Consider the following 54,706-nt stretch of genomic DNA (forward strand, 5'->3'; position numbering starts at 1 on the left):
TCGCCGCCAGCGCTGCTTCGCTCGTCGCCAGCGAAGCGAGATGGAGCGCGGGGACGAGGAAACCCAGCACCACCGGCAGCGCGCAGGCGAGGGCGGCGAGCCAGCGACCCGCGCGCGACAATTCGACCAGTGGGCCGCCGTGCCTGGCGGCCGCATCGCGGCTTTCGCTGCGCCCCGAGCGGGTCGAGGCTTCGAGCGCGACGAGGGCGAGGACGAAGAGCAGCATGATCGCGGCGAGCTTCAGCGCGGCCTGCTTGTCCCCCATCGCCAGCCAGCTGCGGAAGATGCCGGTCGAGAAGGTGGGAATGGCGAAATATTCGGCGACCCCGAAATCGGCCAGCGTCTCCATCATCACCAGCGCGAGCCCGCCCGCGATTGCTGGCCGGGCGGCGGGCAGGGCGACTTCGCGAAAGGCGCGCGCGGGCTTAGCGCCGAGGCTGCGCGCGGCGCGGAATTGCGCGAGGCTCTGTGCGGCGAAGGCGGCGCGGGCGAGCAGGTAGACGTAAGGATAGAGCACGATGGCAAGCACGAAGGCCCCGCCCGGCAGCGAGCGGACCTGCGGAACCAGCGCCCCTGCGCCCTCACCGAAAACGCCGCGCAGCGCGCCTTGCACGGGGCCGGCGTAATCGAGCAGGTCTGCATAGATATAGGCCGCGATATAGGCCGGCACGGCAAGCGGCAGGACCAGCGCCCAGCCGAGCGCGCGCCGCCCGGGAAACTCGGTCGCGGTGACGAGCCACGCGCAGCCCACCCCGACCAGCCCCGCCAGCATCCCGGTCAGCCCCATCAGCGCGGCGGTGTTTAAGACGTAGCGCGGCAGGACCGAGCCCGCCATGTGGACGATCGCTTCCACCCCGCCCGCAGGCGCGGCGCCAAGGATCGCGAGAATCGGCAGCGCGGCGAGTGCGGCGAGCGCGAGAGCGGCCCAATCCCAGCCGCGCGGCAGGGCGATACGCGGGCGCGATCGGGCGGCGCTCTCCGCCGCGCTTGCCTGCGGACCGCCTGTCCGCCTAATGCGGCTCACTTGCAGAGCCATTCACGGTCCATCGGGACGGCGTCCATCGGAACAGCGACTTGAGCCTCGAATTTCGACATATTGCCCATGCATATGGTGAGGTGCAGGCGCTGCGCGATATCAGCCTTGTCGCGCCTGCCGGGGAAATCACCTGCCTGCTTGGCTCTTCGGGCTGCGGCAAGTCAACCTTGCTGAGCCTCGCCGCCGGCCTGCTGCCGGTCCAGCAGGGCGCGATCCTGCTGGGTGGCGAGGTTCTTGCCGACGAAACCCGCGCGCCGCCGCCGGAAAAGCGCCCCGTCGGACTGGTCTTTCAGGAAGGCGCGCTGTTTCCGCACATGACGCTGGCGCGCAACATCGCCTTCGGACTGCCGAAAGCGCGCCACGGCGAGATCGCAGGCTGGCTCGACCAGGTCGGGCTGGCGGGGCTGGGGAGCCGCTATCCGCACGAGCTTTCGGGCGGGCAGCAGCAGCGCGCCGCGCTCGCACGGGCGATGGCGCCGGGCCCGGCCGTGCTGCTGATGGACGAACCCTTCGCCAGCGTCGACATCGTGCTGCGGAGAAGCCTGAGGCGCGATTGCCGGATGCTGCTCAAGGAGCGCGGGGCGACCACCATCCTCGTCACCCACGATCCGGGCGAGGCGCTCGACATCGGCGACCGCATCGCGGTGATGGAGGCCGGGCGGATCGTCCAGTTCGGCAGCCCCGAGGAATTGCACGAAGCCCCCGCCGCCGCCTCGGTCGGGGCGATGTTCTCGGGCGCACAGGTGGTCCCGGCGGAGCGGCGTGGGGAGGCGCTTGCGACGCCGTTCGGGGATTGGCCGGCGGCCTGCGTGATCGGCCCCGTGCCCGACGCGGCGCGGCTCGAACTGCTCGTTCATGCCCGCGCGCTCGACCTCGTGCCCGACGCTGCGGGGCTCCCGGTGCGCGACGTGCATGGTCTCGGCGACGGGAGGGTGCGCGTGCTGCTGGGGGAAAAGGGCGGGCGCGACCTCGCGATCGAGGCGGGCGAGGCCCCGTCCCCCGGCGAGCGCTTCCGCGTCGTGCCGCAAACGGGAAGCGTGCGCGCCTTCGCGGCGGGCTAGCGCTTCACTGCACCCTACAATTCGCTTGCGCGCTCGCCTCTAATATTGCAACGCATTCGCAAATAGTGGCGCGCTTTCGATTCCCGCGCCGCCAGCGAAAGGATTTCCCGATGCTCCGCACTCTTCTCGCCGGCGCTCTCGCGCTTTCCCTTGCCGCCTGTTCCGAAGGGCCTGACGGTCCCGCGCCGGGAGAGAACGGCGAAGTCAACATCTACTCCTCGCGCCACTACGACACCGATCTCAGGCTCTACGAGGACTTCACCGAAGCGACGGGCATCAAGGTCAACCGGATCGAGGCCGGGGCCGATGCGCTGATCGAGCGCATCGCGAGCGAAGGCGAATTCTCGCCCGCCGACCTGCTGGTGACGGTCGATGCCGGGCGGCTGTGGCGCGCCGAGGAAGCGGGCATTCTCGACTCGGTCAGCTCCGAAATCCTTTCCGAGCGATTGCCCGCCAACCTGCGCCACCCCGACGGGCTGTGGTTCGGCCTTTCGACCCGCGCGCGGGTCATCATCTACGACAAGTCGCAGGGCAAGCCGGAGGGGCTCGACACCTATCAAGACCTCGCCGATCCGGCGTTCCGCGGCGACATCTGCGTGCGGTCCTCCTCGAACATCTACAACATCTCGCTCCTTTCCAGCATTGTCGCGCACGAGGGCGCCGAGGCGGCACAGAACTGGGCGGAAGGCGTGGTCGCCAATTTCGCCCGCGCGCCGCAGGGCAACGACACCAGCCAGATCGAAGCGGTCGCGGCGGGCGAGTGCCGCATCTCGATCGTCAACACCTATTACCTCGCGCGCTATGCCAAGGGCGACGAGAGCGAGCAGGCGATCTTCGAGAAGGTGGGGGTGATCTTCCCCAACCAGGACACCACCGGCACGCACGTCAACATCAGCGGGGCGGGCGTGGTCAAGGGCGCTCCCAATCGCGAAAACGCGATCCGCTTCCTCGAATACCTCACGTCGGAAAGCGCCCAGCGCAATTTCGCAGATGGCAACAACGAATATCCGACGGTCACCGGGCTCGATGCCAATTCGGCGGTCGAACGGCTCGGGGAGTTTCGCGCCGACGATCTCAGTGTCGCCGAAATCGGGCGGAACCAGCGCGAGGCGGTGGAGATCTTCGACCGGGCGGGGTGGAACTGACGCGCGCGTTCAGCTTGTCCGCGATCAAGGCGCGCTATCCACGGCGCTTGCAAAACTACCTTGCGGCGCGCGGCCTAACAGGCCATGTCGCCGCCCATCCGAAGCGGCGTTCCCAAGCGCCGTGCGACCTGACCCACGATTTTGCGCGAGGCAGTCCCAAGTGAACCTCCCCATCACCGACCGCAGCCAGTTCACCGAAAGCTCGGCGCTCACGATCGAGACGATCACGCACGTCCACCACTGGAACGACAGCCTGTTCAGCCTCAAGATGACCCGCCCGGCGAGCTTCCGCTTTCGTTCGGGCGAGTTCATCATGATCGGCCTGCCGCAGGAAAACGGCAAGCCGCTGCTGCGCGCCTATTCGATGGCGAGCCCGTCCTATGCCGAGGAGCTCGAATTCCTCTCGATCAAGGTGCAGGACGGACCGCTGACCTCGCGCCTCCAGCATATCAAGGAAGGCGACCCGATCTATCTCGGCAAGAAGCCGACCGGCACGCTCGTCACCGATGCGCTGCTGCCGGGCAAGCGGCTGTTCATGCTCTCGACCGGCACGGGCCTTGCCCCGTTCATGAGCCTCGTGCGCGATCCGGAAGTCTATGCGATGTATGACGAGGTGATCGTCGTCCACTCGGTGCGCCAGGTCGCCGACCTCGCCTATCGCGAACTGCTCGAAAGCAAGCTCGAGGGCGACCCCCTGCTCGAGGACGAGGACCGCGAGCGGATGATTTACGTCCCCACCGTGACGCGCGAACCCTTCCGCACGCAGGGCCGCATCCAGGCGCTGATCGACGACGGGCGGCTGTTCGAACAGTCCAAGGGCCCGCAGCGCTTCGTGCCGGACGACGACCGGGTGATGCTGTGCGGCTCGATGGCGATGATCAAGGACCACGCCGCCGACCTCGAACGCCGCGGCTTCACCGAGGGCAGCAACGCCCAGCCCGGCCAGTTCGTGATCGAGCGGGCCTTCGTGGGGTAAGTCTCCCGCGCGGGTCCGCCCGCACTTGCACCTTTCGCGCTTTACAAACGCGCCCCGCTTCGGTTTGAGTTGCGCCCTGCAACGCACAGCCGGAGAGGGATACCGCAATGCTCGATACCGCCAATCGCACCGCTTATAACGAGGACCACGAAGCCTTCCGCGACACCGTTCGCAAGGTCTTCGCCCAGCACCTCACCCCGCACCTCGACAAGCACGAGGAAGAGGGCATCGTCGGGCGCGACGTGTGGAAGGCCGTGGGTGAAGCGGGCCTGCTGTGCCCCACGGTCAAGGAAGAGAACGGCGGGCTCGGGCTCGATTTCGGCTTCAACTGCGTGCTGACCGAGGAAATCAGCTACCTCGGCTCCTCGGCGGGCTTCACCCTGCAGAACGACATCACCGCCAATTACTTCGAGCGTCTCGGCACGCCCGAACAGCGCGAGAAGTACCTGCCCGGCATGGTCTCGGGCGACATCATCACCGCGATCGCGATGACCGAACCGGGCGCGGGCTCGGACCTCCAGGGCATCCGCACCACGGCTAAGAAGGACGGCAACCACCTCGTCATCAACGGGTCCAAGACCTACATCACCAACGGCCAGAACGCCGACTGCGTGATCGTCGTCGCCAAGACCGACCCCGAAAAGGGCGCCAAGGGCACGAGCCTCGTCCTCGTCGATGCCGACACGCCGGGTTTCGAGCGCGGGCGCAATCTCGACAAGATCGGCCAGCATTCCGCCGACACCTCCGAACTCTTCTTCAACGACTGCCGCGTGCCGATGACGAACCTGCTGGGCGGCGAGGGCATGGGCTTCATCCACCTGATGGAGGAGCTGCCGCAGGAACGCCTCGGCATCGCCGTGGGCGCGCAGGCGGCGGCGCAGCGCGCCTTCGACGAAGCGGTGAAGTTCACCAAGGAGCGCAAGGCTTTCGGCAAGACCGTGTTCGAATTCCAGAACACCAAGTTCACCCTCGCCGACCTCAAGGCCAAGATCCAGGTCGGCTGGGCGCATCTCGACTGGGCGATCAAGAAGCACCTCGCGGGCGAGCTCACCACCGACGAGGCGTCCGCGGCAAAGCTGTGGCACACCGACCTCCAGTGGGAAGCGGTCGACGCCGCGCTCCAGCTTCACGGCGGGGCGGGCTACATGAACGAATACGCCATCGCCCGCCTGTGGCGCGACGCGCGCGTGACCCGCATCTTCGGCGGCACGAACGAGATCATGAAGGAAGTGATCTCGCGGAGCATTTGACGTGCCGACCAGCGATAATCCGCTCGATTTCGAGGGCCGCAAGGTCCTCGTCATCGGCGGCTCGTCCGGTATCGGCAACGGCATCGCGCAGGGCTTTCGTGCAGCGGGGGCGGAGGTGATCGTCACCGGCACGCGGCCCGATTCGGGCGACTATCTCGAGGCCGAGGACTCCGACTTCACCGGGCTCGCTTACGAACGCCTCGACGTCACCGACCGCTCCGCCGCCGACGCGCTGGCGGAGAGGATCGGCCCGGTCGACGTGCTCGTCCAGTCGCAGGGCGTGGTGCGCTACAAGCGAGCCGAGTTCGCCCGCGAGGGCTGGGACGCGGTGGTGGACGTCAATCTCAATTCGGTGATGGACGTCGCCCGCGCCTTTCACCCGGGGCTTGCCGAAAGGGGCGGCACGATGATCGTCGTCTCCTCGGTCGCGGCGTTCAAATCGACCATCGGAACCCCCGCCTATGCCGCCTCCAAGGCGGGCGCGGCGAGCCTCGTCAAGACGCTGGGCGAGGCGTGGGCGAGGGACGGCGTGCGGGTCAACGGCATCGCGCCGGGGCTTGTCCCGACCAAGCTCACCGCCGTCACCACCGAGCACCCCGAACGGCGCGAGGCGAGCCTGCGCGCCATACCCCTCGCCCGCATGGGCACGCCCGAGGACATGGCCGGGGTCGCGCTCTTCCTAGCCTCGCCCCTGTCGGCCTACATGACCGGGCAGACGCTGGTGGTGGATGGCGGCCTCACCCTCTCGTGAAGGGGTCATAGTTCGCGCCGATCATACGCCGGGGCCCTTGTTCGCGCGCATTTTTCCAACTTTTCCTACACCCTCGCGCGCGCCCGTGTAGGAAACGCAGCGAAGGAGAAAGCCCCATGCAATACACCCGCCTCGGTCCCTCCGGCCTTACGGTTTCGCGCCTCTGCCTCGGCTGCATGAGCTATGGCGACACCACGAAAGGCTGGCACGGCGACTGGCTGCTGGGCGAAGAGGAATCGCGCCCCTTCTTCCGCGCCGCCTTGGAAGCGGGCATCAATTTCTTCGACACCGCCAACGGCTATTCGGGCGGCACATCGGAGGAAATCACCGGGAAACTCCTTCGCGAAATGGCCCGCCGCGACGAGATCGTGGTCGCGACCAAGGCTTTCATCCCGTGGCGGGGTGCTCCCAACACCGGCGGCCTTTCGCGCAAGGCGCTGATGCAGGCGGTCGACGACAGCCTCGCGCGGCTCGGCATGGATTACATCGACCTCTACCAGATCCACCGCTGGGATCCCGACACGCCGATCGAGGAGACGATGGAGGCGCTCCACGACATCGTGAAGGCGGGCAAGGCGCGCTATATCGGCGCGTCCTCGATGTATGCGTGGCAGTTCGCCAAGGCGCAGGAAACGGCGCGCGCGAATGGGTGGACCCCGTTCATTTCGATGCAGAACCAATTGAACCTGCTCTACCGCGAGGAGGAGCGCGAAATGCTCCCCCTGTGCGAGGACGAGGGCGTGGGCGTCATCCCGTGGAGCCCGCTCGCGCGCGGGCGGCTGGCGCGGCCGCGGGGGAGGAGACGGTGCGAAGCAAGACCGACGGGTTCGGCAAGACGATCTACCCCGAGGACGCAGCCGACAACGCGATCATCGACGCGCTCGCGGACCTTGCGGACAGGCGCGGCGAGGCGATGGCGAGCCTTGCCCTCGCATGGCAGTTCACCCGCGAGCCCGTCGCCGCCCCGATCATCGGCGCGACCAAGCCGCACCATATCTCCGACGCGGCGCGCGCGCTCGAAATCGAACTGGCGGAGGAGGAAATCGCGAGCCTCGAAGCGCCCTATCGCCCGAAATGGCCCAATGCGATGGGGATGCCGCTGCCCGGCGATCCGAAGGTCAGCGTGCTCTAGCGCCGCGCCAGCCCAGCGCGCCTTTGTGACACCCCTTTCGCGCCCATCACGCGCCCGTCACGAACGCGTCACAAGGCTCGCCCATGCCGCCGATGCAACAGGGCGGAACGGGCATGGACGTCGTCAATATCTTCCTCACCTGCGACCTCGCGGACAGCCTCGAGGATTTCGTCCACGACCAGCGCCGCTTCACCTTCGACCGCCTCGGTCCCGCCGGACCGGAGCGGCTGGTCGAAGGACCTATGTGGGCTTTCGTCGACTGGGTGATGGACGATCTTGCCGGCCTCGAGATGTGCCGCCGGTTGCGCGCCGACCCGCGCACCGCCGAAGCCCACGTGACCATGGTGCTCGAAGAGGACGACGCCGAGGATCGCCGCCGCGCGCTGAAGGCGGGGGCGGACGATTACATGGTCGGGCCATTGGACCGCACGGCGGTCCTCGACCGGGTGCTGGCGCTCCAGACCCGCAATGCAGAACGCCATTCCGCCCGCCGCTACGAGGTCGGCCCGCTGGCGATCGACATGGCCGCGCTGCAGGCGCGCTGGGACGGCGAGCCGATTGTCCTGCGCCCCAACGAGTTCCGCCTGCTGCGCTTCTTTGCTGAAAACCCCAATCGCGTGCTGAGCCGCGAGGATCTCATCAACGGCCTCGGCAAACGCGAACCCCCGATCGACGAGCGCACCGTGGACGTGTGGGTCGGAAGGCTGCGCCGCGCGATCAAGGCGGCGGGCGGCGGCAATCCGCTGAGGACCGTGCGCTCGATGGGGTATGTGTTCGACCTCGCCTGAGCGGGGCGCCTATCGCAGCGGGAGCGCCGAAAGCGAACGTTCCGCGTGCGAGGCACGCACCGCCCCTGCGGCCCAATTCAGAAAGCGATCTGGAAGCGCACCACACCGAGATCGCCGCTTGCGTCGGGCGTCAGCAGGCTGTCGCTCGTCTCGGTGCGGGCATAATTGGCAAGCACGCGCACGTTCCGGTCGAGATACCACGTCGCTCCGAGCGTCAGGACCGATGCGCGCCCGCGATCGAGGCCGGGATCGTCGAGGTCGGCCTCGCTGTAACGGGCCGCCAGTTCGATCGCGCCGCCCTTGCGTCCGATGCGCGCGCCTGTCGGCATCCCGCTCCGGCGCGAATAGCGATAGCGCTCGCCCGTCACCATCCAGCTTGCCTGTCCATACCAGCCCGAAAAGTCGAGCGGGTCGAGACCGGTGCGCTCGATCCGGGTCGCGATGTACTGCGCCTGCACCGAAACGGGGCCGCGTGCGGCGGCGAATTCCGCGTTGTAAGCTTGGAGGTCGCTTGCCCCGTCGATTCCCCCGGTGCGAAGCAGGCGCGGGGCGAGGCTGGACGCGGACACGACCGTGAAGCGCGGCGGCTCGGCAGGGTCGAAGGAACGGCTTTCATAGGCTGCGCCGAGATGGACCCAGGTCTTGCGCTTGCGCACCGGGGCGAAGGTCGCGCGCACCGCGAACCCGTCTCCGCGCACGCGCGACTGGCCGACCTCGTCCGCCAGCGCGTCGGTGAAATAGCCCGCTGCGAGCGTGAAATTGTCGTGTGAATAGCGCACGCTTCCACCGAGGCCGAAAGCGGGGGCGAAGGTGTTGGCGAGCGAGCGTTCGGCGAGAGTGAGCGAGTTGGAGCTTGCCATGTCCTCCATGCTGAAGGGCACGATCTGGTTGCCGCCCTTCAGCTCCACGCCTTCGACGGGGCGAAGCGCGATCCACACGTTGCGCCACCCGTCGGCCTGCGCGAATTCGCGGTCGACCCTCACCCGGACGACATCGCCCACGCGGGCCGAGAATTGGAGCCTTGCGCGGCGGAAGTCGACCTCGCTGCCTTCGTCGAGGCCGTGTTCGAAAACGCTCGCATCGAGATGGATACGCCCGCCGAGATTGAATTCGACATCGCCGGTGCTGACGGTGAGGCCGTCCTCGTCGGCCTCTATCCCGTCGCGCGCCGCTGCCCCGGCGGGCAAGGCGAAGGCGGAGAGGAGGGCAAGCGCCGGAAGGGCGAGACGGCGGGCGGGATAAGTAGTCACGGGCAGGGCTCCTTTGTGCAAACCTTCAGCCGTCCCGCGCGATCGGGAATGCGAATCCGGCCGGTTCACGCCGCAAACGGGGTCGCCGCCCGCTTTATTCCCGATCGGCTCGGAACTTTTTTCGTGGTCCTTACGGAATAAGCCGGGGTGGCGCTCCGTTAGCGCTGCATCCCCCTCTTGCGACGGAGTTGCCCATGACGATCCAGAGCCTCGCCCCGATCACCGGCCTCGAGCGTTCCTCCCGGCTGCAGATGCGGCTTGCGGCGGCCAAGCGGGCCTTCACGACGCGCAATGTCGACCTCGCTCTCGCGCACAGGCTGGTGCGCTCCGGCGTGCGGCCGAAGCCGGGCGACCTCATCCTCGCGCGGGTGACGGCGATCGGCCAGCACCGGCGGATCGAGAATGTCCACGGGCGGCGCGGCACGCTCTATGTCGGGGACGAGATCGTCGTCGCCTACGGCAATCGCTATGCGCCCGACCAGTTCGAAGCCTATGTCCCCGAAGACCTCGGCCCCTGCCACCTCGTCGCGGGCGGAGGGGTCGCGGCGCTGTCGACCTGCCGCCACGCGAGGGTGAAGGCGCCGACCGCGATCGAGGTGATCGGCGCGCTGGCCGGCGGGGACGGGGCGATGCTCAATCTCGCCGATTTCGCGCGCCCCGCGCCGCGAAACGCCGCCGCGCGCCCGCCGCTCGTCATCGCGGTGGTCGGCAGTTCCATGAACGCGGGCAAGACCACGACGGTCGCGGGGCTGGTGCATGGCCTCGGCAAGGCGGGGTTCCGCGTCGGAGCGGCGAAACTGACCGGGACCGGCTCCGGCGGCGACCTGTGGTCGATGCGCGATGCCGGCGCCGCCCTCGCGCTCGATTTCACCGATGCCGGCCACGCCTCGACCTTCGGGACCGGGCCGGAGGAACTCGCCCGCGTGACGAAGACGCTGCTCGCGCATCTGGCCGGGGACCAGGCCGACATCGCGATTGTCGAGATCGCCGACGGCCTGCTCCAGGAAGAAACCGCGAGACTGGTCGAGATGGGCCATGAGCACGGCTGGTTCGACGGGGTGCTGTTCGCCGCTGCCGACGCGATGGGAGCCGCGTTCGGGAGCACGTGGCTTGCGCAGCGCGGCATCGCCCCGCTCGCCATTTCCGGCCTCGTCTCGGCCTCGCCGCTTGCCGCGCGCGAGGCGGAAGGCGCGACCGGGGTCGGGGTCGTGACGCTTGCCGAGCTGCGCGACCCGGTCGCTTCCGCGCGCATCGCGCTCAGCAGGCCGGCCCGCCGGGCGGCGGCGTGAGCGCAGCTCCCGCCCTTCTGGCGGGTCGGCGGAGACGGCTGGCGGCCCTGCTGGCAGCCGTCGCGCTCGGCGAGGCGCTGCTGGCGGTGCTGTTCGCCGGGACGCTCGACAGGATGCTGGCGGCCCCTTCTGACCCTGTGCTGCCCGCGCTCGCGGCGGGTGGGCTGGCGTTGCTGGCCTCCCTTGCCCTGCTGGCGCAGCGCTGGATCGGCGAGGATTTCGCCCAGTCCTTCGTCATCGATTGCCGCGAAGCGCTGTTCCGGGCGGTGACGCGCCACGCGGGCGAGGGTCGGGATTCGCGCTGGCTGACGGGACTCATCAACGACATGGCGGCGCTGCGCAATTACGCGCTGCGTGGAACCGTCCGCCTGTGGACCAGCATGATTTCGGCCGGCGGGGCGGGGCTTTGGGTCCTGCTGACCATGCCCGCCCAGCGCATCGCGCTGCTGCCGCTCCTGCTTGGTGCGCTGGCCCTCGCGCTGCTCGCATCGCCGCTTGCGCAGGCCATCGGCGAACAGCGCTCGCAGCGGGGACGTCTCAATCGCTTCCTCGTCCGCCGCGTGCGCGCCGAAATGGCCGGCAAGCGCCCCGCCAAGGGTCGGGGCTTCCGCACGCTCGGCAACCTGTCGGGGGATCTGGGCACGCTTTCGGTCCACCGCGCCCGCTGGGCCGGGGCGCTCGATGCGGTCGCGACCCTCGCCGGTCTCGCCGCCGCGCTGACGCTCGGCATCAAGGCGGTGAGCACCGGTGCGGGGACGGCGCTGGCGGGCGATCTCATGCTGGTCGCCTTCATCGCGGCGCGCCTGCTCGAAACCGCGCGCGCGCTCCATGCCCGGATCGGCGGGGGCATCGCGCTCGAACGGCTCGAGCGCAAGCTGTCGCGTCCCGTGCGCGGGCGCGGGCGCGGGCGCGGGCGCGAGCGTGCCTCCCGGTCGAAACCCGTCGGCAAGCGGGCCGCGAGCGAACCGACGAAGATCAAAGAGAGCATCTCATGAGCACCGCGCGTGTCCTTCCCGCATTCCGCCCGGCGTGCGCGCCGGGCGTGCCCGAATGCTTCATCGCCAATGCCCGGCCCGGCCAGCAGGCGCTGGTCGCGGTCCACGGGATCAGCCGGAACGCAGCCGAGATCGCGATGCGCTTCGCAGCGCACCCGGCTTTCGCCCGCGTCACGGTGATCGCCCCGCTGTTCGATCGCAAGCGGTTCGGCCGGTATCAGCAGCTCGCTGTCCGCGACAGCGCCCAGACGCCGTCCGACAGCGGGCTCATCGCCCTGCTCGAAGCCCTTGCCGCAGAGGGCGTGGTCACGCCCGAACCGGTCCGCCTGTTCGGCTTTTCCGGCGGTGCGCAGATGGCCCATCGCTTCGCCATGTTTCACCCCGAACGCGTGGCGCGGCTGTGTATCTCCTCGGCCGGCTGGTACTGCCTGCCGCGCAGCGATCTCGCCTGGCCCTACGGCCTCGCGGAGGGGGCGGGCCGGCCCGCCGTAGGCCCGCGTTTCCTCGACATCGCGACGAGCGTCCTCGTGGGAAGCCGCGACACGCGGATCGATTCCTCGGTTCGGCAGGATCCGGTCGTGGTCGAACACCAGGGCCACAACCGCCTGCGCCGGGCGCGCAATTTCGTGCAGGCGCTGAACCGTTTCGCGCAGGCGCAGGGGCATCCGGGCCGCGCCCGGCTCGTCACCATGCCCGGCGTCTCGCACGAATTCGCGCAATGCGTGGAGGACGGCAATCTCATTGACATTGCAGCGCAGGCGCTCTTGTGACCAACATAAATCAACTTCTCGCCCCTTGGGCGGCATCATCGGAAAGCTGGCGCATCATGTCGTTGAAAGTTCTGCTGCGCGGCCTTCCCTGCGCCGCCGCATCCGCCCTCCTGTTCGGCGCGCAGGCCGCCAGGGCCGAACTGCCCCGGATCGAATATCGCTTCGAGGGATTCGACATCCGGCTTGCCGGGGGCATCGCCTCGCAGGGCGCGGTCTTCGACGATGACGATGCGGCGACCGACAGTCCCGATGCCAAGGTCGATGTCTTCGCCCGGCTGAATGCGCAATGGACCTCGCCCGGCGGCATCGTGATCGGCGCGAATATCGAACAGAACAACCGCCGCCGCGCGAGCGAGGTGCTCGAAGCGGGCGAGGTCTATGGCTTCGTCGCGAGCGATTACGGCCGCATCGAGGTTGGCCTGCAGGACGGGCCGGCCGATACGCTCGCCTTCGCCGCCCCGCTGGTCGCTCTCGGCCAGGTGCGCGGCGAGTTCTCGCGCTATGCCGGGCAGCAGGCGCTCCTGCGCGCGCTCGACACGCAGGACGCGTTCAAGGTGCTTTACCTCTCGCCGCCCATCGCGGGGCTGCGCGGAGGCGTTTCGTGGTCGCCGAAAGTCCGCCGCAACACCGAGGCGGTGGATTCGCGCGAGCAGATCCGGCTGGAGGACGCCTTCGAATTCGGCCTGCAATACCAGCAGCCGGTGGGCGACTGGATTCTCGGCGCGAGCGCGAGCTACGTGACCGGCAATGCCGACGAGCTGACCACCCGGGCCGACCTGTCGAGCTGGAGCGTGGGCTTCGACGCCAGGCGCGGATCGCTCAGGATCGGCGGCGCCTATGTCGACCGCGGGGATTCGAACCGCCTGACGCCCGGTTTCGACCAGTGGGAAGTCAATGGCGGCATCGGCTGGGTGACGCGCACCTGGGGGGTGGCCGGAAGCGCGGCCTATACGAAGGCGTCGGACCGGAGCAATCGGCTGATCGGCATGGGCGGCTTCTACCGCGTGACGCGGAACATCGAATTGCGCGCGGATGTCGTCCAGTTCCGCGAGGAGCGCCTGATGCAGCTGCGCGACGAAGGCGTCTCCGCCGTGGTCGAAGTGCAGCTGACGATCTGAAATTGCGGGGCTGAAATCGCGGGGCCGAAATCGCGGGGCGCGAGGGCGTCCTGCCTCGCCCTAGCGTGCTTCGAGCTGCGCCGCTTCGTCGGGACCGACCAGCGGATCGCTGTCGATCATCTCATCGACGGCGGCGATCACGCCCACCGCCGCATCGCCGCCCGCCAGGCGCATTTCACCGGCCGGCTGCGCCCGGCGGCCGAAAGCCTCGATCCGCCAGTCGTCCCCGAGAGCGCAGGCCAGCGCATCGCTCGTCCCGGCCGGCCCGTCGAGCCTGAATTGCCGGCACAATTGCCCGTCGACATTGCGGAAGGTGAGCACCACCGTTCCGCTTTCCTGCCCGCCCAGTTCGATCGCTTCGCCGCTCGGCGCTCTGTCGAGCATCGCTGCAAGATCGGGCGAGAGCGCAGCGCCGTCGGTCCCCGCGAGGACGAGGCCGCCGGCTTCGGCTCCCGCATCGCCGCCCGGTCCGGCCCCGGTCAGGAGCGGACCGCCGACAAGCACGCCGACCGCAAGGCTGGCGGCCATCGCGGCGAATTGCGGCCAGCGCCAGCTGCCGCCCATGTCATTGGCGGGCTCCGGCAGGTCGCCGAGGCTTGCCGCATTCATGGCGCTCGCCTGCCTCCCGGCCTCGCGCGGGGAAGCCGCTTCGACGAGGCGTTCGGGCACCGGCGCGGCGAGGACCGGGGCGAAGGCCGTGCGGACGGCCTCGGCGGTATCGTCTTCGCGGGCGAGCGCCTCGACCCTTTCGGCCAGTTCCGGATCGGCGTTGATCGCGTTCTCGATCGCCTCCATCACCGCCTCGTCCTCGAGCGTGCCGGCGAGAAACGCGGCCAGATCCGTATCGCTGAAACGCCCGGTCATGCCGCCTCTCCCGAAGGCCCCATCTGCCGTGCAAGGGCCGCCTTGGCGCGCGAAAGGCGGCTCATCACGGTCCCGATCGGCAGGTCCAGCATTTCCGCCGCCTCCCGGTAGCTGAACTCCTCCAGCATGACGAGCGCCACGACGTCGCGCTGTTCGCGCGGCAGGGCATCGACCGCGGCGCGCACCGCGCGGGCATCCGCGCTCGCCTCGGCCAGGGCCACGCCGTCCTCTCCGACAAGGTCGATCATCTCGCTGATGTCGTCGTGCGCCTTGCGGTTGGCCGCCCGCCTACGATCGTCGAGCCAGGTGTTGCGGGCGATCCGGAAGGCCCATCGGTCGAGCCGGGTGCCGGGCTGGAACTGGTCCAAGTTGAGCATCGCTTTCTCCAGACACGCCTGCACGACATCGTCCGCGTCGGCGAGATTGCCCGTCAGCACCCGCGCGAAGCGTCGCAATCGCGGGATCAGCGCGATCAGCTCCTGGGTGGCCCGGTCATCCGGCTTTCTAAGGCGTTTCATTCTGCCAACGGTTCAGCGATGGGAAATATTCCCTCCTTAGTCACAGGAGGAAACGAAAAAAACCGCTGGATTTCGCAGCCGGGGGAGAGAAGGAGCTCGGCGGCGCGTGATCGCCGAAAGACGAAGGGGAAATTGAATGCGCCGGACGATCGCGATCGCCTCTCTTGTTGCCGCTGCCATGACCGTGACGCCCGTGCCCGGCCTCCTCCAGTCCCCGCTCGCCGCGCAGGATGCGGGCGACGATGACGACGACGATGATGACGACGGCGGTTTCGAGGACGAAGACGATCTCGACGATCCCGACGACGATTACGGCGACGACGATTACGGCGAGGATGATCACGGCGACGACGATTACGGGGATGGCGGGGACGAGGATGGCGGGGAGGAAGGCGACGAAGCCGGTGGCGACGACTTCGAGGATGATGGTTTCGGTGACGACGACTTCGAAGACGATGAACCGGGCGACGACGACTTCGGCGAAGACGAGCCCGGAGATGGCGATCCGGCGGACGATGATGCGGCAGAAGACGACTTCGAGGACGATGAGACAGGCGACGACGACCTGGATGATGAAGTCGGAGACGACGACTTCGAGGACGACGGAGCCGAGGACGACGGGGCCGAGGATGACGCAGGGGAAGACGGGTCGGCAGACGACGATCTGGACGACGCGATGTCGCAGGACGACGACGACGACGCGGAAGAGAGCGATGGCGGCGATGACGACGATGGCGGCGACGATCGCGAAGACGACGAAGGCGAGAGCGACGAAGGGGACGACGACGAGCGCGAAGACGATTATCGCGATGAAGATGACGACGACGGGGACGACGACGGGGACGACTACGAGGCGGACGAATATGAAGGCGGCGATGACTACACGCCTCCCTCGGACCAGTGGGAATATGCCTCGATTGAAACCGCCGCCGAACGCAGCGAACTCGACGAGCGCGACCGGATCGACACCGACCGCGAGGGCTTTCGCTACCGGCGCGCCGAATTCGTCGCGCTCGACCTGACGCGCGAGGATCTCGACCTGCTGCGCGCCGGCGGCTTCGACATCCTGGAAAGCGAGGAACTCGACAGCCTCGACGGCACGCTGCACCTGCTGCGCGGCCCCCCGGTCGGTTCCGACGAGGATTCGCTCGATGCGGTAGAGGCTGTCGCCGATCCCGACGTGTTCGGCTTCAACCACCTGTTCGACGGTTCATCGGTCCGCACGCGGCGCAAGCGCGATGGGAGCATACCCCGCCGTCTCGCCTGCGGATGCGAGATCGGATTGATCGATACCGGCGTCGCGACGAAGCTCTCCCATTTCGGCCATGTCTCCGTGGTCCAGCGGGCTTTCAACGGGCGCAAAGCGAAAGTGCGGCCCGGTCTCCACGGCACGGCGGTCGCGCATCTCATGGCCGGGACCGAAAGGCATCCCGCGCGGCCCACGACAATCTACGTCGCCGACATCTTCAGCGGCCCGCGCTCGACATCGGGCTCGAGTTTCGCGCTGATCAAGGCGCTCGACTGGCTCGCGAGCCGGGGCGTTCCGGTGATCAATGTCAGCCTCGCGGGGCCGAGCAACCCTGCGGTCGCGAGCGCGATCGAGCGGCTCACGAAGCGCGGCCATGTCGTCGTCGCTGCAGCCGGGAACGACGGGCCGGCCGCGCCGCCCGTTTTTCCCGGTGCCTACAGGGGTGTCGTCGGCGTGACGGCGGTCGACGGCGCGAACCGGATCTATCGCTATGCCAATCGCGGCGCCTATATCGATTTCGCCGCCCGCGGCGTGGCCGTCACGGCGATCGATGCGCGCGGGAGCGTGCGCGATGCGACGGGCACCTCGTTTGCCGCGCCGCTGGTCGCCGCGCGTGTCGCAGGCGAGCTGCGCCGACCGGACAGCGCCCGTTCGCGGCAGGTGATCCGGGCACTCGAAGCGCGTGCGCGCGATCTCGGGCCGCCGGGGCGCGATCCGATCTACGGCGTGGGCCTCGTCGAGGGGAGCGATTGATGCCCGCCTTGCTTGCAGCCGCGCTGTCCCTTGCAGGGCCGGTTCCGCTTCCCCGCTACAATCCGGGCGATGCCTTCGTGTTTTCCGATGGTCGGGTCGAGCGCGTGGTCGCGGACGAAGGCGATCACGTCGTCTGGCGCGGCCTTCGCGGGCCTTCCTACAGGCGCAGCCGGAATTTTATCGTGCCGGTGCTGCGCTGGCGCAGCGGGCGCGGACTGGGCGCTCGCAAGGTCCGCGGCGATCCGGACCGCTTGTGGCCGATCGAAAAGCCGCGCTCGGTGCGGTTCCGGGTGATCACCGAGACCCGCAAGCATCCGCGCGCCGCGCGCAGGCGCTCGGTCGCGATGTGGGTCTGCAAGTCGAGCAAGCCTCGCAGCTTCGCCGTGCCCGCGGGGACTTTCGAGGCCATACCCTTCCTGTGCGATCGCTATTCGACGACGACCATGCGGCTGATCGAGCGGCGCGAATGGGATTATGCGCCCGCGCTCGGCCACTACATCCGCCGGGTGCGGCATCATTACCTGCGCGGCACCTTCTCCAGCATCGAACTGGTCGCCGCGCTGTCGGGCCCGGCGGCCACCGAGGCACGGATCAAGGCGCTGTCGCGCAAGGCTCGTGCCGATCGGCTCGCGGAGAGGTAATGCCGATGCGCTTGCCTGCCGAACCGAATGCCGACTCCGGGCGGAGCGGCCGCAGGTCGAAGATCAGGTGAATGCGGTCGGTGTCGCCGTCGTTGCAGGCCTCGTGCTCCTGGTCATTGTCGAACCACCACAACTCGCCTGCGCGCATCCGGACTTCCTCGTCGCCCGCGCGCATCCACGACCCGCTCGAACGCAGCACCAGGTGAAAGCGGTCGCGTGCGCGGTAATATTCGCCCCGGTCGATATGCGGATAGACGCGGTTGCCCGGCGGCAGGCAGACGAGCTTCGCCCGCGAAAGCTCGCCGCCGAGCGTCCGGGCCGTTTCCTCGAGGAAGGCGCGAGCGAGCGGGAAGCGCTGCGATCCGGTGGTCCAGCGGCTTTCGTGCACGTCCCGGCGCTGGCGCCCGGCAATCGCCGAGGCGCGCAGGCCCCGCAGCGGGATCGCCTTCGCTTCGCGCTGCACGGCGATTTTCTCCTGCCTGCCGCGGTTCTCGTCAAAGGCGGCATCGACGGCGGCGATCTCCGCGAGCAGTGGCGCAGGATCGATGCCGTCTCTCAGCAATCTGAAATATTTCACGTCCGTTCCTTCTCCGCGGCCATTCAGCGTCATCTGCCAACGGGGCAGGCGCACGGTTTATTCCCTGCACCGTGTGAATACCGTTGCGATGAGCCTCCGGGGGCTGCTGCTGCGGGAGCACGGCCCGATCTTTGGCGCGCCGCCTGTTCGCGCCGCGCACGAAAAAGCCGCGGCACGCTCTCGCGCGCCGCGGCTCCTTTCGTTGCGGTAGCGGTCAGAACTTCGCGGTCACGCCCAGGGCGAAGCGGGTTCCGACGTCGAAGGTGTTGATCTCGATCCGGTTGCCGTTGAGCTCCTGGAATTCGAAATTGTCGCGCCCGAAGATGTTGCGGACCTCGAAGCTCAGCTCCAGCGGAAGGCCGCCGATGCCGACTTCGCTGCGGGCGACGAAATCGACCGTCAGGCCGGGATCCTCGACCACGTCGGGAAGCGGTCCGCCGCGCAGGGTCACGCGCTCGCTCGCGTAGTTGAACAGGAAAGTCGCCTGCTGGGTCTTTTCCGTGTCCTCGAGCCCGATGGAAACGTTCGCGATGTGGTCCGACTGGCCCACCAGCGGTGCGCCGTCGTCGAACAGGTTGAACGCGTTCTGGGTCGGGTTGCCGGGGATCGGGGCGATGTCGCCCTGCGCCACCGAAATCGACGACTGCGTGTAGGTGTAGTTGGCGAGGATCAGCAGCTGCTTCGTCTCGAAGAAACTGCCGCCGAGGTCATAGAGGTCGATCCCGTAGACGAGATCGATCTCCGCGCCATACAGCTCCGCCGCCGGGGCGTTGGCGAAGCTGGTGAGGATCTGGCCCGAGGCGTTGATGAGGTAGTTCTCGATCGGGTTGTCGATTTCCTTGTAGAACCCTGCGAGGCTGACCCGGTTCGGCCCGCCGAGGTAATATTCGGCGCGGCCTTCGAGGTTGAGAAGCTCGCTGTCCTGCAGGAAGGGGTTGCCGCGGAAACGGCGGTTCGATTCCGGATCGAAATAGGTCTGCTCGACCAGCTCGCGGAACTGCGGGCGGGCGATGGTCTGCGAGGCCGACAGGCGCAGCTGCAGGTCGGGGATCGCTTCCCAGGTGATCGTCGCCGAGGGGAGGAAATAGTCGTTGGCGATGTTGGTCGCCGTCGCGCCCGCGATCGGCGTGTTGAAGATCGACTGGTCGAGCTCGACCACCTGCACCGCGTCCTCGTAACGCACGCCCGCCTCGATCGTCAGCGTGTCGGTTGCGAGCCAGCGGGCAAGGCCGTAGCCCGCGTGCACTTCGAGAGCGGCGTCGAACACGGGGAAGGGCGTCGCCTCGGTCAGCGTGACGTCGAAGCCTGCAAGGGTCGCGCCGTTGATGATGTCGCCCGGACGGCGCAGGCCGACCGCGACCGCGGCGATCTCGTCAAGAGAGGCGAGGTCGGGATTGGTCACGTCGGGCGAGATGAAGGGGCGGAACTCGCGGCTCGAGGACCGCCGGTCGGTGTCGTTGTAGGCATAGCCGACGGTCAGATCGAGCGTGTCCATCACCTCGTAGGAGAGGTCGATGCCGCCGAAATAATTCTCTTCCTTGAGATCGTCGAAGGCGACCGTGCTGATGCCGGCATCGGACAGCTGGTTGAAATAGGCGACGAACAGGTCGCCGAACGGGTTCCCCGGCAGGTTGGTGCGGGTGTAGCTGACGGTCGTGTTGAACGGCGCCTCGCGGTCGGTGCGGGCGTATCCGCCGCGCAGGTCGATGTCGAGCCGGTCGAAATCGAGCTCGGCGACGATCTGGCTGTCCATCAGCTGGCGTTCGAACCAGGCGGTCTGCTGGTTCTGGAAGTCGAAGCCGGTGACGCCCGGGAAGATGTCGAAGCCTTCGGCAAGGCGCGCGGTCTTGAGCGTGTCGCGGATATAGAGATTGGTCCAGCGCACGGTGTGCTCGCCGACGTCGAGCCCGATGCCGAGCAGGCCGTTCACCAGCACGTTCTCGTCGGTGATGAAGGTCTCGGTCTGGGCGAAGAGTTCCGACAGGTCGCTGCTGCCCTGCTGGGAGAGGACCTGGCGGTTGCGCAGGCTGTTCTTGATCGAAGCGGTCGCGATCACGCCGAGATAGGTGTCGCCGCCCAGTTCGAACGAGGCCCCGCCGGTGATCGAGCCGGAGAAATTGGGGCGCTGGTCATTGACCCGCTGGAGGGTGACGAGATTGAGCGGCATGAGCTGCCCGGCAATGCCTTCCTGTACCGACACGGGCACGGTCCCGATCCGCTCGCCGCTGTCGAAGAAGGCTTGCAGGTTGGACGGAATGTCCCGGTTGCCGTTGTCGAAGCCGAACGAGTCCCAGTTCGAGCCGAAATAGGTCAGGCCGTTGACGAAGGTCGTCTCGGTGTCCCCGCTCATCCCGATCGAGACGTTGAGGAAGTCGTCGACCGGCACGGCCTTGGTCGTGAGGTTGATCACGCCGCCGCCGAATTCGCCGGGATAGTTCGCCGAATAGGTCTTCTGCACGAGGCTCGAGGCGACCACGTTGGTCGGGAAGATGTCGAGCGGCACGACGCGGCTCAAGGGTTCGGGGCTGGGCAGGGGCAGGCCGTTCAAAAGCGCGAGCGAGTAGCGATCGCCCAGGCCACGCACGAAGACGCGGCCGTCGCCCACCACCGACAGGCCGGTGACGCGGCCGAGGGCGCCCGCGATGTCGCCTTCGCCGGTGCGCGCGATATCCTCTTCGGACAGGACGTTGAGAACCTGGGTCGAGGCGCGCTCGGGATTGCGGGTGCGCCGCCCGGTGACGATGATGCCGCCGCCCGGAACGGAGATCTCGGGCTGGTCGAAGTCTTCCTCTTCCTCGACGCCCTGAACGTCGTCCGTCAGTTCGTCCTCGCTCGCCTGGCCGGTTTCCTGCGCGTGAAGCAGCGAGGGAAAGGTGAGCGACGTGGTGAGAAGCAGCAGCCCTGCCAGGCGCGTGCCGGTCGACATAATGTGAGACCCCCTCATGAATAGGCCTTGATAATGGTGCGGGCCGGCTGCGGCCCTATGCAGGGGAACCCGCGGGAGGCCGCGCGCTCATCGCGCACGCCCCCCGCGGGTCCGTCAGGCATGATCAGTAGATCGGCAGCGAGGTGCAGGACCCGGTCGCGCTGCCGAAGTCGAGCGTCGCCGAGTTGCAGGTCCAGTCGCCGAAATCGGCCGAGAGGTCGCTTTCGACCGCGCCGATCGCCGCCGGCGTGCCGAAGAAGGTCGAGCGCACCGAGGCGTCGAACACCGGGTGGCCGTTCTCGTTCGCGCCGTTCACGACGAGGTCGGTCAGCGTAATGGCGAAGGTCAGGTCGTTGTTGGTGCCGGCATCGACCACCGCCTGGACCTCGGCATCCGAAACGCCCGACGAACCGCGCACCGGGCGGTTGGCCCCGTCGCAGACCACCGAATCGAAGCCGATGATGGCATTGAGGGTGATCGTCTCGTCGATGCGGATGCAGACGTCGTCGTCGGTGTCCACGTCGATCACGCCGTTGGTCAGGCTCAGCGCCGCACCGCCACGCGCACGCACCGCCTGGCCCGAGGCCGACGAACGCTGCACGAAGGTGAAGTTGTTCACCTGGAACTCGGTCTGGGGCAGGGCATCGCCCGGCGTGCCGTCGGCGAGGTCGTCGGGCGAATCGAGTTCGATGATCGAGTCGCCGGTGTTGGCGCGCTGCACCACGAGCACCGTGTCGAGATTGACCTTCGCGCCGGTGTCGACGTCGAGCGAGTCGTCCGAGGCGCCGACCACGGCGATCTCGCTGCCGTCGAAGCCGCCGCCGAAGAATTCGAGGCCGTCATCCGAGCTGTTGAACGACAGCACGTGGTTGATCGTCGTGCCGCGACCCATGCCGCCGGTGGTCAGCGACTGCAGCTCGTTGGCCTGCTGCAGTTCGAAGCCCGAGAAGCGGATCTGGTTGTAGGTGAACGAACCCGAGCTGTCGTCGATGTCGGTCCCGCCGAAGGGGGTGGCGACCACGGTGCCTTCGAGCTGCTGTTCGCACTGGGCGTTGGCATTGGGCGCGCCCGGCGTGTTGAAGACCTGGTCCGAGCAGTCCGAAACCGGCGCGCGGCCGAGCAGGACGACGCCGCCCCACTGGGCCTGCGAGTTGTCGTTGCTGAGGCCGAGCAGGTTGTCGCGGCTGGTCCAGATGATCGGGCGGGTCGGGGTGCCGTCCGCCTCGATCGCGTTGCCGCGGTTGACGACGAAGAACGATTCGGCCTGGGCGATGAAGATCGCGCCCGGCTCGACCGTCAGGGTGACGTCGGTGCCGGTGCTGTTGAAGCCCTGGTCCGTGCCGACGTTCACGCGGTTGTTGATCTGGTACACGAGGCCGTTGATGAACGGCAGGTTGTCGTCGACGTCGAAGGTCGTCGGCAGGGTGCAGACGCGGTATTCGCCGGTCGGGCCGGACAGCGTGCCGGCATCGGTAAGGCCGCCGGTCGAGGCGATCGTCGGGCAGCCCGCGGCCGGGGTCACCTGCGCCTGGGTCGGCGTCGGGGTCGGCGTCGGCGTGGGCGTCGGCGCCGGGTTGTTGATGATGATGTCGCCGCTGGTGCCGGGCGAGACGATTTCGTCCGCGCCGCAGCCGGCCAGAGCGACCAGGCTGCAACCCAGGACGAGAGTGCGTTGAATCTTTTTCACAGCGAGCGGTCCCCTCAAAAACCGAGAATCGAACAAAGCGCGTCGGTTGAATGCGCAAACGGGGCGCTAGGGGCGGCGCATGACACTATTCTTTCACTGTGACGGCGATGATGAAATTCGTGTCACATGACCGAAAAAAGACAAATACGACAAATCCGGCGCGCGTGGCGGGTGCGCTGTATGACGTTTTTGTAACATTTATGCCACTGAAAAATAGGGATAATCTCGCATAAGATTGCGATTTTGCGACAATGTTACAGTTCTATTGCGTTTTCGAGACTCCTGCCGCATCATGCTCGGCAAGAAACAAGGAGACGCAGACATGGCCCTCATCAAGACCATCGCCGGGGCAGGGCTTCTCGCCCTCGCTTTCGCCGCGCCCGCCCATGCACAGGATGCAAGCGGGACGCTCGCTGCCGAAACCCTCGCCGAAGGGCGCCAGGCCGATGCGATTCGCGCGCTCGAACGCGAACGCGCCGCCGCGCCGGGCGATGCCGCGGTGCTGATCAATCTCGGCATCGCCTATGCCCAGGCGGGCGACGAGGCGCGCGCGAAGGATCTTTTCGAAGCCGCTCTGACCAGCGACGACGTGATCCTGCTCAAGACCGCGGCGGGCGACGAAACCGATTCGCGCCGCCTCGCGCGCAAGGCGCTCAGGATGCTGCGCGACGGCGAATTCCGCCCGGCGGGCAGGGAGTCGCTCACTTTGCGCGATTGAACGGCCGCAAGCGGACGGGAATCGGAAGGACCGGGGCGGGCGAAGGCCAGCTCCGGTTTTTTCGTGCGCGCGCGGGCGGCGCTGTCGTGCCGACCGCCTTTTTCGCGGGAAATGCACGGGCTTCTGGGCTAGGGTGGGGCGAGAGAGTTCACGCGAATGTCACCCGCCTGTCACGAATGATCGACAAGGGGGCGGGATTGGAGGGTCCCTCGATGATTCTCGCACGTGCGAGCAGACTTGGCCTTTGGACCGCTTTCACCGCCGCCTTCGCTTTCGGCACGGTCGCGGCGAAGGCCGACGTGATGGAAGTCGATGCGGACGGCGCCCGCTGGGTCGCCGGGGGCGCGAGCGTTTCCGATTCGGTCCTCGTCGGCGGCGGCGAGGAACTGGCCGCCGTCTACGCCTCGTCCGATCCGGCCGACCCGCTGGTCATTCCTGACGGCGCGCTTCCCGAGAGCCTGCCCGAGGCCGCGGTCGCCGACCCCGCTGCCCACGCCGCCGCGATCCCGCCCGCCTATGCCGCCAAGGTCCACGAACTCGCCCGCCGCTTCGACCTTTCGCCCGCCCTGCTCGAAGCGGTGGTGTGGCAGGAAAGCCGCTGGCGCGCCGATGCCGTTTCGCCCGCGGGCGCGCGCGGGCTCGCGCAATTGATGCCGGGCACGGCCGCTTACCTGCGGGTCGACCCGGACGACCCCCACGCCAATCTCGAGGGCGGGGCGCGCTACCTGCGCGAACAGCTCGACCGTTTCGACGGCGACCTCGAAAAGGCGCTCGCCGCCTATAATGCCGGGCCCGGACGGGTCGAGCGGGCGGGCGGCATCCCGAACATCCGCGAGACGCAGCGCTATGTCGCCGCGATCATGGGCCGCCTCGCCAGCCATTCCCGCCCCGCCGCCGAATAGTCGGAACGGAAACTTCAAGGACGATGGAACACCGAATGAACGCGCTTACCACTCTCCCGGCCCGGATCGCCGCTTTCCTGATGCTCGCGCTGGCCTCGCAGCCTGCCTTCGCGCAAGACCAGGCCGCGCGCTCGGAAAGCCCGATCACCGACGCGCTGCTATGGATGCAGGGCCTGCTGCTCGGCCCCATCGCGACGAGCCTTGCGGTGATGGCGGTGGCGGGCGTCGGCTTCATGATGCTCACGGGCCGGATGAACTGGCGCTATGGCGGCACGGTCATCATCGGCGTGTTCATCATCTTCGGCGCGCCGCGCCTCGTGAACTCGATCGGGGCGTTCTGACGAGCGATGAGCCAGCTTTCCCGCCATCCCGTCCACCGGACCCTGACGCGGCCGCAGATGTTCGCGGGCGTGACGCTGAACTTCTTCATCATCAACATGATGGTGACGACGATCGCGTTCCTGGTGCTCGATTCCTGGTGGATCATCCCCATCCCCTTCGTCATGCACGCGATCGGCTATTTTGCGTCCCTGCGCGAACCGCGTATCTTCGATCTGTGGATCACCAAGGTCTCGAAATGCCCGCGCGTGCCCAATTACAAGCGCTGGGGCTGCAACAGCTACGCCCCGTGACGATGCCCCACGCGAAACCCGGCCATCCAAGGGAGGCCCGCACATGGTGAAATGGATCGGACCCGCCGCCTGGAGCGCGAAGGAAGCGCGCGTGGGCGACCGGCTGCCCTATGCCCGCCTGATCGACGAGAGCACCGTGCTGCTGCGCGACGGCTCCGTGATGAGCGCGATCCAGGTCCCCGGCCTGCTGTTCGAGACCGAGGATTCGGACGCCTTGAACGCCCACGCCGCGACGCGCGAGGTGATGCTGCGCTCGACGCTCGATGCGCGCTTCGTGCTCTATCACCACGTCATCCGCCGCCGGGTCGAGGTCGAACTCGACGCGGAATTCGACGATCCGCTCAGCCGCCACATCGACGCGCGCTGGAAGGAGCGGCTGGCGGGCGGCTCGCTCTTCATCAACGACCAGTTCGTCACCCTCATCCGCCGGCCAGCACGCGGCAAGACGGGCCTGCCCGAACGCGTGGGCCGGTTCTTCTCGCGCCGGGGGCAGGAGGAACTGGACGCCGATCCCAAGGACATCCGCACACTCAAAGCGGCGATCACCGGCCTCGTCGCCTCGCTGTCTTCCTACGGCGCGAGCGTGCTGGCGGATTACACCTCGCCCACCGGCGGCATCAATTCGGAGATGCTGGAGCTGCTCTCCGCGCTCTACAACGGCGAGATGCGGCCCGTGCGGAGGCCCAACGACGATGTCGATATCGGCCATATGCTGCCCTATCGCCGGGCGAGCTTCGGGCTCGACGCGATGGAACTGCGCGGCTCGGGCGCGCCCGATTTCTCCGCCATCCTCGGCCTCAAGGATTACCCGGAGGCGACCTCGCCCGGCCTGCTCGACGGGCTGCTGCGCCTGCCTTACGAAATGGTCGTCACCGAAAGCTACGCGCCCAACGAACGCACCACGGCGCGCGAGCGGATCGACCTCGCGCTGAGGCGCCTGCGGTCGGTCGACGAGGAAGCCGCCGCCGAACGCACCGACATGATGAACGCGCGCGATGCGCTCGGCGCGGGATCGGTCGGCTTCGGCGACCATCACCTCACCGTGCTGGTGCGCGAGCGCGACCTGCCGCGGCTCGACGATGCCGCCGCCGCCTGTGCTGCCGCATTGGCCGACACCGGCGCGATCGCGGTGCGCGAGGACGTCAATCTCGAACCGTCCTTCTGGGCGCAGTTTCCGGGCAACGAGGACTACATCGTGCGCCGCGCGCTCATTTCCAGCGCCAACATGGCGGGCTTCGGCAGCTTCCACGGCTTCGCGCTGGGAAGCGCGGCGAACAACCACTGGGGCGATGCGGTCACCCTTCTCGAGACGACCAGCGCGACCCCGTTCTTCTTCAATTTCCACCACGGCGATCTCGGCAATTTCTCGGTCATCGGGCCGAGCGGATCGGGCAAGACCGTGGTGATGAACTTCCTCGCCGCGCAGGCGCAGAAGTTCAAACCGCGCACCATCCTGTTCGACAAGGATCGCGGCGCGGAGCTGTTCATTCGCGGGATCGGCGGGCGCTACGACCGGATCAATCCGGGCGAGCCGACCGGGTTCAACCCGCTCGCGCTCCCGGACTCGGCGGCGAACCGCGCCTTCCTGCGCGACTGGCTGGGCGTTCTGCTGAAGGCCGAGGGGCCGGAGGAATACGCCACCATCAGCGCGGCGGTGGACGCGGCCTATGCCAACGATTCGCGCCTGCGCCGCCTGCGCCACTTCCGCGAACTTCTCGCCGGCGCGCGCCGGCCCGAGCCGGGCGACCTTGCCGACCGGCTTTCGGCGTGGATCGGATCGTCCGACGGGGAAGGCGGCGAGCACGCGTGGCTGTTCGACAACGAACGCGACGCGCTCGATCTCGATGCCCGCGTGCTCGGTTTCGACATGACCGCGCTGCTGGAAAACCCGCGTCTGCGCACGCCGGTCATGATGTATCTCTTCCACCGCATCGACGAGAGGCTCGACGGCAAGCCGACGATGATCCTCATCGACGAGGGCTGGAAGGCATTGGACGACGAGGTTTTCGCCGCGCGCATCCGCGACTGGCTCAAGACGCTGCGGAAGCGCAACGCGCTGGTCGGTTTCGCGACGCAGTCGGCGCGCGATGCGCTCGAAAGCCGCATTTCCACCGCATTGGTGGAGCAGACCGCGACCATGGTCTTCATGCCCAATTCCCGCGCGCGGGCCGAGGATTACTGCGACGGCTTCGGCCTGACCGATCACGAACTCGCGCTGATCCGCTCGCTTCCTGCGCACAGCCGCTGCTTCCTCGTGCGGCAGCCCGATGCGAGCGTCGTCGTGCGCCTCGACCTGTCGGGCGCGCCCGAAGTGCTCACCATCCTGTCGGGCCGCGAAAGCGCGGTGCGGCGGCTCGACCTGCTGCGCGAGGCGGTCGGAGACGAACCGAGCGCATGGTATCCCGCGCTCACGAACCGGGCGTGGCCCGATGGATCGGGCGAAGTCGACGCCGACGGGCAGCCGGTCTGGCAGGCGGCGGAATGACGACCTCCTGCGATCTCGTCGCCCAGGACATGGGCGCAGGCGTCGCCGCGGCGCTGACCGCGGTGGACTGCATCGCCAGCCAAGTCAGCGAGCAGGCGTTCGGCCGCCTGTTCGGCGATGAAGGGCAGATGCGTTTCGTCCTCGTCTCGCTGCTCGTGTTCTACATCGCCTTCTTCGGCATTTCGCTGATGCTGGGGCGGTCGAACCTGTCGGTGCGCGCGCTCGTGCCGAAGATCCTGACCGTGGGGCTCGTCCTCACCTTCGCGACCAGTTTCGTCGCCTTTTCGACCTTCTTCTACAATGTCTTCGTGCTCGGCCCGGACTGGGTCGCGGGCGTGCTGACGGGGACCAAGGGTTCGGCCACGGCGACGTTCGCGCAGAAGCTCGATGTCGTCTTCCTCGCGGTGCAGGAAGCCTCGACCGGGCAGAGCGACATCAACGCCTTTTCCCCGCCGGGCATGATGTGGCTCGGCGCGATGCTGTTGCTGCTCGGCACGGTGGGCCTGCTGGTGACGGCGCGGATCGGCCTCGCGCTGCTGCTGGCGGTCGGGCCGATTTTCGTGGTGCTGGCGCTGTTTTCGGGCACGCGCGGGCTGTTCACCGGCTGGCTCAAGGGGATGACGATGCTCGCGCTCGCGCCGCTGTTTGCGGTGCTGGGCGGCACGATCATGCTCGAGATCGCCGTGCCGATCCTCGCCGCGCTGGTGGCGACGCCGGGCCAGATCGACCAGCAGGCGGCGATGGCCTTCTTCCTCGTCGGCGCGGTCCACGTGGCGCTGATGTTCATGGCGCTGAAGGTGACGACGACGATGGTTTCGGGCTGGCAGGTGTTCGGCCTTGCTGGAAGCGATAACGCGGGCCGGGGGATCGATACGACGCGCTCCTCCGCCTACGCCGCGCCCGCTGCGGCGAGCGCGGGAGCGGCGCGTCCGGCCCCGGCGCCCGCCGCGAGTTCCGCCCCGCGCCGGGTCGACGTCGCGGGTATCCGCACGGTCGCTCCGGCGAACGACTACGGCGGCGGCGCGGGCGGCGAGAGCGTCCGCGAGACGCGCGTCTATGCGACCTCTTCATCCGGCGGTCAGGCGGGCGAGGGCACACCCGCCGCTTCGCGCACGCGGGGCATCGGCAACCGCTTCCGGCCTGCCTCGAACCGCCCCGCGAAGGCCGCCGCCGCAACCAAGACGGAGACTTCCCGATGAAGCGCGCATTTCCCCTTGCGCTCGCGCTTGCCAGCCTCGCCGTTCCCGCCGCCGCGCAGGACTCCGCCGAGGCGGATCCCCGCCTCGTCACGCTCGTCTATGACGACGCGCAGGTCTACACGATCCGCGGGCGGGTGAAGGTCCAGACCACGATCAAGTTCCGCGAGGACGAGCGGATCGAGAACGTCGCGATCGGCGACTCGAAGGCGTGGCAGGTTCAGCCGAACAAGGCGCAGTCGATCCTGTTCGTCAAACCGCTCGAGCCGAGCGCGGCGACCAATCTCACCGTGGTGACGAGCAAGCGGACCTATCTCTTCGATCTCGTCGCTTCCCCGCGCAACCAGCCGCTTTACGTGATGCAGTTCTCCTACCCCGAGGCCGAAAAGGCCGAGCGCGAGGCGCGCCTTGCCGCCGCCGCTGCCGACAAGGCGCGCGAGGAGGCGAACGCGCTCGAAATGGCCGCGGCGAGCGATCCTTACGCGGTGATCGACCCGGCGCGGCTCAATTTCGAATGGGCGGGCGAGGGCGACAGGGAATTGCTGCCCGCGCGCGCCTATGACGATGGCGAGGCCGTGTTCCTGACATGGCCCGCGGGCACGCCGATCCCGGCGATCCTCGTCACCAACGAGCGCGGCGAGGTCGGGGCGGTCAATTTCACCGTGCGCGGCGATACTGTGGTGCTCGATGACGTGCCGGGGCAGATCGTCCTGCGTTCGGGCGACGACAGCGCGACGCTCACCAATCTCGGCCCGGCTCGCCCGCGCAGCGCGGATGCCGGGCAGGCCGGACGGAGGGGCTCGTGAGAACGAACTGCAAACCGAATGAAGGGGAGATGATCTGATGCGTCTTGCCATGCGACTGCCGCCGAAGAAGGGCGATGGAGCGACCGGAGCGGGCGACCCGCGCGAGCAGGAAAGCGCCGAGGTCATCGACCTTGCGAGCCGCAGCGCCTTTCCCGGCGTCGCCGACCGCAAAGCCAAGACCGACGGGCTCGGCCTTGCCGCGGGCGGGCTGATCGTGCTGGCGCTTGGGGCGACGACCTTCTGGGCGATGAACGCGCCGGAAACGCCTGCGCCCGAGCCTATCGGCAACCCGCAGGTCGCCCCGCCGCAGGCCGCCGCGCCCGCTCCGGTCGAAGCGCCCGCGCCCGCGCCTGCGACCGCGCAGCCGCTCCCCGACCCCGCGCCCGCGCCGATCCTCGCGCGCGATCCGGGGGCGGAGCCGGCCAATGCGGTGAACCCCTATGCCAGCCCCACGATGGTCTATGATGCGTCCACCGCCGCCGATTCCGTGCGCGTGGCGGAACCTGCCGGGGCGGCTGCTGCCGGGACCGCGCCCGCGACCGGCGCGACCGGCGCGAGCGGATCGGCCGCCGAATTCGCCAGCCGCATCGGCGGCGTCGGCGGCGCTCCGGCGCAGGCCCGCGCGATGGTCAACCCGACCACGACGGTGACCGAGGGAACGATGATCCCCGCCGTGCTGGAGACCGCGATCAACACCGACGTGCCCGGCTATGTCCGCGCCGTGGTGAGCCAAGACGTCAAGAGCTTCGACGGCAAGAAGGTGCTGATCCCGCGCTCCTCGCGCCTGATCGGCCAGTACCAGTCGGGCGTCCAGCAGGGGCAGAAGCGCGCCTATGTCATCTGGACCCGCCTGATCCGCCCGGACGGTGCCTCGGTCAACATCGCCAGCCCCGCGGTCGCCTTCGACGGGACGACGGGCCTTCCCGGCGATGTCGACACGCATTTCCTCAAGCGGTTCGGCTCGGGCCTGCTGCTGTCGGTGGTCGGCGGGCTGAGCGCGGTCGCGACCGGCGGCGTGGGCGGCGTCATCATCGCGGGCGGCGCGCAGAACGCGGCGAGCAGCGCGGTGCAGGCCGATGGGCAGGTCTCGCCCACCATCCGCGTGCGCGCGGGCGAGCCGATCCGCGTCTTCGCCGCGCGCGATCTCGATTTCAGCACGGTCACCGACTGAGCGGGGAGACGATGAGCGCGGAGATCCATCCCCTCGGGCATTCCACGCCGGCAGGAACGGGCAGCGAGCCGGTCGACGGGGAAGTGCCACGCGACAGCCTCGCCGACCTGTCCGAACGCAGTGTCTATCTCGACGCCTATCTCGCCCCGTTCCGTCGCTGGCTGCAGAAGGACACGGTGACCGAGATCATGGTCAACCGGCCCGGCGAGCTCTGGATCGAGGACGCGGCGAACCCCGGAATGCAGCGGATCGAGACGCCCGAGATCGACGACCGGCTGGTCCAGCGGCTCGCCGAACAGGTCGCGCGCGTTTCGCACCAGGGGATCAACCGCGAGCATCCGCTATTGGGCGCGACCCTGCCTGACGGGGCGCGCATCCAGTTCTGCGGGCCTCCGGCAAGCCGCCGGCACTGGGTCATGGCGATCCGCCGCCACCGGCGATTGGACCTGCCGCTCGACGCCTATGACACCGGCCCGCTCACCGGCGCGGATGCGCCCGCCATGCCCGATGCGCAAGGCGAGCCGATCGCCTTCCTGCGCGAGGCGATCCGGCAGCGCCGCACCATCCTCGTCTCGGGCGGGACCAGCACGGGCAAGACGACTTTCCTCAACGCCATGCTCGGCGAAATCCCGCGCCACGAACGCGTCGTGCTGGTCGAGGACACGCCCGAACTCAAGTTTCCGGGCGAGAATTCGGTCGGCCTCGTCGCGGTCAAGGGCGAGCTGGGCGAGGCCAAGGTGACCGCCAATGAACTGCTCCAGGCCGCGCTGCGCCTGCGGCCCGACCGGATCGTGCTGGGCGAGCTTCGCGGCGCGGAGAGCGTCTCCTTCCTGCGCGCGATCAACACCGGCCATCCGGGCAGTTTCTCGACCATCCACGCGAACAGCCTCAAGGGCGCGCTGGAACAGCTTTCGCTGATGGTGATGCAGACCGGCATCGGCCTGTCGCGCACCGACACCATCGCCTATGCGGCGAGCGTGATCGACGTGCTGGTGCAACTGGGCCGCGATGCGAACGGCAAGCGCGGCATCGTTGAGATCGCGGAGAGCCGCACGCTGGTTTGATTGCGGTCGTGGTGTGGTTCTCGCGGCCTTTTCGCGCGGCGCGGAGTCCCTGTTTGCGGTCGCGCCTTAGTGCGACGCGGACCACCCACCCGGCCACCATAGGGTAATGGTATCATTGGTGGCCGGGTGGGGAGGCGGGGTGGGTGGTCTGAACTCCCCGACAAAGACTCCGGGGTGGGAGGTCTGAACCCCCAACAAGGACTCCGCAGCGACACCCGCTTATCTGACATTCTTGTGACACTGCGCCTTTCGTGATTTACACGTGGCCATCATGCGAACATGGGGTGCGCGGCGCCGTGCCGCGCCCCGAGCCACGCCGGACACGATGAGCAGCACCGAGATCGCCTCGACCAAGAACCCCGCCTCCCCGCCTTCGCCGCAGCCCGGCGGGGCGGGCGAGGAAGCGCCCTATTTCAACCGCGAATTGTCCTGGCTCTCCTTCAACGAGCGCGTGCTGGCCGAGGCCGCGAACGAGGCTTACCCGCTGCTCGAACGCCTGCGATTCCTGAGCATTTCGGGGAGCAATCTCGACGAATTCATGATGATCCGCGTCGCGGGCCTCGTCGGGCAGGCGCAGCGCGGGATCGACAAGGTCGCGATCGACGGGCGCACGCCGACCCAGCAGCTCGCCGCGATCCGCGAACAGCTCGCGATCCTGTCCGACCGCCAGCAGGACATCTGGCGCGAGCTGCGCGTATTGCTGGCCGATGCCGGCATCCACGTCGCCGACGAACACCGCGTCGACCCCAGCGCGCACGAATGGCTCGAGCAGTATTTCCTCGAGGAAATCCTGCCCATCATCACGCCGCAGGCGCTCGATCCGGCGCACCCTTTCCCCTTCGTCCACAATGAAGGGATCGGCCTCCTCTTCACCCTGACGCGCGATGCCGACGGGGAACAGATCATCGAGATGATCCTCATCCCCAGCGCCCTGCCGCGCTTCGTGCGGGTGCCGGGGCAGGTCGAAGGCGCGGGCGGGGTGCCGGGCGAGGCGATCTACATCTCCATCGCGAGCCTCGTGCAGCGCTATGCCTCGAAGCTCTTTCCCGGCTTCACCATCCAAGGCGACGGTCTGTTCCGCGTGCTGCGCGACAGCGACATCGAGATCGAGGAAGAAGCCGAGGACCTCGTGCGCACCTTCCGCAGCGCGATCCAGCGGCGCAGGCGCGGGCAGGTGATCCAGCTCGAACTCGAAGAGGATTTCGACCCCGAGGCCGAAGCCGTCCTGCTCGACCAGCTGGGCGTGCACGAAGCCGCCGTCATCAAGACCGACGGCATGATCGGGATCGACGGGCTGTCCGAGATCGTCGGCGAGGACCGCCCGGACCTGAAATTCGACGCCTATTCCCCGCGCTATCCCGAACGCATCCGCGAACACGACGGCGACGCCTTCTCCGCGATCCGCGAAAAGGACATCGTCATCCACCACCCCTATGAAAGCTTCGAGGTGGTGGTCGATTTCATCCGCCAGGCCGCCGCCGACCCCGATGTGGTGGCGATCAAGCAGACGCTCTATCGCGCGGGCAGCCAGTCGGCGGTCATCAACGCGCTGATCGAGGCGGCGGAGAACGGCAAGTCGGTCACCGCGGTCGTGGAGCTGAAAGCGCGCTTCGACGAGGAACAGAACCTCAAGTGGGCGACCAAGCTCGAACGCGCCGGCGTGCAGGTGATCTACGGCTTCACCGACTGGAAGACCCACGCCAAGACCGCGATGGTGGTCCGCCGCGAGGAGGAGGGCTTTCGCACCTACTGCCACTTCGGCACGGGCAATTACCACCCGGTCACGGCCAAGATCTACACCGACCTGTCCTTCTTCACCGCCGACCCGAAACTGGGGCGCGATGCGGCCAAGATGTTCAATTTCGTCACCGGCTATGTCGAACCGCACAGCCTGGAAAAGATCCACATCGCGCCGATCGACCTGCGCGAGGAAATCTACCGAAGGATCGATGCCGAGATCGCCAATGCCGCCAAGGGCAAGCCCGCCGCGATCTGGATGAAGTGCAACCAGATCACCGACCAGGGCATGATCGACCGGCTCTATGCCGCGAGCGAGGCGGGGGTGAACGTCGAACTCGTCATCCGCGGCATCTGCTGCCTGCGCCCGGGCCTGCCCGGCCTGTCCGAGAACATCCGGGTGAAGTCGATCATCGGCCGCTTCCTGGAACATTCGCGCATCTACGCCTTCGCCAACGGCCATGCCATGCCGAGTCCGAAGGCCGCGGTGTTCATCTCGTCGGCCGACCTCATGGAGCGCAATCTCGACCGGCGGGTGGAATCGCTCATCCCGGTCGAGAACCGCACGGTGCACGACCAGGTGCTGCAGCAGGTGCTGCTCGCCAATATGCTCGACACCGAACAGAGCTGGTGGCTCAACGCGGACGGGACATACAGTCGCGTCGAAGCGGATGCGGGCAGCAAGCCGTTCAATTGTCACCGCTATTTCATGACCAACCCCTCGCTGTCGGGCCGTGGCGGCTCGCTCGAGGCGGGCGGGGTGCCCAAACTTTCGCTGCGCAAGGGGCGCGCAGGCTAGGACGTATTTCGAGGTATGACTTCCCGTAACAAGCGCCACGACCGCGACGGCGTTTTCGCAGGCAATCGCCCCGAACGGGCGATCATCGACATCGGCTCGAACACGGTGCGGCTCGTCATCTATGGCGGGTCGATGCGCGCGCCCACGGTGTTGCTCAACGAGAAAGTGACCGCGCGGCTCGGCAGCGAACTCGCCGCGACCGGGCGGCTGGGCGCGGAATCGGTCGAGCTCGCGATGCGGGCATTGAAGCGCTTCGTCCTGCTGCTCGACGATCTCGAGGTCGCCGATGTCGAATGCGTCGCCACCGCCGCCGTGCGCGAAGCGGCAAACGGTGGGGAATTCGTGGAGGCCCTGAGAGCGCTCGGGCTCCGCCCTCGCGTGATTTCGGGGGAGGAAGAGGGGCGGCTGTCGGCGATGGGCGTCGCGGGCGCCTTTCCGGGCGCAAGCGGGATGGTCGCCGATCTCGGCGGGGGCAGCCTCGAACTGGTGCGGTTGTCCGGCGACGAGACGCACGACGCCGCCTCGCTCCCGCTCGGCACGCTGCGCCTGCCCGATTTTCGCAAGGACGATCAGGTCGGCGGCGGGTCGAAGGACGTGCGCGCCGATATGCGCAAGGCGCTCGAAAAGGCGCTGCGCAAGGCGGGCTGGGACGCGGGCAGTTTCGGTGAGAAGGATGCGCGCACGCTCTATCTCGTCGGGGGCACATGGCGCGCGATGGCGGTTTTCGCGATGCAGGAGCAGGGCCACCCCCTGTCCGACCCGCACGGCTTCGAGCTGTCGCCGGGCGAGGCCGAGACGCTGGCGAAACGGCTCGCCGCGCAATATCCCGAGGATCTCAAGCCGCGCGAGCGGATTTCCTCGATGCGCGCGGAAAAGCTGCCCGATGCCGCGGTGCTGCTGCTCGCCCTGATCGGCCAGCTGGGGCCCGAGAAGCTGGTGTTCTCCTCGTGGGGGCTGCGCGAAGGGCTGCTCTACGACCGGCTCGCGCCGCACGCGCGCGCGCAGGACCCGCTGCTCGCCGGGATTTCGGTGTTCGCCACGCTGCGCGGCGCGCCGCCGCCGCTCGCCGCGCGGGTCGCCGCGTGGACCGTCGATGCCGCGCCTGCGCGCAAGCACGGCAGCGAACGCCTGCGCCTCGCGGCGACCCAGCTCGCGCTCGCCTCGATGCAGATCGAGCCCAATATCCGCCTGCCGCAGGCGATCGACTGGGCGCTGCACAAGCGCTGGATCGCGGTGGACGGCAAGGGCCGCGCGATGATGGCGGCGGCGATCGCGGCCAATGGCAACCGCACCGACCTGCCGCAGGAAGTCCACGATCTCGCCAGCGAGGAGGCCATCGCCGAGGCGCAGGTGTGGGGCTTCGCCACCCGGCTCGCCCGGCGGCTGGGCGCGCGCTCGCGCCGCTCGCTGCAGGTCAGCCGCCTTCTGGTCGAGGAGGAGGCGCTCGTCCTGCGGCTTGCGGAAAGCCACGCGGACCTGTTCGGCGTGCCGACCGAAAAGGACATGAAGCTGCTCGCCGGTGCCAAGGGGCTCGACTGGAGGGTCGACATCGTGCCGGACGAGGCGCTGAGGGCCGATGACTGACCTCGTTTCGGTCGCGCATTGGCGCGACGCGGGGGCCCTCCCCTCCAACAAAGATTCTCGGGTGGGAGGGCTGGGCCCTCAACAAGAGATCGCACCTAAATCCCTGCCAAGGCGCTTTAGACAGCCCTCTTCTCGCTCCCGAAGGGCGAGAAATCGGTGTCGATGTCGAACAGGTCGACCCCCTCGGCCTTTTTCAGCTTGCCGACGACGAGATAGGTGACGGGCGTCAGCAGCGCCTCCCACACGACCTTGAGCAGCCAGTTCGTCACCATCACGGTCACCACCGCCTCAGTGGTCCAGATGCCCCAGAAGGCGACGGGGTAGAAGATGAGGCTGTCCACGCCCTGTCCCACGACGGTCGAGCCGATCGTGCGGGTCCACAGCGCCTTGCCCTTCGTCCAGACCTTCATTCGCGCCATGACGTAGGAATTGACGAACTCGCCCGCCCAGAAGGCGGTGATCGAGGCGAGCACGATCCGCCACGTGCTGCCGAAGACCGAGACATAGGTCTGCTGGCACACCGCGCCCGCGACCGCGTCGGGCTCGCCCTGCATTTCAAGGCTGCCCGACGCCGCGCAGGTCCACCCGTCGAAGGCGGGCAGGCCGACGACGACCCAGCTCATGAAGGCGAGGAAGATCATCGCGGCGAAGCCCGTCCAGATCACCCGCCGCGCGCGGGCGAAGCCGTAGATCTCGGTGAGCACGTCGCCGATGACGTAGCCCAGCGGGAAGAAGAGGATCCCTGCGCCGTAGATGAACACCCCGTCGGGCGCGGGCCACCAGCCGTCGGGCCAGAAGGGCACTTCGAGAAAGGTCAGCTTGGCCGCGCCGATGATGTTCGACAGCAGCAGGATCGCGACGAAGCCCGCCATGACGAAATCGTAATAGCGGAACGTCACCGGCGCGCGGGAGGTCGCGCGGATGCCGTCGTTCGGATCGGTGTCGAAAGCTGCGCCGGGATCGGAGGCGGCGCCGGGGAGCGGGTTTTCCATCGGGCGCGAAGACTAGCGGTGTTTGCGCCTCCCGCAAAGCGCGCTAATGGACGCCTGTCCGCACGGCGGGCGCGCGCCCGTAGCTCATCTGGATAGAGCGCGAGACTTCTAATCTTGAGGCAGCAGGTTCGAGTCCTGCCGGGCGCGCCAATAACGCAGGGGATTAGGGTTGGTTAAGATTGTTACCTCGCTTGATCGGGTGAGGTTTGGGTAACAGGGGGCGCTATTCGTTCAATGTCTTCAGGCAATCAAGGTGATCGAATTGCGGCTCTAGCTAAGCAGGGTCAAGAGGACAGCAGTAGCAGTCAACGCGCCGGTGGGAATGATCAAGCAGCCAGTGGCGAAACTGGCGAGGTCTCAGCGCTTGTCGAGCAGTCGCCCCGCCCTGATGAAGCCGTAGAAGATCAGCAACAGGCTGAGGGGCAAGAGCCCGATCCCTACGCCGCGCGGGACATTATTGCCCAAGAGATGATGGCGGAAGCTTCCGTAGTCATGGCGGTCGCTGCGCTCCTGACATTCCTTGTTACGTTGACGGGCACATTTTTGATTTGGACTCAGGTTAAGCTGACCCGCAAAGCCGTCGAGGAAACTGGAGATGCGACTAAGGCAATGGTGGAGTCGAACAGAATCGTTCGTCGAAGCAGCCAACTGCAACTCGCGCCTTACATTGCCTTCACCAGTGCGAGTATAGGCATGAATGACGACGGAGACCCCATATGCACAGTATCATATAGGAATTTCGGGCAGACCCCAGCGGCCCACCTAAAGATTTTCGCAGGTCTGCACATAGGTGCGCCACCTGTCTTCGATGGGATTATTCCGCAGAAAGAGTTGTCTACACCCGATTACATTGCGCCGGGACAGACCTTGCACGCCACCATCACGATTGAGTGTTTGGAAGGCGTAGCAAACGATCTGCGGGATAGAATTGAAAATGGCGACATTTTGGTCTTGCCAATAACTATCGGCTACATCGCAAACCAATTTGTTGAGGATGTCCCTACGAGAGAAATCACGGCTACTTTCGTAGCTGACGACGATGCCGTTCGGTTGGGAAGCATGAGAATTCCGATCCCGGGGGAAATCGACTGACACGCCTCAAAAGAAGACTCCAGCCTTCGTTGAGGCAGTAGACACACTCACCAATGCGAGTGTCGAACCGAAAGAAAGCGTTACTCCCCATTCGCCCCGCCCACCTTGTCGGGCCACGCGTGGATGGCGTCATATTCCACCTGTTGCGAGGGCACGCGCAGCCGCTCGATAGCGCTGACGATCGAGCAAAGTCGCCTCAGACCTATGGCAGCCGACGTGAGTTGCGCATCCTCACCCCCGCGCGACGTCGTCGAGCACTTCCGCCGTCACCGGATAGCCCGCGTCCTCGAGGATCGTCAGCATCGGCTTGCCGTCGCGCTCTTCCACGCGGGGCATGATCGTGCGTACGGGGATCGCCTCGGCCTGCGCCCTGGCTTCGGCGAAGGAGGCGAACAGGGCGAGGCGTTCGAGGTTGCGGCGGGTGGGGAAGATGAGCTTGATCTCGCCGCGCTCCGCCGCCTCCAGCGCGCCCGCCGCCGTGGTCCAGAACAGGCGCGTGTTCTCGGCATGGTCGATCGACACGTCGACCGCGCCCGTGCCGAGATCGGCGAGGTAGAAGCGCGTGTCGTAGACCCGCACGATGTTCTCGTTCTTGGGAAACCAGCGCGCGAAGGGCGTGATCTGGGCGAGGTCCAATCGCCAGCCGAACGCCTCCAGCACCGGGGCGAGCGCGCCTTCGCGCATCAGCATGGCGCGCGCCTCGCCGGCTTTCACAGCGTCGATGTCGCCTGCAAGGCCGAGCGCGAGGCCCGTTTCTTCGAGCGTTTCGCGCACCGCGGCGATCTGGTGCGCGGCCTCGTCCGCATCCATCGCCCCGCCGCTCTCTCGCGCGATGTCTTCGCCGAGCGCATAGTCTTCGGGATCGACCCGTCCGCCGGGAAACACCGCCATGCCCCCGGCGAAGGTCATGTTGCGCGATCGGACCGTCATCAGGACCTCGGGCGGGCCGCCTTCGGGCGCGTTGCGGAAGATGATGATGGTGGCGGCCGGGATGCCTTCGCGCTGCGGCGCGGCCTTAGCGGTGTCGGTCATGGGAGAAGTCTTGGACCGGGCAGCGCGCTTTGCCAAGGGGGTGGGGCAATACGGGCGGGGCAGGTGTCGGGATAGCTTACATTTTGGCCTGTGGTTAACGCCGAGAAACCACGCAAATCCCTGTAATTCTGCCGAAACGCATTTTTGGCACACCCCCTGCATATGAGTGGGCAGCCCGAGTGGTCTTCGAAGAGGCGGACCTTTCCTGGTCTCTGGGTCCGGCCTCCCCGTAAAAAAGAACCGCCCCGCAAGTGCTTAGCGGGGCGGTTTCTTTTTGTGAGCGGGGCAAACGCAAACCTCGGTCCCGAAGTCTCATCACCAAGAGTGCGGCAAAGAGCTGGCCGACGCCGCAGGCGTCGCAAGGCCGACCGGCCGCCCGCAGCGATGCGGCCGCAAGGCCGCTTGAGCGAGGACAGGCGCGCCCGGATGGGCGCGCTCCGCCACTAAGACGCCTTGGCGACCCCGTTTTCGGCGAGCATGGTCTGGAGCTCGCCCGCCTCGAACATTTCCTTCATGATGTCCGAGCCGCCCACGAATTCGCCCTTGATGTAGAGCTGCGGAATGGTCGGCCAGTCGGAATAGGCCTTGATCCCCTGGCGGATTTCCATGTCCTGCAGCACATCGACGCTTTCATAGGCTACGCCGCAATGGTCGAGGATGTTCACCGCGAGGTTTGAAAAGCCGCACTGCGGGAAGAGCGGCGTGCCCTTCATGAACAGCACGACGTCGTTGTCACCGACGATGGAGGAAATGCGCGAATTGATGTCAGCCATGGCGGAAAGCTGTCCCCTCGAATTGGCAGTTGCTGGTCGATACGTCCCGAACGCTAGCTGGGAACGACGGTGGTCACTTGCAAGGCGTGGAGTTCGCCGCCCATCTTCTCGCCGAAAGCGGCGTAGACCATCTTGTGCTGCTGGACCCGGCTCTTGCCGGCGAATTGCGGCGCCGTGACGCGCGCGGCCCAGTGGTTGTCATCGCCCGCAAGGTCGGTCAGTTCGACCTTGGCCCCGGGCAGTTCCTGTTCGATCGCGGCCTTTATGTCTTCGCCTCGCATCGGCATGGGGCGGCTCCCTTGGTGTTCGTCTTACTGTCCGGTGATCTGGCGGCGCGCCTCGATCGCCATTTCCTCGAGCTTGGCGCGGATTTCCGCCTCGGTGACGTTGGTCTCGGCAGCGGTGAGGTCGCCCAGCAGCTTGCGGATCACGTCCTCGTCGCCCGCTTCCTCGAAATCGGCCTGCACGACGGCCTTTTTATAAGCGTCTGTTTCCTCTTCGGTGAGGTTCATCACGCCCGCCGCCCATTCGCCGAGCAACCGGTTGCGGCGCGCGGCGACCTTGAAGGCGGTTTCCTGGTCGAGCGCGAACTTGGCTTCCTCGGCGCGTTCGCGGTCCTTGAAATCGGTCATTAATGGGTTCCTTCCCGTCAAACTGTCCCCGCGAGGGATAGAGCCCGCCGCCGCGCGCGACAAGCGGGCAATCGCGGCGGCGGGGCGCCTGTCACATGGTGACGACGAGCTTGCCCACGGCCTCGCGGTTCTCCAGCTTGGCGATCGCTTCGCCTGCGCGTTCGAGCGGGAAGGTTTCGGAGACGAGCGGATCGATCCTGCCCGCCTTCAGCATGGCGAAGAGTTCCTCGACCTGCTCGCGGAACTTGACCGGCTCGCGCGCGGTAAAGGCGCCCCAGAACACGCCGCAGATGTCGCAGCTTTTGAGCAGGGTGAGATTGAGCGGCATCTTCGCGATCCCCGCCGGGAAGCCGACCACGAGGAAGCGGCCCTCCCACGCGATCGCGCGCAGGGCGGGTTCGGAATATTGCCCGCCGACGATGTCGTAGACGATGTTCGCGCCTTCGGGTCCGCAGGCTTCCTTGAATTTCTGGCTGAGTTCCTTCGATGCCGCCTTGTCCATCTCGCCCTTGGGATAGATCACGACCGCATCCGCGCCGGCCTTTTTGGCGACCTCGCCCTTCTCCTCGGAGGAAACGGCGGCGACCACGCGGGCGCCGAAAGCCTTGGCGAGTTCGACCGCCGAAAGCCCCACGCCTCCGGCAGCGCCCAGCACCAGCACGGTGTCGCCTTCCTTGATGTGGCCGCGGTCCTTGAGCCCGTGGATCGTGGTGCCATAGGTCATCAGCAGCGAGGCGGCCTTTTCGGGCGCGACGCCTTCGGGGACGGGGAACATCCGCCCCGCCGGGACCACGACCTTTTCGGCAAGGCCGCCGTTGCCGATGCCCGCCATGACCATGTCGCCGACCTTGTAGCCTTCGACGCCTTCGCCGATCGCCTCGATGGTCCCGGCGATCTCGCCGCCTGGCGAATAGGGGCGTTCCGGCTTGAACTGGTAGAGGTCGCGGATCATCAGCGTGTCGGGATAATTGATCGCGCACGCCTTCACCGCGACCAGCACTTCGCCCTTGCCGGGGGTGGGCGCGTCGATCTCGTCGAGCGTCAGGGTTTCGGGTCCGCCGACCTCGTGGGTGCGGATGGCTTTCATCGGTTCTCTCTCCCGTTTGCGTGTCAGGTGTTCGTCCCGCGCGCGAGCCAGCCATGCTGGCGAGCGCGCGCTCTCTCATAGGCGGCAATCGCCTCGCTCGATTCGAGCGTCAGCGCGACCTCGTCGAGCCCGCCCATCAGGCAGTGCTTGCGAAACGGGTCGATCTCGAAAGTGAAGCGGTCCTGGAAGGGCGTGGTGACGGTCTGGTGTTCGAGGTCGACGTGGATCGCCTCGCCTTCGCGCGCGACTTCCATCAGCCGGTCGACGGCCTCCTGCGGGAGGACGACGGGCAGGATCCCGTTCTTGACCGCATTGCCCGAGAAGATGTCGGAATAGCTCGGCGCGATGACGACGCGGATGCCTAAGTCGAGCAGCGCCCAGGCGGCGTGTTCGCGGCTCGACCCGCATCCGAAATTGTCGCCCGCGATAAGGATCGGTGCGCCCGCATAGGCGGGATCGTCGAAGATGTTGCCGGGCTCCGCGCGGATCGCCTCGAACGCCCCTTCGCCAAGGCCGTCGCGGGTGATCGTCTTGAGCCATTTCGCCGGGATGATCACGTCGGTGTCGACATTCTTCGCGCCGAAGGGGATCGCGCGCCCCTCTATGCGGACAAGTTTCTCCATGGCGTTCCTCGCGCTTGTCGGCCCTTCGATGGGGCGGGGGGACTCAGTCGGTTTCGGGCTTCTCGCCGGAAGGCACTGTGTCCTTCATGCCCGAGGCGGTGGGCTCGACGCCGGACTTCTTCGAAAAGCGCCGCCCGGCATAGAGCAGCGCCGCCGCGATTGCCGCGGAGCCGATGGCGGCCGCGCCGATGGTTGCCGCTCCCATGCCCGATTTTTCGCCGGACTTCTTCGAGTCCTTTTTCTCGTCTTTCGGTGTCTTGGTCATGGCTCGTCTCATGCTCCCGCCACGGGCCGCTTGCAAGGGGCTTGCGACGACCCTGCCGCGACCTTGCGGTCAGGTGTAATCGCGCACGTCGGCGAGGTGCCCCGCGACCGCCGCCGCCGCCGCCATGGCGGGCGAGAGCAGGTGCGTACGCGCGCCCGGGCCTTGCCGTCCGACGAAATTGCGATTTGACGTCGAGGCGCAGCGTTCGCCCGCGGGAACCTTGTCGGGGTTCATGCCGAGGCAGGCCGAACAGCCCGGCTCGCGCCATTCGAAACCGGCCTCGGTGAAGATGCGGTCGAGCCCTTCCTCCTCGGCCTGTTTCTTGACCAGGCCCGAACCCGGCACGACGATCGCCCAGCGCACGTTGTCGGCCTTGCGCCGCCCTTCGAGCACTTTCGCAGCGGCGCGCAGGTCCTCGATCCGGCTGTTGGTGCACGAGCCGATGAAGACGTTCTCGATCGGGATCTGCGTCATCGGCGTGCCGGGTTCTATCCCCATGTAATCGAGGCTGCGCTTTGCCGCTTCGCGCTTGGACGGATCGGCGAAGCTGTCGGGCGAGGGCACGCTGCCGGTGATCGCGATCACGTCCTCGGGGCTCGTGCCCCAGGTGACCGAAGGCGCGATGTCGGCGGCGTCGATGACCACCGACTTGTCGAAGACCGCGCCCTCGTCGCTTTTGAGCGTGCGCCAATAGGCCAGCGCTTCGTCCCAATCGGAGCCCTTCGGCGCCATGGGGCGGCCCTTGAGATAGTCGAACACCACGTCGTCCGGCGCGATCAGGCCCGCGCGCGCGCCCGCCTCGATGCTCATGTTGCACACCGTCAGGCGCTGCTCGACGCTCATGCGCTCGAACACGTCGCCGCGATATTCGATCACGTGGCCCGTGCCTCCGGCGGCGCCGATGGTCCCGATGATGTGGAGCACCACGTCCTTGGCCGTCACGCCGGGGGCGAGTTCGCCTTCGACGCGCACTTCCATCGATTTCGAGCGTTTGAGCTGGAGCGTCTGCGTCGCCAGCACGTGCTCGACCTCGCTGGTCCCGATGCCGAAGGCGAGGGCCCCCAGGCCGCCGTGGCTCGAAGTGTGCGAATCCCCGCACACGATGGTCGCGCCGGGCAGCGAAAAGCCCTGCTCGGGGCCCACGACATGGACGATGCCCTGTTCCGCATCCGCATCGCCGATGTAGCGGATGCCGAATTCGGGCGCGTTCCTCTCCAGCGCTTCCAGCTGGGCCGCGCTCTGCGGGTCGGCGATGGGCACGCGCGCGCCCGCCGCGTCGCGCCGCGCGGTGGTCGGCAGGTTGTGATCGGGTACGGCCAGCGTCAGTTCGGGCCGGCGCACCGGGCGGCCCGCCTTGCGCAGCGCCTCGAATGCCTGCGGGCTCGTCACCTCGTGGACGAGATGGCGGTCGATGTAGAGGATGTCGGTCCCGTCCTCGCGGCTTTCGACGAGATGGGCGTCCCAGATCTTGTCGTAGAGCGTGCGCGGTGTTGTCGTCATGTTATCATTCCTGCCCGAATGCAGGCGCGCTTAGCGGCGAAGCGCCGGATCGTGCAAGAGACGGGTTGATGGCGATCAAGTTTGTCATGGAAACGCAGCCTTTCTTGCGCTAACTTACAGCCATGTCAGCACGGCCTCATTCCCATCCGATCACGGTAGAGCCCGAAGACATCGACTTCATGGGCCATGTAAACAATGCACGCTACCTGAACTGGGTTCAGGACGCAGTGCTCGCCCATTGGAGAAAACTCGCTCCCGAAGAGGACGTCGCCAGCAAGGCTTGGGTCGCGCTCAAGCACGAGATCACCTATCGCAAGCCCGCCTTCCTGGACGACGACGTGATCGCCAAGACCGTGCTCGAGAGCTACAACGGCGCGCGTGCTTTCTACCACACGGTGATCCACCGCGGCGAGGACGTGCTCGCAGAGGTCAAGTCGAGCTGGTGCTGCATCGACGCCGAAACGCTGCGCCCAGCCCGGATCGGGGAGCACCTGCGCGAATTCTTCTTTCACGAAGGCGACCGCGAGATGTCTTGACGTCTCCCGGTATCGCATTTGCGCGCAACAGGCTTTCGTCAGCTTGCAATTGCGCTGCGTGTGGCCACGGTATATCGCAACCCGATGCCGCTGACGTCCGTATCTCGGCCATGACGACGCTCCGTTTCGCCCTGCCTTCGCGCGCGCTCCAGGGAGCCATCGGCCTCGCGCTCGCCCTTGCGATCGCCGGGTCGTGGCTCGGCATTCACGCCTATGCGATGTATGTGTTTGAATTGACGTGGGCGAACTGGCCGCTCGCGCTTGCCATGGCGGCGGCGCAGTGCTGGCTTTCGGTCGGCGTGTTCATCGTCTGCCACGATGCGATGCACGGCAGCCTCGTGCCCGGCAGACCTCGCGCCAACGCTGCGATCGGGGCGGTGCTGCTGTTCCTCTATGCCGGTTTCGCGTGGAAGAAGATGCGCGATGCCCATTTCACCCATCACAAGCTTTCGGGCCGCGCGGGCGATCCCGATTTCGACGAGGCGCACCCGTCGAGCTTCGCGCATTGGTACTGGACCTTCTTCAAGCGCTATTTCGGCTGGCAGAGCCTCGTCTACGTCCACACGGTCGTGGGCATTTACTGGTTCGTGCTCGAGATTCCCTTCGTCCAGATCTTCGTGCTCTACGGAGCGCCGGCCCTGCTGTCCTCGCTCCAGCTGTTCTATTTCGGCACCTTCCGCCCGCATTATCATACGCAAAACAAGCCCTTCGCCGATCGCCACAATACCCGCAGCGACGATTTCGGGACGCTTGCCTCTCTGGCCACGTGCTTCCACTTCGGCTATCACCTCGAGCATCACCGCAGGCCCGATGTGCCGTGGTGGGCCCTGCCGGGCGCGCGCCGGGCAGGTGTGGGAGAAGGAGCGATTTCATGAGCTGGCTCGAAGCGGGCCTCACCGTCCTTGCCGCCCTGGTCGGCATGGAACTGTTCGCGTGGTACGCGCACAAGTACATCATGCACGGCTGGGGCTGGGGCTGGCACCGCGACCATCACGAGCCGCATGACAACGTGCTCGAAAAGAACGACCTGTTCGCGGTCGTCTTCGGCACGATCAACGCGGCCATGTATATCTACGGCGCGCTCTACTGGGACGCGCTGTGGTGGTTCGCGGTCGGCATCACGCTTTACGGTGTGATCTACACGCTGGTCCATGACGGGCTGGTCCACCAGCGCTATTTCAAGTGGGTACCGAAGAAAGGCTATGCCAAGCGGCTGGTGCAGGCGCACAAGCTCCACCATGCCACCATCGGCAAGGAGGGCGGGGTGAGCTTCGGCTTCGTCTTCGCGCGCGACCCGCAAGTGCTCAAGGCCGAACTGAAACGCCAGAAGGAAGCCGGAATCGCCAAGGTCCGAGAGAGCGCGGCGCCAGATCGCGGGGCGGCCTGACGCGATGCCGGCCCCGGCGCGAAGCTTCCGAAGGCTCGCCGGGCCCGTCCTTCTCCTCGCCCTGATTGCCATCGCCCTTGCCGGTGCGGCCGCGTTTCGCATCGTGACGCGGCCCGTTTTCCAGCTCTCCGATTATCCGCAGGTTGCCTGCGGCGTTCCCGGCGAGGGATCCGGACGCGTATTCCACGTCGATCCCGTGCGCGGGAGCGCCGATGGCGATGGCAGCCGCGAGCGACCCTGGCGCGACCTGCAGGGGCTCGTCGACCGCGGCCTCGTGGGGGAGCGCCGGCGCCACCTGTCCTCCGGCGAACGACTGCTCGCTGCCGTCCTCCATCGCCCCGAGCGCGTGACGAGCAGCCCGCGCGAGGCCGCCGTCGTGCGCGGCGGCGACGTGATCCGGCTTGCGGAAGGGGACTACGGCGCTCTCGACCTGTCGTATCTCGCCAATAGCCGCTTCGTCACGATCGAGGCCGCTCCGGGCGCGATCGCGCGCTTCGCCAGCCTCAGGGCCAGCGGCGCGTCGCATTTCATCCTGCGCCGGATCGAGATCGCCGGGGACGCGCTCGCCGAGGGCTCCGGCCATCTCCGTCTCCGCCTATGAGCCGACAGCGCTTCGGTCCGACAACCTCGTGTTCGACGGCGTCGACATATCCTGGAGCACCCCCGCCTTTTCGACCGACCCGGCGACCTTTGCCGACAGGGCGCCGAACGGGGTCCTGCTCAACGGGGACTGCCTCGCGTTCCGCAACGGCACCCTGCACGACGTGGCCTCCGCGATCAGCGTCTATTTTTCGCGCGATGTGATCGTGGAAGACAACGAGGTCAGCCGCTTCTCGGTCGACGGGATCCAGTTTTCGGGCAGGGGTATCGCGATCCGGCGCAACCTCGTCCGCGATCCCCTCGGCACGCCGGATCCCCTCCATCCCGACTGTATGCAGGGCCAGCCGCCGCGGGACGAGGTGTTCGGTCCGGTCACCATCGAGGGCAATACCTGCCTCGCCCGCACCGGGGACACCGCATCGCTCCCGGCGGCGTGGGACGGCGCGGCCGCCTTCGGCTGGCAGGGTATCAACATCTTCGACGGGCGCTGGAAGGGCGTCGACGTGCGGTGCAACCTCGTCCTTCCGAGCGCGCAGCACGGCATCGCGCTCTACGGCGTGGACGATGCGCATATCGCCTACAACACGGTTCTCGCCCGGCCGAGAGACAAATTCGCATGGATCGCCGCGATGCGCTCGAAGGATGGGCGCCCGCCGCGTCGCCTCGTGATCGCGGGGAACCGGGCGAGCGCTTTCCTCAATGCCGTGCATGGTGGTCCGGCGGGGCCGGAGGCGATGATCGATTTCCTCGGCGCCAACCGCGAGGACCCGGCGCTTATGGAACAGCTGTCCCGCCCCGTCTCCGGCGTCAGGCTGGAAGGCAATGTCTGGCTGTTTGATACGGATATCGCGCAAGGTGCGTTGCGCGATCCGCGGTTCGGGATCGAAAGGGTCGATCTTTCGCGGCTTACGCAGCGCGCGCTGGCGGGCGGGGCGCGGTCGCTTCTGCCCGCCGCCTGCGCGCGCGATCGGAGTCGGCAGCCGGGCGCATGACGCAGGCGAGCGGGCGGCTCGCCCTATTCGTTGCGGGTGGCGATCCAGCCGCCGATCAGCACCAGCGCGCCAACTGAAAACCACACCCAGGGAAAGCCGATCGTCGCCCAGGTGAAAGCGACGCCCGCGACCAGCGTGGCGATGGCTCCGACCTTCGCCCGGCGCGAGATCGCGCGGCGCTCGCGCCAGTCGGCGATCTGCGGGCCCCAGGTGGGATGGTCGAGGATGCGCTTTTCCCACGCCGGGTTGCTGCGTGCGAAGCAGAACGCGGCGAGCAGCAGGAAAGGCACGGTCGGCAGCAGGGGCAGCACCGCGCCCACCGCGCCCAGTCCGGTCGCGACCAGCCCGCCTGCAAGCCAGAGCGGGCGCAAATGCTCAGCCCGCCGCGATCCGCGCGGCGTGCTCCTTGACCAGCGCGATCATGTTGGGGACGCCTTGCGTGCGGTTGCTCGACAGCTGGTTCTTGAGGTCGAACGGGGCGAGCGCGGCGGTCACGTCCATGCCTGCGACTTCATCGGCGGGCTTGTCCTGCACCGCGGAGATGACCAGCGCGACGATGCCCTTGGTGATCGCGGCGTTGCTGTCGGCGAGGAAATGGAGGCGGCCTGGCTCTTCGCTTTCGGTCGGATAGACCCACACGGCGGCCGAGCAGCCGCGCACCAGCGTCGCGTCGGTCTTGAGCGCGTCGGGCATGGGTTCGAGCTCGCGGCCGAGTTCGATCAGCAGGCCGTAGCGTTCGTCGCCTTCGAGGAATTCGTATTCTTCGAGGATATCGTCGAGTGATCGCATGGGGCGGATTTAGCCCGCTTCGCGCGCGTGTCCACCCCGGCCATCGCGGTCCCGCGCGGAAAGCGGAGGGAGCGGGCCTCGCTGCGCTCGGCCCGCCGGGGGCCGTTCTTACAGCTCGACCCCGCTCGCGATCGCTTCGAGCTTGCGGATGCGTTCGCGCAGGTCAGCAAGTTCGATCCGCGCCGTCCCGACGCGGCTGTCGGTGTCGGGGCCGTGCTCGGGGGTGTCGATCGAAAGGCGCGCGGCGCTGCGGACGCGCTCGAGTTCCTGGCGCTTGTAGTCGAGCCATTGCTGCCACGCGCGCAGCAGGGCGAAGGCGACCGTGGCGAGGCCGACGAGGCAGCTCGCGGCGATAACGATAACGGGATCCATCACCTGTCCGTGTCCTCCGTATTCCTGTCCGAGCGGTCCTCCCGCGCGGCGCGGGTCGCGATGTCGCCCCGCAGGCTTTCGATTTCCGCGGCGATGGCGCGGGCGCGCACGGCCTCGGAGCTGTTGTTGTTGGTCGCGATGCGTTCGAGCACCTGGATGCGTTCGCGCAGGTCCTCGAGCTCGCGGCTGTTGATGGCGTCGCGCCCGGCGGCGGTCGGGGCGGTGGGCGCGGCCTGCTGCGTCCCCGCCCCCGTGCCCATTCCGAGCCGGCGGCGCAGCGCCTCGTTCTCCTGGGAAAGCTGCTTGCCGAGATGGCGTTCGCGCAGCCACAGGATGAGGAAGATGACCGCGAAGATGCTGACCCAGCTCATCGTGCCGCTTCCCGCTTGTCGGCCCTGGGCGAAAGATCGATGCCGGGCAGCCGCGTATCCTCGACGCTGCGTTCGTCGCGCAGCCGCTCGATCTCCTCGGCGAGGGAGTGGCCGCGGTCGGTCACGATCCGCTCGAGCACCGCGATCCGCTGCTTCAGCCGGGCGATCTCGGCGCGCGCTTCGGCGTCCTCGGCCTTGCCCTGGGGCTGCGGCGGGAAGACGGGGTTGCCGTCCTCGTCGCGCGTGATGCCGAGTTCGCGGTCGTGCCGGCGCGTCCAGATGGTGACGACGCTGATCATCGCGGCGATGAGGACGGCGGCGGTCCAGAAATCCATCAGGCGGTCCCTTCGTCCTTGCGGTTCTCGAGCGCGCCTGCACGCAGCTTCTCGATCTCGCCCGAGAGGTGATAGCCGCTGTCGGTCACGATCCGCTCGACATTGGCGAGCCGGTCCTTGACCGAGCCGAGTTCGGCGCGCAGCTCGGCGTTCTCGCTGGTCAGCAGGGCGACGCGCTGCTTCGCCTCGTTGTCGGTGGTCGGCTTGAGCGTCTGGCCCCACGACCCTTCGAGCGGGTAGCCGTTCTTGACGCGCAGCCAGGTGGTGAAGACCCAGCCCGCCGTTCCGGCAAGGGCAATGGCAACGATCGCCTCGGTGGTCATTGCATCGAGCATCAGTGCGCCTCCTTCCTTGGCAGTTCGAGCGGAACGCCGGTGTCCTTGCGGGATTCGCGGAGCGCCTCGATTTCCTGCGAAAGCGAATAGCCGCGGTCGGTCACGATCTTTTCGAGCACGATCATGCGGTCCTGCATCGCGTCGAGCTTGTCGTGCAGGTCGCGGTTCTCCTCGCGCAGCCGCTTGGTCTCGGCGGTGTCCGACTTGGCGGACTTGCCGCCCCATTCGTCCTCGAGCTCGTAGCCGTGCTTGGCGCGAATCCAGTTGTTGATGACCCATGCGCCGTAGCTGACCGCCATCAGCGCGACGACGAAGCCGGGTCCTCCCTGCAGCCAGTCCATCACGCTTTCTCCCGGCTTTCAATGTCGAGCGGCACGCCGCTGCCCTTTTCCTCGCCGCCGCCGCTTTCGACGGTGCGCGTGTCGCGCAGGGCCTCGATCTGGGTCGCGACATCATAGCCGCGGTCGGTGACGATGCGTTCGAGCACCTGCACCCGGTCCTCGAGCCGCTGGACCTGGGCTGCATATTGCGCGGCCTTTTCGGCGGTCTGCGCGGCGGTGGTGCCGATCTGCATTTCGGCCACCCTCTCGCGGTGCTTGCTCCAGATCACCGAGATCGGGATCATGCATCCGAAGACGATGCCGAAGAGCGGTATCAGTTCACCCATAATTCAGTCCCCTCCTTGTCTCGGGCCGGATCAGCGCAGGCGCTCGATCTCGGCGGTGAGGCGCGGGTTGCTTTCCACGTAATGCGCCTCGACATTGGCGAGCCGGCGGTCGATGTCGCGGAACTGCGCGCGGATTTCGCGGGCGGTCCGGTGCGGGCTCTGCCGCACGCGCTGCCAGTATTTCTGCTCGCCCTCGTCGCGGTAGAGATGCGGCGGCTTCTTGTTGAGGATGAAGCCGGCGACGAAATAGGCGAGGATCGGCCAGCCCAGCGTGATCGACATGACCACCAGGCCGAGCCGCCACCAGACCGCGTCGATGCCCGTGTAGTCGGCAAGACCGGAGCACACGCCCATCAGCTTGGCATTGTGCTTGTCGCGATAAAGCTTGGTGCGGGGGCTGTTCACTGGTTGGCTCCTTTCTTCTCGGCCATCATCCGGTCGAGTTCGCGCAGCTTGTGATTGTCGGTTTCCTGGTCGGCCATCAGGCGCTTGACCGGCGTGAAGCTGGGATCGTCCGAGGCGACGAGGCGCTCGACCGTGTCCATGCGTTCATCGAGCCTTTTCGCGAGGCTGTAGAGCTCCTCCAGCAGCACCTCGTCGTCCGAGGTGATGGTCGCGGCGGTCTTCCACTTGGTCACGTAGTGCAGGATGATCCACGGAAGTCCCACGAACAGGGTTCCCATGACGATGAGGGGAACGAGGATGTCATCCATGGCTTACTGGTCCTTTCCGGAAGCGCTTTTGCCGAGCGCTTTCTTCATCTGTTCGAGTTCGTCATCGACCGCATCATCGCCCGCGAGCGCGCTGATCTCGTCGGCGAGCGAGGGCTTGCCGTTTTCCGCGATATTGAGCGCATCGGCGCGGCCTTCGGCGTAATCGACCCGGCGTTCGAGCTGGTCGAACCGGGCGAGCGCCTCGTCGGTGCGTTCGGTGCTCATCAGCGTGCGCAGCTTGACGCGGTTCTCCGCGCTTTCGAGGCGGGCTGCGATCGCGCTCTGGCGGCTGCGCGCCTCGCGCAGGCGGTGCTGGAGCTTCTGGATGTCGTCCTCATAGGCGCGCAGGGCGTCGTCGAGCACGGCGATCTCGGCCTTGAGCTGGTCGGCGGTGTCGGCCGCCTTCTTCTTCTCGACGAGCGCGGCGCGGGCGAGGTCCTCGCGGTCCTTCGACAGGGCGAGCTGCGCCTTGTCGGCCCAGTCGGCCTGGAGCTTGTCGAGCTTGACGACGTGGCGGTGCATTTCCTTCTGGTCGGCGATGGTGCGCGCGGCCGATGCGCGGACCTCGACCAGCGTCTCCTCCATTTCGAGGATGATCATGCGGATCATCTTCGCCGGGTCGTCGGCATTGTCGAGCAGGTCGTTGAAATTGGCCGCGATGATGTCGCGGGTGCGGCTGAAAATGCCCATGAAGGCTACTCCATCTAGGAACGAATTGCTGCTGGACCGGGTGCGGGTGGCCTCGCCGTCGCCGTCGCTGCCGCCGCCCCGGCTGCGGCGCGGGTTCTGCGTCGGGGTGGGGCTCGTGCGCAAGGCTTCGATTTCGGCGTCGAGCCGCGAGAGCTTGCCGCCGGAAGCGCGCGGCTTGCGGACCGGAGCGAGATCGCCGTCCGCATCCTCGCCACTCGCGCGGGAAGCGGGCATCCCGGCGGCGGGGTTGGCGGCGGGGTCGGCGGCGCGGGCGGCGGGATCATCCCGCTCCGATCCGAAAGGTTTCTTGTCGTCGCGCTCGGTCATGGCGTTCACGCTCAGGCGATCTCGACGAAGGCGTGAGCGGTCGAGGCGGCGACGTTCGCGGCGCTGGCTTCGCCGACCTGCGTGGTCAGGACGACCATCGCGGTCATCGCGAAGGTGCTGGCGATCGCGGCCTGGCCGAGCTTCGTGCCGAAGAAACCGGCGCCGGGCATCGGGTTGAACAGGCTCTTGAACATTGGTCGGGTCCTCCCTTTTCGCGGCCCCGAGCGGCCCTGTGCCGCCCGGTTCGCGTGGTATGCCTGAGTATATGCAACCACCGTGCCAAACCGCAAAAGGCGCGTATTTCTGGGGGTTTGCGCCGCCCCGTCCGATCATATGTTGGTTTCTGTTGCCAAGCATTGGGAAATTTCACTATATTTCGGTCATGGAGCGCGAAAACCAGTTCATCGGCCAGTCCGGCGCCTTCCTCGACGCGGTCGAGCGCGCCAGCCGCGCCGCCGCGCTTTCCCGTCCCGTCCTCGTCATCGGCGAGCGCGGGACCGGCAAGGAACTCATCGCCGAACGCCTCCACCGCCTCTCGACCCGCTGGGACGAGCCGCTGGTGACGATGAACTGCGCGGCGCTGCCCGAAACCCTGATCGAAGCCGAGCTGTTCGGCCACGAGGCGGGCGCCTTCACCGGTGCTACCAAAGCGCGCGCGGGAAGGTTCGAGGAAGCCGACAAGGGGACGCTATTTCTCGACGAACTGGGCACATTGTCGATGGGCGCGCAGGAACGCCTGCTGAGAGCGGTCGAATACGGCGAGGTCACGCGCATCGGCGCCTCGCGCCCCGTGCGGGTCGATGTCCGCATCGTCGCCGCCACGAACGACGACCTGCCCGCGCTCGCCGAGGCGGGGGAATTCCGCGCGGACCTGCTCGACCGCTTGTCCTTCGAGGTCATCACCCTGCCGCCGCTGCGCGTGCGCGAGGGCGATATCGGCGTGCTTGCCGAATATTTCGGGCGGCGCATGGCGGCCGAGCTCGAATGGCTCGGCTGGCCCGGCTTCGCGCCGCACGTCATGGACCAGCTCGAGGAATACGCCTGGCCGGGCAATGTGCGCGAATTGAGGAACGTGGTCGAGCGCGCGGTCTACCGCTGGGACGACCCTTCGATGCCGGTCGCGCACGTCCAGTTCGATCCCTTCGACAGCCCGTGGAAGCCGCGCACACCCTCGCACCGCAACACGGGCGCGCCTGCGCCTTCCCCGAACACTCCGAAGGCGGGCGATTTCGCCTCTGCCGCCCCCTGCTTCGACGAGATCGAGGACCTGCGCGCCGCCGTCGATGCGCACGAACGCGCGATCGTCGAACACGCTCTGGGAAAGCATCGCTGGAACCAGCGCCAGACCGCCCGCGCGCTGAACCTCACCTATGACCAGCTGCGCCACTGCATCAAGAAGCATGGGCTGATGGAGGAACAGGCCGCCGATTGAGCGGCAGGCGCGGCGGCGCGGGGGTCAACCTTCTCCTAAGGTTTGGGCGCTAGGCCGGGCGAGACTGCATTCGCCGGGGAGTTTCGATGCGCCTGCTTTCGGAGATGATCGACCAGCTTTCGACCACCGTGCGCCTCGTCATGGGGCTCGTTACCCTGTGCGCGCTCGGTTTCGGGGCGATGATGACCTTCGGCGCGGGCTGGGCCGCCCCGCAGGTGGCCGAGAAATTCGCCGAGCGCGCCGAGAAGGTCGGCAACAAGGCGATCGAGGCGCGGCTCGAGGCCGAGCGCGCCCGCGCGTTGGCGAAGGATGGCTGGGGCTATGATGCCGGCACGGGCGGCGGGCCTGCGGCGGGGTACGAGAGTGCGCCCAAGGACGGCGAAGAGGAGTTCGGCGGCTGGGCCGAATAGGCTTGCGCCTGCGAGCGTTCATGGTTCCTTCCTGCGCGCAGCATATCGCGGGAAGTCCATGTGAACGTTCACCTTTTGCAAGCTGCGTCATGGCATTGTAATCAGGTCTGCAGGAGGGACCGCAGCGGCCCGCTGGGATCGGCGCCTCGGCGCGTTCACCGCGCGCCTTCCTTACGACACCGGCCCTGGATGGCTGCGGCAACGGGTGGGCGAGCGATGGCGGACCCGGACAAGACAGGCGCAGGCGGCGAAGCACGCCGTATCGGACCCGCGCCGGACGCTGCGGGCGTGCGGCGTTCGATCGATGCGGCCTGGGACCGCGACTTCGCGAAAACCCCTCCTGGCAGCCCGGGGGCGGGAGCAAAATCGGGCGCGGCAGGTCTAGGCCCCGGGGCCAACAGCGGGAGCGGTCCGGTGGACAAGCCCGGCGGCAGGGCCGACGCCGCGACGAACGAGGGCTCTACGGCGATCCCCAATACAGGGCGACGATCTGCCCCGCGTCTGAGGGTCAGCCTGCCCGCGCGGCTCATCTCGATCGAGGGCAACCAGCCCTGCGTCCTGATGAACCTGTCGCGCAGCGGCGCGCAGGTCGCGGTGCTCGAGGCGATACGCGTAGGCGAGGGAGCAGTGCTGCGCTGCGGCTCGCTCGAGGTTTTCGGCGACGTGATCCGCAGCGATTTCGGGCTCAACGCGATCCGCTTCGAGGAGGAAATCAGCGACGCCCAGGTGCTCGACATCCGGCATTATTACGAGACGTTCGAGGACCGCGAGCGGCGTTCGCTGATCGACACGGCGCGCAAATGGGTGACCGGCGACAGCGACGACGACCGCCCGATCTGAGCCCGCGGCGGGCTACGCGAATAATCCTGGCCCCGGCGAGTAAT

The 54,706-nt window shown here is 67.3% G+C and carries 61 protein-coding genes, 1 tRNA gene and 1 pseudogene (1 of these 63 cut by a window edge); 35 read left to right on the plus strand and 28 right to left on the minus strand.

Annotated features, from left to right (window positions below):
• Positions 1-1,024: the 5' portion of an iron ABC transporter permease gene (locus G9473_RS01230; protein WP_291135198.1), read on the minus strand. The gene continues 665 nt to the left of window position 1, outside the view; 1,024 of the gene's 1,689 nt are visible here — the first part of the coding sequence; the start codon lies at positions 1,022-1,024; its stop codon lies off the left edge, out of view.
• Between the two features lie 92 nt (positions 1,025-1,116).
• On the opposite strand from G9473_RS01230, the gene G9473_RS01235 reads away from it, so the two are divergent.
• The 8 genes and pseudogenes from G9473_RS01235 (at position 1,117) to G9473_RS01265 (ending at position 8,139) form a co-directional block, all read left to right on the plus strand.
• Complete coding sequence (locus tag G9473_RS01235) at positions 1,117-2,097, plus strand: ABC transporter ATP-binding protein (RefSeq protein WP_291135199.1); 981 nt, start codon at positions 1,117-1,119, stop codon at positions 2,095-2,097.
• A gap of 110 nt (positions 2,098-2,207) precedes the next feature.
• Positions 2,208-3,242, plus strand: coding sequence for a Fe(3+) ABC transporter substrate-binding protein (locus G9473_RS01240; protein ID WP_291135200.1), 1,035 nt, complete (start codon positions 2,208-2,210; stop codon positions 3,240-3,242).
• Between the two features lie 160 nt (positions 3,243-3,402).
• Entirely contained in the window at positions 3,403-4,218 is an 816-nt protein-coding gene (locus G9473_RS01245) for a ferredoxin--NADP reductase (protein ID WP_291135202.1), read from the plus strand.
• Positions 4,219-4,325: 107 nt separating this feature from the next.
• Positions 4,326-5,468, plus strand: coding sequence for an acyl-CoA dehydrogenase family protein (locus G9473_RS01250; RefSeq protein ID WP_291135204.1), 1,143 nt, complete (start codon positions 4,326-4,328; stop codon positions 5,466-5,468).
• 1 nt (position 5,469) lies between these two features.
• Entirely contained in the window at positions 5,470-6,219 is a 750-nt protein-coding gene (locus tag G9473_RS01255) for an SDR family NAD(P)-dependent oxidoreductase (protein WP_291135206.1), read from the plus strand.
• Between the two features lie 176 nt (positions 6,220-6,395).
• Positions 6,396-6,947: pseudogene (locus tag G9473_RS16025) on the plus strand (aldo/keto reductase); the annotation flags it as partial.
• 77 nt (positions 6,948-7,024) lie between these two features.
• Positions 7,025-7,351 (plus strand): aldo/keto reductase, encoded by a 327-nt coding sequence (locus tag G9473_RS16030; RefSeq protein ID WP_367159209.1) that lies wholly within the window; start codon positions 7,025-7,027, stop codon positions 7,349-7,351.
• Positions 7,352-7,464: 113 nt separating this feature from the next.
• Positions 7,465-8,139: a response regulator transcription factor gene (locus tag G9473_RS01265; RefSeq protein ID WP_291138156.1), complete on the plus strand. Its 675-nt coding sequence runs from the start codon at positions 7,465-7,467 to the stop codon at positions 8,137-8,139.
• 77 nt (positions 8,140-8,216) lie between these two features.
• On the opposite strand, the gene G9473_RS01270 is transcribed toward G9473_RS01265, so the two are convergent.
• Positions 8,217-9,389 carry a porin gene (locus G9473_RS01270; protein ID WP_291135208.1) on the minus strand — a complete coding sequence of 391 codons (1,173 nt, stop codon included), beginning with the start codon at positions 9,387-9,389 and terminating at the stop codon, positions 8,217-8,219.
• Between the two features lie 194 nt (positions 9,390-9,583).
• On the opposite strand from G9473_RS01270, the gene G9473_RS01275 reads away from it, so the two are divergent.
• Genes G9473_RS01275 through G9473_RS01290 form a run of 4 tightly spaced genes read left to right on the plus strand, consistent with a single transcriptional unit; the run spans position 9,584 to position 13,561 of the window.
• Positions 9,584-10,678 (plus strand): DUF1611 domain-containing protein, encoded by a 1,095-nt coding sequence (locus G9473_RS01275; RefSeq protein ID WP_291135210.1) that lies wholly within the window; start codon positions 9,584-9,586, stop codon positions 10,676-10,678.
• Positions 10,675-11,673 carry a hypothetical protein gene (locus G9473_RS01280; protein ID WP_291135212.1) on the plus strand — a complete coding sequence of 333 codons (999 nt, stop codon included), beginning with the start codon at positions 10,675-10,677 and terminating at the stop codon, positions 11,671-11,673. Before G9473_RS01275 ends, G9473_RS01280 begins: the two co-directional genes overlap by 4 nt.
• Positions 11,670-12,443, plus strand: a complete 774-nt coding sequence (locus G9473_RS01285) for a hypothetical protein (protein WP_291135214.1) — start codon at positions 11,670-11,672, stop codon at positions 12,441-12,443. Before G9473_RS01280 ends, G9473_RS01285 begins: the two co-directional genes overlap by 4 nt.
• 56 nt (positions 12,444-12,499) lie before the next feature.
• Positions 12,500-13,561 carry a porin gene (locus G9473_RS01290; RefSeq protein WP_291135216.1) on the plus strand — a complete coding sequence of 354 codons (1,062 nt, stop codon included), beginning with the start codon at positions 12,500-12,502 and terminating at the stop codon, positions 13,559-13,561.
• A gap of 60 nt (positions 13,562-13,621) precedes the next feature.
• Here G9473_RS01290 and G9473_RS01295 read toward each other — a convergent pair whose 3' ends face one another.
• Positions 13,622-14,425, minus strand: a complete 804-nt coding sequence (locus G9473_RS01295; RefSeq protein ID WP_291135218.1) for a hypothetical protein — start codon at positions 14,423-14,425, stop codon at positions 13,622-13,624.
• Positions 14,422-14,943, minus strand: coding sequence for an RNA polymerase sigma factor (locus G9473_RS01300; protein ID WP_291135220.1), 522 nt, complete (start codon positions 14,941-14,943; stop codon positions 14,422-14,424). Before G9473_RS01300 ends, G9473_RS01295 begins: the two co-directional genes overlap by 4 nt.
• A 136-nt stretch (positions 14,944-15,079) precedes the next feature.
• On the opposite strand from G9473_RS01300, the gene G9473_RS01305 reads away from it, so the two are divergent.
• Entirely contained in the window at positions 15,080-16,945 is a 1,866-nt protein-coding gene (locus G9473_RS01305) for a S8 family serine peptidase (protein WP_291135222.1), read from the plus strand.
• Entirely contained in the window at positions 16,945-17,586 is a 642-nt protein-coding gene (locus tag G9473_RS01310) for a hypothetical protein (protein ID WP_291135224.1), read from the plus strand. The genes G9473_RS01305 and G9473_RS01310 overlap by 1 nt, the downstream gene beginning before the upstream one ends.
• Here the strand turns inward: G9473_RS01310 and G9473_RS01315 are convergent.
• The 3 genes from G9473_RS01315 to G9473_RS01325 all read right to left on the minus strand — a co-directional run bounded on the left by G9473_RS01315 (position 17,537) and on the right by G9473_RS01325 (position 22,776).
• The gene (locus G9473_RS01315) at positions 17,537-18,163 is read right to left on the minus strand and encodes an aspartyl/asparaginyl beta-hydroxylase domain-containing protein (protein WP_291135226.1); all 627 of its coding nucleotides are present in this window, start codon (positions 18,161-18,163) and stop codon (positions 17,537-17,539) included. The genes G9473_RS01310 and G9473_RS01315 overlap by 50 nt on opposite strands.
• A gap of 214 nt (positions 18,164-18,377) precedes the next feature.
• Entirely contained in the window at positions 18,378-21,089 is a 2,712-nt protein-coding gene (locus G9473_RS01320) for a TonB-dependent receptor (RefSeq protein WP_291135228.1), read from the minus strand.
• Between the two features lie 124 nt (positions 21,090-21,213).
• Positions 21,214-22,776: a hypothetical protein gene (locus G9473_RS01325; protein WP_291135230.1), complete on the minus strand. Its 1,563-nt coding sequence runs from the start codon at positions 22,774-22,776 to the stop codon at positions 21,214-21,216.
• A gap of 322 nt (positions 22,777-23,098) precedes the next feature.
• Here G9473_RS01325 and G9473_RS01330 point away from each other — a divergent pair, with 322 nt between their 5' ends.
• The 11 genes from G9473_RS01330 (at position 23,099) to G9473_RS01380 (ending at position 35,870) form a co-directional block, all read left to right on the plus strand.
• Positions 23,099-23,494, plus strand: a complete 396-nt coding sequence (locus tag G9473_RS01330; RefSeq protein ID WP_291135232.1) for a tetratricopeptide repeat protein — start codon at positions 23,099-23,101, stop codon at positions 23,492-23,494.
• Between the two features lie 176 nt (positions 23,495-23,670).
• Positions 23,671-24,396 (plus strand): lytic transglycosylase domain-containing protein, encoded by a 726-nt coding sequence (locus tag G9473_RS01335; RefSeq protein WP_291135234.1) that lies wholly within the window; start codon positions 23,671-23,673, stop codon positions 24,394-24,396.
• Positions 24,397-24,476: 80 nt separating this feature from the next.
• Positions 24,477-24,737, plus strand: a complete 261-nt coding sequence (locus tag G9473_RS01340; RefSeq protein WP_291138159.1) for a TrbC/VirB2 family protein — start codon at positions 24,477-24,479, stop codon at positions 24,735-24,737.
• Positions 24,738-24,743: 6 nt separating this feature from the next.
• Positions 24,744-25,028, plus strand: coding sequence for a VirB3 family type IV secretion system protein (locus G9473_RS01345; protein WP_291135236.1), 285 nt, complete (start codon positions 24,744-24,746; stop codon positions 25,026-25,028).
• Between the two features lie 43 nt (positions 25,029-25,071).
• Positions 25,072-27,513: a VirB4 family type IV secretion/conjugal transfer ATPase gene (locus tag G9473_RS01350; protein ID WP_291135237.1), complete on the plus strand. Its 2,442-nt coding sequence runs from the start codon at positions 25,072-25,074 to the stop codon at positions 27,511-27,513.
• The gene (locus tag G9473_RS01355) at positions 27,510-28,712 is read left to right on the plus strand and encodes a type IV secretion system protein (RefSeq protein ID WP_291135239.1); all 1,203 of its coding nucleotides are present in this window, start codon (positions 27,510-27,512) and stop codon (positions 28,710-28,712) included. Before G9473_RS01350 ends, G9473_RS01355 begins: the two co-directional genes overlap by 4 nt.
• Entirely contained in the window at positions 28,709-29,515 is an 807-nt protein-coding gene (locus tag G9473_RS01360; RefSeq protein ID WP_291135242.1) for a TrbG/VirB9 family P-type conjugative transfer protein, read from the plus strand. The genes G9473_RS01355 and G9473_RS01360 overlap by 4 nt, the downstream gene beginning before the upstream one ends.
• 37 nt (positions 29,516-29,552) lie before the next feature.
• Positions 29,553-30,686: a TrbI/VirB10 family protein gene (locus G9473_RS01365; protein WP_291135243.1), complete on the plus strand. Its 1,134-nt coding sequence runs from the start codon at positions 29,553-29,555 to the stop codon at positions 30,684-30,686.
• A gap of 11 nt (positions 30,687-30,697) precedes the next feature.
• A complete protein-coding gene (gene virB11 / locus G9473_RS01370) occupies positions 30,698-31,750 on the plus strand; it encodes a P-type DNA transfer ATPase VirB11 (protein ID WP_291135245.1) in 1,053 nt (350 codons plus the stop codon).
• Between the two features lie 325 nt (positions 31,751-32,075).
• Positions 32,076-34,286: an RNA degradosome polyphosphate kinase gene (locus G9473_RS01375; protein ID WP_291135247.1), complete on the plus strand. Its 2,211-nt coding sequence runs from the start codon at positions 32,076-32,078 to the stop codon at positions 34,284-34,286.
• A gap of 15 nt (positions 34,287-34,301) precedes the next feature.
• Entirely contained in the window at positions 34,302-35,870 is a 1,569-nt protein-coding gene (locus G9473_RS01380) for a Ppx/GppA family phosphatase (protein ID WP_291135249.1), read from the plus strand.
• Between the two features lie 116 nt (positions 35,871-35,986).
• On the opposite strand, the gene G9473_RS01385 is transcribed toward G9473_RS01380, so the two are convergent.
• Positions 35,987-36,862, minus strand: coding sequence for a queuosine precursor transporter (locus tag G9473_RS01385; RefSeq protein ID WP_291135251.1), 876 nt, complete (start codon positions 36,860-36,862; stop codon positions 35,987-35,989).
• Between the two features lie 73 nt (positions 36,863-36,935).
• Between G9473_RS01385 and G9473_RS01390 the strand changes: the two genes are divergently transcribed.
• Positions 36,936-37,012, plus strand: a tRNA-Arg gene (locus G9473_RS01390).
• Positions 37,013-37,096: 84 nt separating this feature from the next.
• Positions 37,097-37,954, plus strand: coding sequence for a hypothetical protein (locus G9473_RS01395; protein ID WP_291135253.1), 858 nt, complete (start codon positions 37,097-37,099; stop codon positions 37,952-37,954).
• A 231-nt stretch (positions 37,955-38,185) separates the two neighbouring features.
• Here the strand turns inward: G9473_RS01395 and G9473_RS01400 are convergent, their stop codons facing one another.
• The 8 genes from G9473_RS01400 to leuC form a co-directional block, all read right to left on the minus strand.
• On the minus strand, positions 38,186-38,986 hold the full coding sequence (locus G9473_RS01400; protein WP_291135254.1) for an NUDIX domain-containing protein: 801 nt from the start codon (positions 38,984-38,986) through the stop codon (positions 38,186-38,188).
• A gap of 443 nt (positions 38,987-39,429) precedes the next feature.
• A complete protein-coding gene (gene grxD / locus G9473_RS01405) occupies positions 39,430-39,759 on the minus strand; it encodes a Grx4 family monothiol glutaredoxin (protein ID WP_291135256.1) in 330 nt (109 codons plus the stop codon).
• Between the two features lie 53 nt (positions 39,760-39,812).
• Positions 39,813-40,046, minus strand: coding sequence for a BolA/IbaG family iron-sulfur metabolism protein (locus tag G9473_RS01410; protein WP_291135258.1), 234 nt, complete (start codon positions 40,044-40,046; stop codon positions 39,813-39,815).
• A gap of 24 nt (positions 40,047-40,070) precedes the next feature.
• Entirely contained in the window at positions 40,071-40,391 is a 321-nt protein-coding gene (locus tag G9473_RS01415) for a DUF1476 domain-containing protein (protein WP_291135259.1), read from the minus strand.
• 91 nt (positions 40,392-40,482) lie between these two features.
• Positions 40,483-41,478: an NADPH:quinone oxidoreductase family protein gene (locus G9473_RS01420; RefSeq protein ID WP_291135261.1), complete on the minus strand. Its 996-nt coding sequence runs from the start codon at positions 41,476-41,478 to the stop codon at positions 40,483-40,485.
• Positions 41,479-41,501: 23 nt separating this feature from the next.
• The gene (gene leuD / locus G9473_RS01425) at positions 41,502-42,101 is read right to left on the minus strand and encodes a 3-isopropylmalate dehydratase small subunit (RefSeq protein ID WP_291135263.1); all 600 of its coding nucleotides are present in this window, start codon (positions 42,099-42,101) and stop codon (positions 41,502-41,504) included.
• Positions 42,102-42,144: 43 nt separating this feature from the next.
• Positions 42,145-42,366, minus strand: a complete 222-nt coding sequence (locus tag G9473_RS01430; protein ID WP_291135265.1) for an isopropylmalate isomerase — start codon at positions 42,364-42,366, stop codon at positions 42,145-42,147.
• A gap of 69 nt (positions 42,367-42,435) precedes the next feature.
• Entirely contained in the window at positions 42,436-43,866 is a 1,431-nt protein-coding gene (gene leuC, locus G9473_RS01435) for a 3-isopropylmalate dehydratase large subunit (RefSeq protein WP_291135266.1), read from the minus strand.
• A 122-nt stretch (positions 43,867-43,988) separates the two neighbouring features.
• Here leuC and G9473_RS01440 point away from each other — a divergent pair, with 122 nt between their 5' ends.
• The 5 genes from G9473_RS01440 (at position 43,989) to G9473_RS01460 (ending at position 47,381) form a co-directional block, all read left to right on the plus strand.
• Positions 43,989-44,402, plus strand: coding sequence for a thioesterase family protein (locus G9473_RS01440; RefSeq protein ID WP_291135268.1), 414 nt, complete (start codon positions 43,989-43,991; stop codon positions 44,400-44,402).
• 110 nt (positions 44,403-44,512) lie between these two features.
• Complete coding sequence (locus G9473_RS01445; RefSeq protein ID WP_291135270.1) at positions 44,513-45,277, plus strand: fatty acid desaturase; 765 nt, start codon at positions 44,513-44,515, stop codon at positions 45,275-45,277.
• The gene (locus G9473_RS01450; protein WP_291135272.1) at positions 45,274-45,789 is read left to right on the plus strand and encodes a sterol desaturase family protein; all 516 of its coding nucleotides are present in this window, start codon (positions 45,274-45,276) and stop codon (positions 45,787-45,789) included. The genes G9473_RS01445 and G9473_RS01450 overlap by 4 nt, the downstream gene beginning before the upstream one ends.
• A gap of 103 nt (positions 45,790-45,892) precedes the next feature.
• The gene (locus G9473_RS01455) at positions 45,893-46,390 is read left to right on the plus strand and encodes a hypothetical protein (RefSeq protein ID WP_291135274.1); all 498 of its coding nucleotides are present in this window, start codon (positions 45,893-45,895) and stop codon (positions 46,388-46,390) included.
• A 28-nt stretch (positions 46,391-46,418) separates the two neighbouring features.
• The gene (locus G9473_RS01460; protein ID WP_291135276.1) at positions 46,419-47,381 is read left to right on the plus strand and encodes a right-handed parallel beta-helix repeat-containing protein; all 963 of its coding nucleotides are present in this window, start codon (positions 46,419-46,421) and stop codon (positions 47,379-47,381) included.
• A 23-nt stretch (positions 47,382-47,404) separates the two neighbouring features.
• Here the strand turns inward: G9473_RS01460 and G9473_RS01465 are convergent, their stop codons facing one another.
• The 12 genes from G9473_RS01465 to G9473_RS01520 form a co-directional block, all read right to left on the minus strand.
• Positions 47,405-47,752, minus strand: coding sequence for a YbaN family protein (locus G9473_RS01465; RefSeq protein ID WP_291135278.1), 348 nt, complete (start codon positions 47,750-47,752; stop codon positions 47,405-47,407).
• Positions 47,753-47,756: 4 nt separating this feature from the next.
• Positions 47,757-48,170, minus strand: a complete 414-nt coding sequence (locus G9473_RS01470; protein ID WP_291135280.1) for a SufE family protein — start codon at positions 48,168-48,170, stop codon at positions 47,757-47,759.
• A 108-nt stretch (positions 48,171-48,278) separates the two neighbouring features.
• Positions 48,279-48,545 (minus strand): hypothetical protein, encoded by a 267-nt coding sequence (locus G9473_RS01475; RefSeq protein ID WP_291135281.1) that lies wholly within the window; start codon positions 48,543-48,545, stop codon positions 48,279-48,281.
• Positions 48,542-48,913: a hypothetical protein gene (locus G9473_RS01480; protein WP_291135283.1), complete on the minus strand. Its 372-nt coding sequence runs from the start codon at positions 48,911-48,913 to the stop codon at positions 48,542-48,544. The genes G9473_RS01475 and G9473_RS01480 overlap by 4 nt, the downstream gene beginning before the upstream one ends.
• Positions 48,910-49,248 (minus strand): hypothetical protein, encoded by a 339-nt coding sequence (locus tag G9473_RS01485; protein ID WP_291135284.1) that lies wholly within the window; start codon positions 49,246-49,248, stop codon positions 48,910-48,912. The genes G9473_RS01480 and G9473_RS01485 overlap by 4 nt, the downstream gene beginning before the upstream one ends.
• A complete protein-coding gene (locus G9473_RS01490) occupies positions 49,248-49,583 on the minus strand; it encodes a hypothetical protein (RefSeq protein ID WP_291135285.1) in 336 nt (111 codons plus the stop codon). Before G9473_RS01490 ends, G9473_RS01485 begins: the two co-directional genes overlap by 1 nt.
• A complete protein-coding gene (locus tag G9473_RS01495) occupies positions 49,583-49,924 on the minus strand; it encodes a hypothetical protein (protein WP_291135287.1) in 342 nt (113 codons plus the stop codon). Before G9473_RS01495 ends, G9473_RS01490 begins: the two co-directional genes overlap by 1 nt.
• Positions 49,924-50,250: a hypothetical protein gene (locus G9473_RS01500; RefSeq protein ID WP_291135289.1), complete on the minus strand. Its 327-nt coding sequence runs from the start codon at positions 50,248-50,250 to the stop codon at positions 49,924-49,926. The genes G9473_RS01495 and G9473_RS01500 overlap by 1 nt, the downstream gene beginning before the upstream one ends.
• Before the next feature lie 30 nt (positions 50,251-50,280).
• Positions 50,281-50,655 carry an envelope stress response membrane protein PspC gene (pspC, locus tag G9473_RS01505; RefSeq protein ID WP_291135291.1) on the minus strand — a complete coding sequence of 125 codons (375 nt, stop codon included), beginning with the start codon at positions 50,653-50,655 and terminating at the stop codon, positions 50,281-50,283.
• On the minus strand, positions 50,652-50,963 hold the full coding sequence (gene pspB / locus G9473_RS01510; protein ID WP_291135293.1) for an envelope stress response membrane protein PspB: 312 nt from the start codon (positions 50,961-50,963) through the stop codon (positions 50,652-50,654). Before pspB ends, pspC begins: the two co-directional genes overlap by 4 nt.
• Before the next feature lie 3 nt (positions 50,964-50,966).
• Positions 50,967-51,989 carry a phage shock protein PspA gene (gene pspA, locus G9473_RS01515; RefSeq protein ID WP_291135295.1) on the minus strand — a complete coding sequence of 341 codons (1,023 nt, stop codon included), beginning with the start codon at positions 51,987-51,989 and terminating at the stop codon, positions 50,967-50,969.
• 2 nt (positions 51,990-51,991) lie between these two features.
• Entirely contained in the window at positions 51,992-52,174 is a 183-nt protein-coding gene (locus G9473_RS01520) for a hypothetical protein (protein ID WP_291135297.1), read from the minus strand.
• 188 nt (positions 52,175-52,362) lie between these two features.
• On the opposite strand from G9473_RS01520, the gene pspF reads away from it, so the two are divergent.
• From pspF to G9473_RS01535, 3 genes are all read left to right on the plus strand, one after another.
• Positions 52,363-53,412 carry a phage shock protein operon transcriptional activator gene (pspF, locus tag G9473_RS01525; RefSeq protein ID WP_291135299.1) on the plus strand — a complete coding sequence of 350 codons (1,050 nt, stop codon included), beginning with the start codon at positions 52,363-52,365 and terminating at the stop codon, positions 53,410-53,412.
• 86 nt (positions 53,413-53,498) lie between these two features.
• Positions 53,499-53,822: a hypothetical protein gene (locus G9473_RS01530; protein WP_291135301.1), complete on the plus strand. Its 324-nt coding sequence runs from the start codon at positions 53,499-53,501 to the stop codon at positions 53,820-53,822.
• Between the two features lie 414 nt (positions 53,823-54,236).
• Positions 54,237-54,662, plus strand: a complete 426-nt coding sequence (locus G9473_RS01535) for a PilZ domain-containing protein (RefSeq protein WP_291135302.1) — start codon at positions 54,237-54,239, stop codon at positions 54,660-54,662.
• Positions 54,663-54,706: the final 44 nt, after the last annotated feature.

Source organism: Erythrobacter sp., from assembly GCF_011765465.1.
Taxonomy (GTDB): Bacteria; Pseudomonadota; Alphaproteobacteria; order Sphingomonadales; family Sphingomonadaceae; genus Erythrobacter.

Bases quoted from the DNA above. Each gene is read 5' to 3' on its own strand.
- G9473_RS01240 (WP_291135200.1), top strand. From the start codon at position 2,208: ATGCTCCGCACTCTTCTCGCCGGCGCTCTCGCGCTTTCCCTTGCCGCC.
- G9473_RS01250 (WP_291135204.1), top strand. From the start codon at position 4,326: ATGCTCGATACCGCCAATCGCACCGCTTATAACGAGGACCACGAAGCC.
- G9473_RS01265 (WP_291138156.1), top strand. From the start codon at position 7,465: ATGGACGTCGTCAATATCTTCCTCACCTGCGACCTCGCGGACAGCCTC.
- G9473_RS01275 (WP_291135210.1), top strand. From the start codon at position 9,584: ATGACGATCCAGAGCCTCGCCCCGATCACCGGCCTCGAGCGTTCCTCC.
- G9473_RS01285 (WP_291135214.1), top strand. From the start codon at position 11,670: ATGAGCACCGCGCGTGTCCTTCCCGCATTCCGCCCGGCGTGCGCGCCG.
- G9473_RS01290 (WP_291135216.1), top strand. From the start codon at position 12,500: ATGTCGTTGAAAGTTCTGCTGCGCGGCCTTCCCTGCGCCGCCGCATCC.
- G9473_RS01295 (WP_291135218.1), bottom strand. From the start codon at position 14,425: ATGACCGGGCGTTTCAGCGATACGGATCTGGCCGCGTTTCTCGCCGGC.
- G9473_RS01300 (WP_291135220.1), bottom strand. From the start codon at position 14,943: ATGAAACGCCTTAGAAAGCCGGATGACCGGGCCACCCAGGAGCTGATC.
- G9473_RS01305 (WP_291135222.1), top strand. From the start codon at position 15,080: ATGCGCCGGACGATCGCGATCGCCTCTCTTGTTGCCGCTGCCATGACC.
- G9473_RS01310 (WP_291135224.1), top strand. From the start codon at position 16,945: ATGCCCGCCTTGCTTGCAGCCGCGCTGTCCCTTGCAGGGCCGGTTCCG.
- G9473_RS01320 (WP_291135228.1), bottom strand. From the start codon at position 21,089: ATGTCGACCGGCACGCGCCTGGCAGGGCTGCTGCTTCTCACCACGTCG.
- G9473_RS01330 (WP_291135232.1), top strand. From the start codon at position 23,099: ATGGCCCTCATCAAGACCATCGCCGGGGCAGGGCTTCTCGCCCTCGCT.
- G9473_RS01335 (WP_291135234.1), top strand. From the start codon at position 23,671: ATGATCGACAAGGGGGCGGGATTGGAGGGTCCCTCGATGATTCTCGCA.
- G9473_RS01340 (WP_291138159.1), top strand. From the start codon at position 24,477: ATGCTCGCGCTGGCCTCGCAGCCTGCCTTCGCGCAAGACCAGGCCGCG.
- G9473_RS01345 (WP_291135236.1), top strand. From the start codon at position 24,744: ATGAGCCAGCTTTCCCGCCATCCCGTCCACCGGACCCTGACGCGGCCG.
- G9473_RS01350 (WP_291135237.1), top strand. From the start codon at position 25,072: ATGGTGAAATGGATCGGACCCGCCGCCTGGAGCGCGAAGGAAGCGCGC.
- G9473_RS01355 (WP_291135239.1), top strand. From the start codon at position 27,510: ATGACGACCTCCTGCGATCTCGTCGCCCAGGACATGGGCGCAGGCGTC.
- G9473_RS01360 (WP_291135242.1), top strand. From the start codon at position 28,709: ATGAAGCGCGCATTTCCCCTTGCGCTCGCGCTTGCCAGCCTCGCCGTT.
- G9473_RS01365 (WP_291135243.1), top strand. From the start codon at position 29,553: ATGCGTCTTGCCATGCGACTGCCGCCGAAGAAGGGCGATGGAGCGACC.
- virB11 (WP_291135245.1), top strand. From the start codon at position 30,698: ATGAGCGCGGAGATCCATCCCCTCGGGCATTCCACGCCGGCAGGAACG.
- G9473_RS01375 (WP_291135247.1), top strand. From the start codon at position 32,076: ATGAGCAGCACCGAGATCGCCTCGACCAAGAACCCCGCCTCCCCGCCT.
- G9473_RS01380 (WP_291135249.1), top strand. From the start codon at position 34,302: ATGACTTCCCGTAACAAGCGCCACGACCGCGACGGCGTTTTCGCAGGC.
- G9473_RS01385 (WP_291135251.1), bottom strand. From the start codon at position 36,862: ATGGAAAACCCGCTCCCCGGCGCCGCCTCCGATCCCGGCGCAGCTTTC.
- G9473_RS01395 (WP_291135253.1), top strand. From the start codon at position 37,097: ATGTCTTCAGGCAATCAAGGTGATCGAATTGCGGCTCTAGCTAAGCAG.
- G9473_RS01400 (WP_291135254.1), bottom strand. From the start codon at position 38,986: ATGACCGACACCGCTAAGGCCGCGCCGCAGCGCGAAGGCATCCCGGCC.
- grxD (WP_291135256.1), bottom strand. From the start codon at position 39,759: ATGGCTGACATCAATTCGCGCATTTCCTCCATCGTCGGTGACAACGAC.
- G9473_RS01410 (WP_291135258.1), bottom strand. From the start codon at position 40,046: ATGCCGATGCGAGGCGAAGACATAAAGGCCGCGATCGAACAGGAACTG.
- G9473_RS01415 (WP_291135259.1), bottom strand. From the start codon at position 40,391: ATGACCGATTTCAAGGACCGCGAACGCGCCGAGGAAGCCAAGTTCGCG.
- G9473_RS01420 (WP_291135261.1), bottom strand. From the start codon at position 41,478: ATGAAAGCCATCCGCACCCACGAGGTCGGCGGACCCGAAACCCTGACG.
- leuD (WP_291135263.1), bottom strand. From the start codon at position 42,101: ATGGAGAAACTTGTCCGCATAGAGGGGCGCGCGATCCCCTTCGGCGCG.
- G9473_RS01430 (WP_291135265.1), bottom strand. From the start codon at position 42,366: ATGACCAAGACACCGAAAGACGAGAAAAAGGACTCGAAGAAGTCCGGC.
- leuC (WP_291135266.1), bottom strand. From the start codon at position 43,866: ATGACGACAACACCGCGCACGCTCTACGACAAGATCTGGGACGCCCAT.
- G9473_RS01440 (WP_291135268.1), top strand. From the start codon at position 43,989: ATGTCAGCACGGCCTCATTCCCATCCGATCACGGTAGAGCCCGAAGAC.
- G9473_RS01445 (WP_291135270.1), top strand. From the start codon at position 44,513: ATGACGACGCTCCGTTTCGCCCTGCCTTCGCGCGCGCTCCAGGGAGCC.
- G9473_RS01450 (WP_291135272.1), top strand. From the start codon at position 45,274: ATGAGCTGGCTCGAAGCGGGCCTCACCGTCCTTGCCGCCCTGGTCGGC.
- G9473_RS01470 (WP_291135280.1), bottom strand. From the start codon at position 48,170: ATGCGATCACTCGACGATATCCTCGAAGAATACGAATTCCTCGAAGGC.
- G9473_RS01480 (WP_291135283.1), bottom strand. From the start codon at position 48,913: ATGAGCTGGGTCAGCATCTTCGCGGTCATCTTCCTCATCCTGTGGCTG.
- G9473_RS01485 (WP_291135284.1), bottom strand. From the start codon at position 49,248: ATGGATTTCTGGACCGCCGCCGTCCTCATCGCCGCGATGATCAGCGTC.
- G9473_RS01490 (WP_291135285.1), bottom strand. From the start codon at position 49,583: ATGCTCGATGCAATGACCACCGAGGCGATCGTTGCCATTGCCCTTGCC.
- G9473_RS01495 (WP_291135287.1), bottom strand. From the start codon at position 49,924: ATGGACTGGCTGCAGGGAGGACCCGGCTTCGTCGTCGCGCTGATGGCG.
- G9473_RS01500 (WP_291135289.1), bottom strand. From the start codon at position 50,250: ATGGGTGAACTGATACCGCTCTTCGGCATCGTCTTCGGATGCATGATC.
- pspB (WP_291135293.1), bottom strand. From the start codon at position 50,963: ATGGATGACATCCTCGTTCCCCTCATCGTCATGGGAACCCTGTTCGTG.
- G9473_RS01520 (WP_291135297.1), bottom strand. From the start codon at position 52,174: ATGTTCAAGAGCCTGTTCAACCCGATGCCCGGCGCCGGTTTCTTCGGC.
- pspF (WP_291135299.1), top strand. From the start codon at position 52,363: ATGGAGCGCGAAAACCAGTTCATCGGCCAGTCCGGCGCCTTCCTCGAC.
- G9473_RS01530 (WP_291135301.1), top strand. From the start codon at position 53,499: ATGCGCCTGCTTTCGGAGATGATCGACCAGCTTTCGACCACCGTGCGC.